Here is a 57671-nt window from a genome sequence, read left to right on the forward strand (position 1 = left end):
CCACGACAGTCTCGTCAGCCTCGCCTGCGCCATGATCTGCTGGCGCCGCTTGATCAAATGGACCACGTAGAGATCGCGTTAGGAGCTCTTAACGCGGTCAACGCGCAATTCAACGGAACGGCGTTTTGAGACCGGAGAGCGGGAACGGCTGTGCGAATACATCGAAGGCATGCTGGATGACGCCGGGATAGACCTGGACGCCTTCGCTGCACGCCATCGGATAACGCGCCATGAAATCACGGACGAGTGGCGGGACTGGTGACGCCCGGCTGAGTTTTGTTGGCTGCCGAACCGCCAGCTCGATTGCGAATAGCGTATCCATATGTGCCGCCTATCCGCTCCCTGGCCGCACACAAGGCATGCGCCGACGCACTCTCCTGCCGCTTTGGGTTGCTGTCTGGTGCTACGCCTTGGCTGCGGAACGCCACAGCGCACCGGCTCGGTGGCGAGTCGTCTGCGAGAAGTCGGGCGAGCTTTTCGCCGTGGCCAGGGCATCGCTCGTCCTGGTATCGAGCGGCCAACCGCTCGCGAAAGCGGGGGGAACTCAAGGCGACGTCGGTTCGCCTTGCGAGTCCGATGGGTGCAATGACATGCGGCCCGCACGAGGTCCCGGATGCCTAATCAAGGCGGAGGTGGAACGAACCTGAAGCGGTACAGCCCGGCTGCGCCGCCGGCGGTGATGTTGTGGTCGGCGGAGTCCCACGTGCAGCAATACATTGAACCCTCAGTGCGCATCAGGGCAAGGCAGGCGAAACTGGTTCGACACCAGATCCGTACTGTCCCGTCGACGCTGGTGGTGGCCAGCCAGGTGCCGTCCGCGGTGATCGCCACCGCCCTCACCGGGCCGGTGTGGCGCGCAGGATGTGCAGCTCCGCGCCGGAGCCCGCGTCCCAGATCCGCACCGTCGCATCGGAGCCGGCGCTGGCCAGCCAGGTGCCGTCCGCCGCGATCGCTACCGACCTCACCGGGCCGGTGTGGCCGCGCAGGATGTGCAGCTCCGCACCGGTGCTCGTGTCCCAGACCCGCACCGTCGCATCGACACCGGCGCTGGCCAGCCAGGTGCCATCGGCTGCGATCGCCACCGCGTTCACCGGGCCGGTGTGGCCGCGCCGGATGTGCAGCGGCGTCCAGGAGCCCGCATCTCACAGTCCCACTGATCCGTCGTCGCCGCCGGTGGCCAGCCAGGTGCCGTCCGCCGCGATCGCCACCGCCCTCACCGGACCGGTGTGGCCGCGCAGGACGTACGGATCCGCCCCGGTGCTCGCCTCCCACAATCGCACCGTTCCGTCGTCGCCACCGGTGGCCAGCCAGGTCCCGTCCGCCGCGATAGCCACAGCGTTCACCGGGCCGGTAAAGCCGCGCCGGGTGTGCAGCTCCCCTCCGGTGTCAACATCCCAGATCCACAGCGTCCCGTCGATGCCGGCGGTGGCCAATTGGGTCCCGTCCGCCGCAAATGCCATAGCGGTCACCGCGCCGTCGTGGCCGAGCATGATGTGCCGCCTCTTGCCGGTGCGCGCATCCCACAGGCGGATCGTCCCGCTGAAGCTAGCGGTGGCCAGCCAGGTGCCAGCTGCCGCGATCGGGCCGGTGTGACCGCGCAGGATATGCCGCTCTGTGCCGGTGCTCGTGTCCCAGATCCGCACCGTCGCGTCGGAGCTCGCGGTGGCTAGCCAGGTGCCGTCTGCCACGATCGCCACCGCCGTCACCGGGCGGGAGTTGCCGGGCAATATTCGTCGGATGGCAGGGTCGGGAAGATCCGGCAATACCCAGATGAGGCTCAGTCGGGGATGGGGGTTCTCGCTGACGAGGTGGCGGGCTTGTGGCCCCCACTCGGGGTCGTGATCAACGCGGCTGTACAACACGTCGGTGAGCGAGTGTGGCGGATCTGTCGGTGTCAGCAGGTGTGCATTCTGACCGAGCAACCGAGTAACCCGAGCCGAGCGTGGGGTGGTGATGTGCGTGAGGTCAGCGACCGGCGCGGCCGGCCCTACCTCGTACAGCCGTGACTGCACCCATCGCAGGTCCGTTGCAAGCGTCTCCGCGTCGGTGCTGCGGCCGGCGGCGAGCAGGTGCTCGATAAGGTGATCACGCAGATAGCGCTCCCTTTCCGGCAGCGTCCACCAAGCGGGCACCCAGTCACCGGCGCCCAGGGCCGCGGCCGCAGGGGCAAGGTCGGCGGCGACCGCGTCGAGCAGCGTCTGGTGTACTTCGCCAGCTCGGCCGGCGAGTTGCTGGTGCAGATAGTCGCGGACAACGTCGTGCAGGCTGATCGTGCCGCCGGTCCCGGTCGCTGTCATGGTCAGCAAGGCTAGGTCAGCCAGCCAGACACAGAGCATGCTCGTTTGGTCCTCGTCGAACCCGCCGGTGACCTGCCACAGCTTTGCCACCAAGGTGACCGGAACGGTCTCGTCCTCGACGAAGATTGCCAGTTCGGTCAGCCGGGCGCGTTCCTCAACGGTGAGCAGCCCGGCGCTGGCCTCGATCGTCGCCGCGACCGCTTTGCTGCGCTGGTCCGGGTCGTCGACGTCCAGCTGCTGCACGTCCACCCCGGGGAGATGCCCGGCCGCCCGCAGTGGCCCGTCACGTCGTAGCCGCTCCAACAGCCTCTGCGCTACTACGACCAGGTCGGTGTGCGACTGGGCCCGCTTGAACAGGTTGCGGTTAGTCAACCGTAACAGCAGCGGCCAGCGGCCGGTCTCCACCAGCAAGGCATCCACCACAGCTACCGGTAGTCCGGGCAGGTCAGCGGTCAGCACCCGCCGGGCCTGCTCCGGTGACATCTGATCAACCGGCACCGGGATGGCTTGGCCCCCCATCAGCGACGGGATCCGCGTTGTGACCAGCCGGGCACAGCGGCCCGCCACGGGAAACGCCGCGAGCTGGTCGTCGAACCACACATCGTCAAGCACGAGTAGCCGCCGCGGCCCGTCGGCGAACACCGCCGCAAGGTGCTCCGCCGCCTGCCGGACATCAGTAAACGACTGCGCCCGACCCGCGTCGATTCTCTTGATCAGGTCGTTGACCTTCTCCACCAGCGCGCCACGGCGGGCGTCGCGGCCCAACGTCACCCAGAACACCCGGCCGTCGAAGCGGCGCAGCACCCGCCGATCCGCGCGGACCAACCGTGCCACCGTGGTCTTCCCGAACCCGCCGGCACCGTGCACCGCGGTGGTGATCCCCACCGTGCCGGCCCCGCGACCGCGCACCACCGCACGAACGATCTGCCGTACCTCAGCAGGTCGGTCGACCATCCACGACTCCGGCCGCTGATCAGCCGGAACCAACTCGACCAGGCCCTGCTCGTAGCGCCGCGGGTCCTACGCGAGACCGGCCTGGTCGACGACGGACGAGCAGATCGTGCAGCTTGCCAAGCTCGTCGGCGCTGCGCAGGCAGCAGCATTCAAGCGCGGCCCCTGCACGGAGGGGCCGCGTTCGCGCTGAGAGACTCGCATCTGGAGCTGCCGGTTCAGGACTCGCCGGGGGAGCTATGCCACGTGTCGTCTACATGTACGTCGTGCCGTTGATGTAGCGGTAACCACTCCAGTACCAGTAGTAGCCGGCGCCGTACCAAGACGTCTGGCAGAAGTTGCTCCCTTGAACAAGACTGCGGTAGTTAGCCCAGGTCTTCAGGCCATATACCGTGTTTCCACTGTCCTTGATCTGCTGTCGCTGGTGGCCGAGAAGCGGCACCATGCGAGCGTTCACCCTTTTCCGGGATCAGCTCTTGGGAGACGGCATGGCGCAGATCGACACGGACATTCCGGATCGCGACTCTCGCACACTTGAGGTCGCCGCGGAGCCGGCCGAATCTGCGCCGACCGAATCCGCGCCGGCCGGGAACTACGCCGGTCACCGTGCCGACGCCACCGGCATCCATCTCGTCGGAGACGAGCGACAGCCGGTACCCTTCGCCGCCTCGGCGCCGCTCAACCTTGCCGGCCATGCCACGCTCGAAGTTCCGCTGCGCGACACGTTGCACGGGCCGGTGACGGTCCGCATCCTGGCGCCCGACGGCACTGTGCTCGCCACCCGATCCGAGGACGGCCCCAGGCTGCCGCGGCGCGTGACGCTCAAAGCCGACCCCCGGGCATATGGCACGCCACAGCCGAACGACGATCCGGCCGCATCGCGGCCGGCGCGGCTGCGCGGTCAGGTCATCGACGCTGCAGGCCGCCGCAGCGCCGCCGGCCTACAGGTGGTCGTTTGGGGAGCCACGGCCGCCCAGCCGGATACGAAGGACTTCCACGCGCTTCTGGTAGTGACGACCGACGGGCAGGGCCACTTCACCGGCCCCTACCCGGTGGGCGTCTTCACCGCCGCGCATGCCACCGTCGGGCTGTCCAGCGGGCCGGTTCCGGTTGACGTCCATCTCGCCGGCGGAACCTTTCCGGAAACCGTCATCCTCGTCGTCGACCTTCCCGAAGCCTCATCGGTGCCGGCGGACTGTGGTTGCCAGCGGGATGTTCAGGCGCCACGGGCTCCGGACGCCTTCGAGCTGGCCCGGGCAGACGGCACGTTCTCGATGGACGCCGGCGCCGGGCGATGTGTGGATTTCACCAAGCCGGATCGCACGCTCGAGGAGTTCTCGTTCAGCTACGTCGTCCGGACCACCGAGCCGGAGATTCGGGGCCTGGTCCTCGACGAGCCCCGCAAGGTGCCGGCCGCGGTCGTCGGCTCCTACCTCTCTGGGCTGGTCGAAGATCAGCGGGGTCTCGTGGCCTCGGGTGGGCCGCTCGGCGCCGAGGTCGAGTTCGACGCAGGAGTGCTCAAGTCGGCCCTGCGTGAGCCAGGCGCTGTCTCGATCAACACGGTAGTCAGCGCGGCCCGCCAGTCCCTGCACGGCGACCTGATCCGCTACCTCGGACGGTCGATCGCGCGCCAGCCAGGACGACGGCCGCTCAACGCCGGCCACCCGGTCGACTGGGACGACGACCCTACGATCTATCAGGCCACCACGATCGCCCACGGGCATCTGCTGCGCCTCAAGCAGGAATGGGTGGCCGACGGCTATTCGATGGGCAACCTGCTTTACAGCCTGCCGCTCGCGCCGGGGCAGAAGAAGCAGATGGCGGTCGTCGACTGGGAGCGTCGGGAAAGCGCCTCCCGCGACGAATTCCGCGAGTCTCGGGACAGCCTCGAGGCGGTCGTCGATCGCGACCGGGACATCAGCGAGATCGTCTCCGCCACTTTGAGCGAGTCGACGCGGGGCGGGTCGAGCGCCTCTACGAGCAGCGTCGCCGGTGGCATCGGGATCGGCGCGATCATCCCGCCGGTTGGTGGGCTCCTCGGCGTCGGCGGTGGCACGTCAAGTGCGGACAGCGCCGCCTGGCAGAACTCCTCGCGCCGGACCGCGGCAAACTCGCTGCAGCAACTGCGGGACCGGACGATCCAGGCGGCGTCGTCGGTGCGAACGCAACGCACATCGGTGGTGTCGACGGTCTCCCAAGGCGAACGAGTCACGGCCACAACGGAGTCCGTGGCCAACTACAACCACTGCCATGCCATCACCGTGCAGTACTTCGAGGTGCTGCGGCACCTGCTGGTCCGGCAGCGGCTCACCGACGTCCAGGAATGCCTGTTCGTTCCGATGCTGATGTCCTGGTTCACCCGGGACAAGGCGCTGCGCTGGCGCAATACCCTGGTTGACGCCGTGCCGCCGCGGCTGCGCGGCGGATTCGACGCGCTCGAACGTATCGACGCCGGCTACGCCGGCAGCGACCTGCCCACCGGCCGGTACGCGGACGAGAACCTCGAGAGTGTCGAAGGCGAGCTGACCATTCGCTTCCAGCTGACCCGGCCGGCGGATCAGGACGAGCGCTTCGACGCGTCGGCCTGGCTGCCGCTGACCAGGCTGTTCGGCTTCAACCCCGAAGACTTCTACGCCCAGTACCTCAGAGATAAGGCGTTCAAGGACCGCATCTTCCTTCAGCAGCTCGGCCCGAAGATTGCTTCCACCGTGGCGCAGGTTCTCCAGATTACGGCGTCCCGCACCGATGAGACGACGGTCGACCTGCGCCTCGACGCCACGCTGCTTTCGAGCTTCGTCAACGACCGGGCACTGTCGGTCACCCTACGCATGTCCGGGGCGCTGCCGCCGGTGATGCGGTCGGACATCAAGGCTCTCACCATCAGTTCTCGACTGAGGCTGCCCGGCTCTCCGTTCGTCATCGAAACCCTCCCGGTGGGCTCGCGGGTGATCGTCGAGAGCGGATCACTCCGCTACCGGACTGCCCATCTGTCCGAGGTCTTGTTCAGCCGGCAGCAGATCCGCAACGACCTCGCCGGGAGCGACGACGTGCGGGTCGAGACCCCGCTCAACCGCCAGGAGCTGCGGAACCCGCGCGAGGAAGACAAAGAGCTCGCCCGCAATCTGCTCGACCACCTCAACGAGAACATCGAGCCGTTCCACCACCGAATCTGGGCCCGGATGAGCGACGCCCGGCGTTACATGCTGCTCGACGGATTCGAGGCGCCGAACTCCGGCGGGCGGTCCGTGGCAAGCGTGGTCGAGAACCAACTCGTCGGCATCGTCGGCAACAGCCTCGTACTGCCGGTCGCCCGCGGCTTCCACCTGGACCCGACGTACCGACAGGACGCGGAGAACCCGATCGACCTGCTCGAGCACTACCAGCCGAACACCCCGATCGAGCCGTCGCGGATCGCCGTTCCTACTCGGGGCGTCTACGCCGAGGCCATCATGGGCTCCTGCAACTCCTGCGAGGTCATCGACGAGACACGGTTCTGGCGGTGGAACGACGAGCCCATCCCGGATTCGCCCACCCAGCTGCTACCGGTTTCGACCGACACCCGGCGTGCCGAACCGCTGCCCACCACGCCGACGGAGTTCCCGGCCCCGATCATCGCCATGCAGAATGCGCCCGCGGCACCGGATCCAACCGGCCTCGGAACAGCGCTCACCCTGCTGGGACAGTCCGGCGCCTTCCGCGATATCACCGGCCTGACCGGCACCCAGCAGAATGCCGCCGCGGCGCTGCAGCAGGCGTTCCAGACGGCGACGACGTTCGGCACCAAGGCCGCCGACCTGGCGCTGCAGGCAAAGATGGCGAAGGACATCGACAAGGCCATGAAGGCGATCCAATCCGCGAAGCAGCAGGGACTCATCACCGACGAACAGGCGGCCGGACTCACCGAGACCGCGATCCGCGGCATGATCGGCGCTGGCACCACGAATCCGAAGAGCGCCGGCACCACCGAGGACGTCGAGAAGATCACAAAGACCGCCGGCGATGAGAAGGCCTCGGTGTCGGTGACCCGGCCGACCGGAGAGAAGATCGAAGTTGATGCCCGGCCCACCACCGCCGAGGACGCTACAAAGCCGGCCGTCACCCTCACCGCAGGCACCGAGGACCCGCAGACCCGCGCCTTCCACCCGGCCACGAACGACAAGACGCTGGTCATCCAGGTGGAGGCCGGCACCCGGAACGCCCCGGCGGGATCCCGGCTGAGGTGGTCCAGCCCCGACGCAGGCGCCGTGACGATCGACAGCCCGAACGCCGCACGGACCCGGGTCCGCGGCATCATCCCCGGTATCCACAACCTCGACGTCGAGCTGCTCGACAGCGGCGGCACACGGATCGCCAGCACGAAACTGAAACTGTCGGTGCCGCAGTGCGTGCGGCTCGTCGAGAGCCCCGCCGACTTCGACCAGGCGCTGTCCGATGCGCAGCTCACCGGCACCAAGGCCGACGTGGTACGGCACATGCGGCTGACGGTCGAGTCCCTGCTGGCCGGGGCCAACGTGCGGGTCTTCTGGCAGGTCGTGGGTAACAACGAGGCCTTGCCCGCGCACGTGCCGACGACCAATGTCGTCGTCGCGACCCTGCGGAACAAGGATCCCAACGGCAACCTCGGGGTCACGAACGGCCCGAGCACCGGGGACGCGTTCGATGAGTCCATCGATCTCTTCCCCGGGATGTACGCCGAACCGAACGCGATCGACGTCGACACCGAAACCCAGGCCCTCATCGTGCAGTTGCAGAGCAGCCTCAGCAGCGACGCGGCGCTCATCCCGGTCGCGACGAAGGTCTTCGGTCGGCTCATCGGCGAGACCACGGCTCACGAGATCGGGCACGCGCTGCTCTGGGACGACCTCCCCGGCAGCGGCCACAACACGCCGTCGATCCCGAATGATCTGATGAATCGGGGCGTGGACCGGTTGTTCCGCCAGCGCACCGGGATGGGGAACACCGTGCAGGTCAGTCCGGTGCGGCCGGAGCACTACGTGGACCATGGGCTGGGCGCGATCGGTGGTTTTCAATTGGCCAACCAGGCTCGCATCGACTCCCAGTGGCCGGTGCCGCCGGCGTTCCTCTGACGGCAAGCACTTCAAGCCGCCGCTACTACCGGCGCAAACTCGCCGAGGGCAAGACCACTATGGAAGCCATGCGGGCCTTGAACGGCGACTGTCCGACGTCGTCCACCGGCAGATGGCCACTGACGCCCAGCGGCTCAGGACGGGTCCGGGAGGACACGTGGGGGCGACCCTGCGATCCAGCGCGGCCGACCCGAACCCCAAGGCCGGCACTTCGGAAAGTCACGTCCCGGACCCGCCGAAGACCACCTTGGAGCACGGCTTCTCACCGCCCCTTGACAGCGCGGTGATGGTCCGCGATGACGTCGAGCGCCTCCGGCGTCTCTGGTGCCACTCCGGAGCGCAGGAGCTGAAGGACCCGTGCGTCCAGGCGGGTTCTCCGACTCCCTGCGCGACCTGAAGTGGATCTCGGTAGACGGGTATCTGATCCTGGTCGAGAACGCGCCACAACTGCTGTCGAGCAACCTCGGGGATCGGCGTACGCATCTCGTCGTTGCTGTAGCTGTCTTGGCCGGCTTCGTCGGCTCGGTGCGCCCCGGCTGCGGGTGGTCCTGGCCAGTGCGAGCGTCAGGAGACGAGGTCGGCGAGTTCGCGGTCGATCGTCTCATCGAACGAGCCGGCCGCCACGACCGACACATTGGGCGCCTCGGCCCCGCTGTCGATGGCCAAAAAGCGTACGGCGGGAAAACTCTTGGCGGTTGCCGCCACCGCATCGGTCTGCGTCTTGCCCACCGCGACCACGATCCCGCATCGGCTCTCGGCCAGCGAGGTGAGATGGGCCTGCGCGTTCGCCGGCGTCTGCGGCCCGGCGACCGCGAGGTACTGCACCCGCGCATGGCTCGACAGCGACGCCTCCTGCATGGCCGTCCACAGCGGCTTTGCCGCCGCGCCGGTCACCCCGGCAGAGTCGGTGAGCAGGCAGGCAGTGGCATCGACGTAATCCCGCTGGCGCGGCGCTTCCGGCCACAGTAGCCAGGTGCCGAGGCCGGCGACGGTCACCAGTGCGGCGGCCCCCGCCGCCCACCACATCACACGTTGACGCACCGGCGGAGGGTACATGCCGATGATCATCAAAACAACGGCTTGTCTAGCCGCATCGGTTCATCGATGATTTCTGCGCTGTGCGTGATCGCCGCTCATCGGTCACGGTGATTACGGGGGAGCATCATGCGCCGCTGGCTCGGTGTCGTTACTGCTATGGCTTTGGCCCTGACCGTCGGACTGCCGCCAGGGGCGCTTCCGGCCGAGGGTGGATTCCCGCTGCGTGGCCTGTTCTCATGGCTCGAGCAGCCGGGCGCCCTGGCCGACGTGCTGGGCCTGCCGGTGCAGGAGAAGCCGTCCGGCGAGGGCCGGGGTCACTATGTCTCGGCCGACGAGACCCGCTCCGACGGCGGCGCCGGCCAGAAGGCCGGCCGCGGCATCGGCGCCGTTCCCGCCGAGCTTCCCGAGCCGCCTCCGCGGAAGAAGTACACCGCGCCGGTCACGGCCGGCGCCGACAGCTTCGACGAGAAGACCAGCGTGCGCGTGCCGGAGCGGTCCGGTGAGCGGTTCACCGAATACCGCAACGCCGACGGATCGGTGACCCGCCGGCTCTACGGCAGCCGGGTCAACTTCCGCGACGCGGACGGCCGCTGGCAGCCGATCGACACCGAGCTGACCGGCCGCCAGGGCAGGCTCGAGACGAAGGCGAACTCGGTCGACGTCAGCCTGGCCCCGGCCGGCGCCGACGACGAACTGGCCACGGTGACGACCGTCGCCGGGGACAGCGTCGCGCTGGGTGTGGACGGGGCGGCCGGCGCGCCCGCCGCGGCCGACGGCTCCGTGGCGACGTACGGGGAGATCCTGCCCTCGACGGACCTCGAGGTCGAGGCGCTCGCGGACGGGCTGCGCAGCACGATCGTGCTGAAGGAGCGGCCGGCGGGCAACGAATGGGTGCTGCCGCTCGCCCTCGACGGGCTGACCGTGCGCACCTCGACCGACGGCTCGGTCGCCCTGGCTGACGAGGCGGGCCAGGTCGCGCTGCGGATGACGCCCGGCAGCATGGAGGACTCCAACGTCGACCCGAAGTCCGGAAGCGCGGCCCAGGCGCCGGTGACCCTCGCGGCGGCTACCGGGTCGGTGACCGTGTCCGCCGATCCCGCCTGGCTGGCCGACCCGGCCCGGCAATATCCGGTGCGGATCAGCGCGACGATCCTGACCGGGGACGCGCGGACGGAAACGTTCGCCGACGCCGACCCCGCCACGACCAACCGGGACACCGATGACCTGCCGGTGGGCACCTGGAAGGACGGGTCCGCGGTCGCCCGGTCATACATCGGGTTCGACGCCCGCGCGGCCGACGGCTTCGGCGACAAGGTGGTCAGGTCGGCCACGCTCAACCTGTTCCACTCGTGGTCCGCCGACTGCGACAACCAACAGCCGATTTCCGTACGGCGGGTGACCGAGCCGTTCGACGGCACCCCGCCCGACGACGAGGGCGGCCTGCCCGCCGCCCCCGCGTACTCCAACCCCATCGGGACCTTGGGAGTCTCGGACAACTACCCGGCGTGCACCAACGACGCCGGCGATCCTGCTGTCGGCAAATGGTGGAGCGTGCCCCTGGCGAAGGGCGCCGTGACCGACTGGACGGCTGGAGAGCCGACGGACACCGCGCTCGCGCTGACCACCACGGAGACCGACCCCGACGCGTTCAAGCGGTTCACGTCGGGCAACGTCGCGGGCGGCGAGTTCCAGCCGTTCGTCGAGGTGACCGCGGCCGAGAACACCCCGCCGCAGGTCAACGAGCAGTACCCGAGCTACGGCCGGGCCGTGTCGACACTCACGCCCGAGCTGATCGCCGACGCCTCCGACCCGGACGACGGACCGGGCTCGCTGCGCTACACGTTCATCCTGTACGACAACGACGGCAAGACCGAGATCGGCCGGTCGCCGCTGGTGTGGCGCAAGTCGTGGGTCGTGCCGGCCGGCATGTTCAAGTGGGCCGAGTCCTACTACTGGAGTGTGCTGGTCAGCGACGGCGAGGGCTCCAACGCCGAATACCTCTACAAGAACCTGATCACCACGCCCGTACCGCAACCCGCCGTCACCTCGGGGCTGTCGCAGAACTCGGGCCGCTCGTTCGACCCCGCCGTGGGCAACTACACCACCACGGCACGCGACGCGATCGTCACCACGGTCGGCCCGGCGCTCGAGATCGTCCGCCACTACAACAGCAACGACCCGCGTACCACCCAGGCACTCGGCGCCGGCTGGTCGAGCATCCTCGACTCCAAGGTCACCAACCGCGGAAACACGGTCGTGCTGACCTACCCGAACGGCCGCGAGATGGCGTTCGGCCGCAACGCCGACGGCACGTTCACCTCGCCGGCCGGGCGCAGCGCGATCCTGAACAGCATCACCGGCGGATACCGGCTGTGGGAGAAGGACGGCAACCGCTACGAGTTCCTGCAGGCCAAGACAGGCGGGGTCTGGGGGCTCAGCACCTTCAAGGACGTCCACAACCGCACGCTGAAGCTCAACTGGGTCAGCGGCCGGATCGACAACCTCGAGGCGGCGTCGGGCCGCAAGCTGTATCTCACCTGGGACAGCACCACCGCCCCGAAGCACGTGACGCAGGTCAGCACCGACGCGGTGAACGGCGCCGCGAACCGGTGGACCTACACCTATACGGGCACCGCGCTGACCACCGTCTGCCCGCCGACCTCCAGCACCAAGTGCCACTCCTACCAGTACGACGACGGCTCGCTCTACCAGACCGTGGTGGCCAACAACCAGCCGCTCTCGTACTACCGGCTGACCGAGACCAGCGGCACGTCGGCCCGCAGTTCCGTGCTCGAGAACGCCGGCACGGACAACGGCACCTACCACGACGTCACGTTCAACGTCGCCGGGCCGCTCGCCGGCTCGGCGGCCAAGGCGGTCGGCTTCAACGGCTCGGCGCGGGTCGCCCTGCCCGCGTCCAAGCTGGCCGGTGACGCCTCGAACCAGGCCGTCAGCATGTGGTTCAAGGCGTCCGCGAGCACCACGTCCCGGGTGCTGTACGGCCAGTCCTGGCAGAACAGCGACAACGCCATCACCAAGGCCGCGTACAACCCGACGCTCTACCTCGGCACGGAAGGCCACCTCATCGGCGGTTTCCCGGTCGGGCCGCAACCGGGCACCGCCATGGGCAGCCTGGTCACCCCGTCGACCAACGAGTGCATCGGCGTCGCCGGCAACACCGCCACCCTGGGCGCCAGGCTGGGGCTGTTCGGCTGCACCGGCACCGTCAGCCAGCAGTTCAGTTGGACGACGACGCGTGAGTTGCGAGTCACCAGCGGCGGCGAGATCCGCTGTATCGCCCCGGAGAACGGCGACTACGGCAAGGTCTTCGTCGTCACGGCCACCTGTGACGGCAGCGCGAAGCTGAAGTGGGACGTGCGGGCCAACGGCGAGATCGTCAGCGACTACTCGTACATGTGCTTCAGCCGGATCGAGGTCACCGGCCAGACGTACACCGGCGCGATCGGGCAGCGGCCCTGTGACACCAGGCCGCGCGCGATCTGGCAGCGGTACTTCCCCCGGCTGCACACCGCGATGAAGTCCACGGCGGTCGTCGCCGACAACCAGTGGCACCACGTGGTGCTCACCGCCTCGGGCAACTCGCAGACGATGTACATCGACGGCGAGGTGGCGGCCACCCAGACCGGGCTGCCGGTGCAGGACATCACACCGGTCTACAACTACCTGGGTGCCGGCTGGCTCGGTGGCGGCTGGCGGGACAGCGGCGTCGCCGATACCACCAGCAACGCGGGCTACCGGCGCAACTTCAACGGCGCGCTCGCCGAGGTGGCGCTGTTCGACACCCCGCTCAGCGCGGCGACCGCCAAGGACCTGTACGAGGCGAACACCCCGGTCCACCAGCTGACCAAGGTGCTGCGGCCGTCCGGCAACCCGGCCGCGCAGGTCACGTACGACGCGGTCAGCGGGCGGGTCAGCCAGGTGACCGACAGCAACGGCGCGTCCTGGAGCCCGCAGGCCCCGTCGGTCGGCGGCACCACCAAGGTGTACGAGAGCTCCGTGCTCGCCGGTGTGCCCAACAACTACTGGCGATTCAACGATGTGGCCTCGACTCAGGCCAAGAACCAGGTCAACGGCGACGCCGCGACGTACAACGCCGTCGATCTGGGCTACAACGGGCCGTTCTGGCCGCTGACCACGGCGGCCAACTTCAACGGTTACCCGTCCCGCGTCACCGTCCGTGATGCCGCGACGTGCGGCGCCGACTGCGCGACCGACATGAACCTGTACGCGGTCTCGATGTGGTTCAAGACGTCGGTCAACGGCTATCCGCTGTTCAGCTACGGCAACGCGGCGATTCAGAGCGGCACGACGACGAAGACGTACACGGCCCTGTACGTCGACTCCGAGGGCAAACTGCGGGGCCAGTTCGGCACCGGCACGATCAACCCGATCCGCAGTGCGGCCAAGGTCAACGACAGCAAGTGGCACCACGTCGCCCTCGTCACCTGGGACAACAACCAGAGCCTCTATCTGGACGGCAAGATCCAGGGCAGCCTGGCCGGCGCGCCGGTGCGCGACAACGTCGCGAAGTACATGTACGTCGGCGCCGGCTATCTCGGCGGCGGGTTCACGCCCGGCACGCACGAGACCGTCCCGCCGACCTCGCGGGGCTGGATGGGCCAGATCGCCGAGGCGGCCACCTACAGCAAGCCGCTCGACGGCAAGATGGTCGAGGCGCAGTTCAAGGCGCGCAACGCGACGACCGCCACGGCCGTGCCGTCGGTGACCTACAGCGTGCAGCATCCCGACCACACCGCCACCGCGCCCGTGGTGAGCCGCGACGTCCACGACCTGCAGGGCGGTCGCAAGCTCGCCGAGATCGACCCGATGGGCAACGAGACGCGCTACGGCTACAACACCAAGGGCTACCTGCGGACGGTCACCGACCCCAACGGCAACATGACGATCAACGAGCACGACGTACGGGGGAACGTCGTCTCGACGGCGACGTGTCAGGACCGCTCGTCGAACCGGTGCACGACGACCTACTACACGTACTTCCCCGACGCGACCACCGAGCAGCCCAGCGCCAGCGTGATGAACGACCGCCTGCTCACCAAACGGGGGCCCGGGTCGGCCAACTCGTCGGACGACAGATACCTGACGACGTACACCTACAACCCGGACAACGCGGTCCGCATCTCGGAGACCGACGCGCTGGGCCGCAAGACGACTGTCGAATACACCAACGGCTCCACCGCTCCCTCCGGCCTGCCGACGAGGATCCTCAAACCGGGCGGCAGCGTCGTCACCATCAGCTACAACGCCGCCGGTGACCTGCTCAGCACCACCGACCCGGCCGGCAAGCGGACCGAGTACGAATACGACACACTCGGCCGCACCACGAAGGAGACCGAGGTCGTCGGTGGTACGTCGCGGGTGATCGCGCAGTACGAGTACGACAAGCAGGACCGGGTGGTCAAGGAGACCGGCGCCGCGGTGACCAACCACGTGACCGGGGCGGTGCACACGCCGGTCACCACGACGGTCTACAACGACGACGGCCTCCCGGCGTCCGAGACCGTAGCCGACGCGACCGGCGGTGACGCGTCCCGCACGGTGTCGTTCGGCTACGACACGTTCGGGCGCCGCACGACCGAGACCGACGCGCTCGGCAAGACGGTGACGCTCGGCTACGACGCGTACGGGCGGGTCGCCTCGCAGACGCACGCCGACAACAGCGTCGTCCGCACCAAGTACGACCCGCTCGGCAACGAGCTCGAGGTCACCGTCGACGGCGAGACGGGGCCGGTCAAGAAGATGGCCTACGACCCCGCGGGCCGCCTGGCGTCGGTCACCGACGCGATGAACTTCCTGACCAAGTACGAGTACACCGACAACAACCTGCTCACCAAGGTCACCCGGTACAACAGCGCGAACGGCACCGGAACGGCCTACGTCGAGGAGCAGAACGCGTACGATTCCGCCGGCAACCTGACCTCCCAGATCACCAACAACGGCCTGACCAAGACCACCCGCACGTACGACGCGGCCGGTCGCGGGCTCACCGCGACGCTCGACCCGGACGGCCTGAACCGCACCACCACCCACACGTACTCGGTCAACGACGACGTGCTGACCACCACGCTCACCACCGGAAGCACGGTCGTGAGCCGGTCGGAGTCGATGTTCGACAAGCTCGGCCGGGCCCTGGCCGAGACGACGTACACCTCAGCCGGGCTGACCCCGACCTTCCGGTGGATGTTCGGCGAGATCGCCGCGGGCGGCACGGCCGACGCGGCGGGCAACACCCGCGGTGTGGCCGGCGTCGGGGCGACCTGGTCGACCGAGCGCGGCGGCTCCGTGTCGCTGACCGGAACCACGGCGGCGGTCACGGCGAACCAGCCGGTCGTCGACACCAGCCGCAGCTACACGGCCGGCATCCGGGTCAACATCGGCGACCGGACCGCTGACCGCACCCTGCTGTCGATGCCGGCCGCCGCCGGGCGCCCGGCCATGGAGCTGAAGTACGTCACGGGTAACGCGTTCCAGCTCACGGTCAACGGGACCACCGCCGCGGGCGCGGAGACCGCCCTCACGCTGAGGTCGGCCAGCGGGACCGTCCCCGCCGCCGGCACGTGGACGCACCTGGCGGCCTCGTACGACGCGACCAGCCGCACGGCCAGGCTGTACGTCAACGGCGTCGCGCTCGCGCCCGTCACCGCCACCGACTTCGTGCCCGTGACCGCGGCCAAGGTCCAGGTCGGGCACCTGGGCAGCGCGGCCGCGCAGGGCCTGTTCGACGAGGCGATCGCGTTCCAGTCGGCGCTCACCGCCACCGAGGCGCAGAACCTGAGCTCGGGCGCGGTGCCGGCGGCTGACGCCAAGGTGGTGCGCACCAGCCAGAACCTCGACGCGGACGGCTCGCCGGCCTCGGCCACCGACGCCCGCGGCTACATCACGTACGTCACCAACGACGAGGCCGGCCGGGCCGCCGTGCTCACGGCGCCGCAGGCCGCCAGTGTGACGGGGGAGGGGACACCGGTCGTCTCGGTGTCGACGACCCGGGTCGGCTACAACACGTTCGGCGAGCTAACCGAGCAGCAGGACCCACTCGGCCGGGTGTCGACCACCCGGTACGACGCGGTCGGCCGGCCGCTCGAGACCCAGCTGCCCGACTACGTCGCGCCGGGCTCGTCCACGCCGATCACCGCGAAGACCACCAACGCCTACAACGCGGTCGGCCAGGTCGCGTCGACGACCGACCCGCTCGGCAACACCACGAGCTTCGAGTACGACCGGTTCGGCCGTACGACCAAGGTCACCGCACCCGACGAGGGCGTCAGCTCGTTCGTCTATTCCAGGAACGGTGACCTGCTCGAGCAGACCGACCCGACCGGGGCCAAGGCGACCGCCACCTATGACTTCATGGGCCGCACGCTGACCAGCACGCACGCGGTGCGCCAGACCGGGCAGGCGAGCACGACGACGCTCCAGTACCTCACCGGGCCGTGGCCGGCCACGGTGACGTCGCCGGCCGGGGTGGTCACCGCCATGGAGTACAACGCCGCCGGCGAGCAGAAGTCGGTCAAGGACGGCGCCAACAACACCACGCTGACCACCTATGACGGCGCGGGACGGCCGGTGCGGGTCACAGCGCCCGACAACACCTATGAGACGGCGACCTATGACCTGGCCGGCCGCATGGTCGAGGCCAAGTCGTGGTCGGCGGCCGACGCGGCGCTGCGGACGGTCTCCAGCGAGTACGACGCGGCCGGCAACCTGGTCGCGGCCACCGACGCCCGCGGCACGACACGGACGTTCACGTACGACGCCCGCGGGCAGCTGGTGACACAGACCGAGCCCATCAGCGGCTCCGACACGATCGTGTCGGCGTTCGGCTACGACCTGGCCGGGCAGCGCACCCGGTTCACCGACGGGCGCGGCAACACCTTCTTCACCACGTACAACGTCTGGGGCCTGCCCGAGTCGCAGATCGAGCCGGCCACGGCGGCCCACCCGAACCTGGCCGACCGCACGTTCACGACCTCGTACGATGCCGCCGGCCGGGCCGTGCAGACCACGTCGCCCGGTGGTGTGCAGGTCACGTCCGAGTACAACAACATGGGCCGCCTGACCCGCAACACCGGCACCGGCGCCCAGGTCGCGACCGTCGACAAGACGTTCGAGTACGACGCCGCAGGCCGGGTCACGTCGCTGACCGGCTCGGCCGGGGCAACCACGATCGCGTACGACGACCGGGGTCTGCCGACGACGATCGGCGGGGTGTCGGGCGCGTCGTCCTACACGTACAACCTCGACGGCGCGCTGGCCTCCCGCACCGACGCGGCCGGGACGACCTCGTACACCTACGACACCGCCGGACGGCAGAAGACGGTCGTCAACAGCGGTGCCGGCGTCGACATGACGTATGCGTACAACAACATGTCGCTGATCAAATCGATCACCCACGGCACCGGCGGCAACGTCCGGTCGTTCGGCTACGACGACCTGCACCGGGTCACGTCGGACGAGCTCAAGACGGCCGGTGGCGCCGCGGTCGCGAAGATCGCCTATGGGTGGGACCGCAACGACAACCTCACCTCCAAGACGACGACCGGGTTCACCAACGCGGCCGCCAACACCTACACGTACGACCTGGCCAACCGCCTGATCGGCTGGAACAACGGCACGACACCGACGGTCTACGCCTATGACAAGTCGGGCAACCGGACCCAGGCCGACGGCAAGACGTTCGCCTACGACCAGCGCAACCAGCTGCTGTCGTCGTCGGACGGCACGCAATACCAGTACTCCGCCCGGGGCACCCTGACCAGAACGGTCGAGGGCGGCCTGGAGCAGGTGACCGTCACCGACGCGTTCAACCAGGTGACCTCGCAGACCACGGCCGGCGGCGACACGCGCACCTACACGTACGACGGTCTCGGCCGCATGATCAAGCCGAACCTTACGTATACCGGCCTCGCGAACACGGTCGCCCAGGACAGCACCACGACGTACGTGCGCGACGCGGCCGACGGTCTGGTCGGCGTCTCGTCGGGTGGCACGAAGCGGTACGCGTGGACCGACCTGCACACCGACGTGGTGGGCGAGTTCGCGGGCTCCGGCACCGCCCTGGCCGCGTCGGTGGCGTACGACCCGTGGGGCAAGGTTCTCGGCTCCGGCGGCATGATCGGGAAGCTCGGCTACCAGTCGCAGTGGACCGACGAGGGCACCGGCAAGGTCAACATGTGGGCCCGCTGGTACGACCCCGACACCGGCGCCTTCGACACGCGGGACGCCGCCTCCAACAACCCGACGCCTTCCTCGGGCGCGGCCAACCGGTTCGCGTACGCCGAGGGCAGCCCGCTCGGCAACACCGACACCACGGGTTACGGCGTCGACGGCAAATGCGGGACGTACGACTACGAGTGCGAGCTGAAGAAGTATCAGGGTCAGCTCGCCCAGTACAACCGCGACATGGACCAGCATCAGCGTGATGTGAAGTTCACCGGCGAGGACATCGCCCGGCACGAAGCCGACTACCAGCGGGCCGAGCGCGAGTCGCAGACGTCGCTGCTCGACATCCTGCTGCAGGTCGGTGTCGGCATGTTGCTCGACATGATCGGTTACAACTCGCTGGTGGGCTGCCTGGAGGGCAGCGCCTGGGACTGTGTCGACCTGGCGTCGAACTTCCTGGGGCCGATCAAGGCCTTGAAGATGGCCAAGTCGTTGTATCGGGCCGTGGACCGAGCCCTGAGCGGCTATCGGATGTGGCGGCGCATCGTCGACGGTGCACGCACGATGATGAGTCGCGCGGCCATGCTGATGAACCAGGCGCGTAAGCATCTTTCGGATCTGATGCAGAAGGTGCCGAAGAAGCCGAAACCGCCGAAGAAGAAGATCAAGCCGCCGGCGAAGAAAAAGCCGAAGCCCAAGGCGAAGCCCCGCCCGAAGCCGAAGCCGGCCCAGCCCGCGAAGCCTCCGAAGCCCAAGACCAAGCCGAAGAAGGTCGACAGGCCGGACCAGCGGTCGGCAAAGCCGGATCGTCCGGAGCGGGATCAGCCTGAGGCAGAGAAGCAGGAGGCTCCGCAGCGGCAGAACGTCGTGCAGCTCGACGACAAGAGCCCGGTGGCTGCGGCCTGCGCGACGCACAGCTTCGCCCCGGACACACGGGTGTTGATGGCGGACGGCACGACCAGGCCGATCGACGAGGTCAACCTCGGTGACGAGGTTGCCACCACCGACCCGAAGACCGGCGAGCACAGCGATCAGCAGGTGACGTTGCTGCACGCCAACCTTGACACCGAACTCACGGATGTCACGGTGTCGACCGCGCCCGCGGCGGCCGACCGAGCGACCCGGACGGAGGGCGAGGGCAAGGGCGGCCGTAGTACCCGCGGCCCGACTGAGTCGACGCTGGAGACCACTGCTCACCACCCGTTCTGGGACGCCACCACCGGTGAATGGGTCGATGCCGCGGAGTTGACACCCGGCACGTCCACGGTTGTAGGCCCCGACGGTCAACTCCAGTACGTCACCGCAGTACGCAACTTCACCGGCACCAGGGTGATGCGCGACCTCACCGTCGACACCACCCACACGTACTATGTGATCGCCGGCAGCTCCGCAGTGCTTGTGCACAACTGCGGGGAAGATTTCAACCCGACGATGAACGACGGGCCGATCGGCCCGATGCAGCTCAGTTCGCGGGGGAAACTTGTCCCGCCCGGCGTTTCGCGACTGCCGAGCGGTAGGTTACCGGCGAACTTTGAGTACGCCGGAAGAGAGTATGACGGCGACGGTTGGACTGATGCGATGAAGCAGAAATATTCGGCAGGCGTCCGATTCTCGCATGAAGGATTCCCAGATTTTAGTGCACACGCATCTCATACCGTTACTTTCGCGGGTGAATACGCTGGCAATACGACAACTGACTTCACGAATGCTGACAGAATGGCGGGCATGACCGGGAATCGTCCGCGTGGCTGGACCTGGCATCACCACGAGGACAAGAGGACGATGCAACTGATCCCTACAGATTTGCATGACGCTGTCCGGCATGCAGGGGGCCGAGCTCTTCTAAGGCGGTAGAGGTAGTGGTTGATTACAAGGAAGCAGGTCCGGCTGCGAAGCGCAGTGACATCGAGCGGCTCGAAGCGCGGATAGGAGCCTCGCTGCCTGAGGAGTACCGGTCGTATCTCCTCGAGCGGGATGGGGGCTGGGTTAAGGACAACACCTTGGCCGTGGACGAAATTTTCGGCACCCGTGAGGACGCGCCGTACTCAGGGAATATCTGGAGGAAACTCGAGGTATTCGGCACACGAGTTCCGGAATGGCTTCTTCCGGTGGCTCAAGATGTCTACGGGAACCTATTTGCGATCTCGTTGCGAAGCGCTGATGTGGGTACCATTTGGTTTTGGAATCACGAGGAAGAGGCAGATGAGGGTGAGCCGGCCAGCGAAGAAAATATCAATCAGGTTGCTCTGAGCTGGTCGATATTTCTTAGAGATGCGAGGCCAGTACCGGAGAGGGAATGATAATCTCGCCCGGCCCTTTCGCTTCGGTCTGTGACTACTTCCGTGTCTGACGGTGCTGGGTGCCTGCCGCGGTCCGGCCATGTTGCCGTCACGGTTGCCGTCATGACCGCAGGGCGATCGGCCATCGTGGATTAGCTCCGGGCGGGGGTGATCGGTGTCATCGGTCTATGGCCAACCCTGGCTTTGTTGGTTCGGTGCGGACGGCGTGCGCGCGGGGCCGTAGGTCTGTAGCGCGTGCGCGCGGCCCGGCCTTGTGCCGGGCCGTTTCCTTGATTACGTGAAGCAGTTTTGGACCAGCGCCGCCCGTGGTCAGGTTGTCGGCTTGCGGGGGCGGAGGGTCTTCTTGTCCGTCTGGGGCGGTTCGGCGGTCGTCTCGTCTGCTGTGCCGCTCGGGGCATCGTGGCGAATCAGGTGCGCGGGCTGCTTGGCGAAGTTGCCGTGGCCGGTGTGGTATCCGGCGACCCGGCCACGCAGTTCCGGGTCGGCGATCGGTTCTTGCAGTACCGCGCCGCGGAGAAGGTCGAAGGCGTCGGGGTGCACGAAGGTGCCTTTGCCGGCGACGCTGTAGGTGATGCGCCGGTTCTGCAGTTCCCGCAGTGCGCGCTGGGCGGTCATGGAGGCAACGCCGTAGAGGTCGGCCATCCTGCGGGCCGAGGGAAGCGGGTCATTGGGGTTGAGGCGTCCATCGCTGATCTGGTCGAGGACGTCGTCGACGACCCGCTGGAACAAGGCGCGCTTGTCGTCGGGTGAAGTCCCAGGCGTCGCCCTCGGCCAGGGTTTTGCTTTTGGCGGACGCGTCGACGCCCGGGCCGTCCAGCACGGACCAGTCCTCCTCGGTGAACGGGCGGTCGCGGTGCCGGTGCCCCCAGCTGATCGCGTGGAACGCCGAGGTCAGCACGACTCGTTTCACGCCCCGCGTCACGGGCCGCGCGCAGTACTCGCAGAGTGCCTTTGCGGGCCGGGGTGATCACGTCGTTCTCGTCGCCGCTGTTGTCGGTGTGCACCGGCGAGGCCACGTGGATCACGTAGTCGCCAGCCGGCCACCGCCGCCTGCCAACCCTTGTCGTCCATGAGATCCGCCGCCGTGAAGCTCAAATGCTGGTCGTTCGTCATTCCCGCATCGCGCAGAATCGCTCGTACGCTGTCCTCACGCTTCAGTGACCGGACGGTGGCCCGGACCTGGTACCCCTGTTCGAGCAGCTGCAGAATGATGTGACCAGCGATGAAGCCGGAGCCGCCGGTGACAAGAAGCGCTGCTGAATCATTGTTCGCTCCGCATTTATCGGTGGAATCGTGTCTGCCTCAACGATGCGGTCGGCGTCCTGCGCCTCCTACTTGTTGAATCTTGCTGCCAACAAGCCCCGCAGCTGGCAGCGCCCGCGCAAGGAAACCGTGCCACCGACTACGGCCCGCTTGGTCGCGACGCTTCCACTGCCGGCCTTCATCGAAGGCCGAAATCTCGACGTCCTGGCCGCCAACCCCTTGGCCACCGCGCTGTCACCGCGCCTGAGCGCCGGCGCCGAGCCCCGCGCTGCCCGCGCACGACGGCCGGTCCCGGTGGGCCGGTCTGACACACAGCGCCCGGCTGTTTCTGGCTCCCGCAGGATCGCCGGCGAATTGCTCCTGCTCGCCGGGTCAGCGGGTCAGGCGGGCGCCGACCAGTTGCTCGGAGACCTCGAGGACCCGGCGGGCGTCCTCCATGCTGCGCAGCGGGCCCCACAGCTCCTGCCGCGCGGGCGCACCGCCGACGTTGCCCAGACCGTTCGGCCCGTAGAACTGCCCGCCCGCCGAGTCGGGCCCGGTTGCGGCCATCAGCGCCGGCAGCGCGGCGGTGGCCACGGTGCCGGTGATGCCGATGCGGGACATCACCCGGATCATGCGGACGCCGGCGGTGTCCTTCGGCCGTCCCAGCCCCGGCTGCGCGGCGAGCAGGTTGGTCGGCGAGACCCCGGGGTGGCTCAGGTTGCTGGTGATGCCCCAGCGGCCCGCCTCGCTGCGGGCCTGCAGCTCCCGGGCGTACAGGCCGACGGCGATCTTGGACTGGCGGTACGCCTTCATGGCGTCGTAGTTATGCTCCCCGTTCAGATCGTCCCAGTCGATCGTTCCGCTGCGCGCCGCGATGCTCGTCTGGTGGGTGACCCGCGCCTCACCCTGCCGCAGCAGCGGCAGCAGCCCCTGGGTTAGCGCGAAGTGGCCCAGATGGTTGGTGCCGAACTGCAGCTCGAAACCGTCCTTGGTGACCTGGTGGGTCGGTGGATGCATGACCCCGGCGTTGTTGATCAAAAGGTTGATCGGCCGGCCCTCGTCGGCCAGCCGGTCGGTGAGGGCCCGCACGGACGCGAGGGAGGACAGGTCCAGCGTGCGGATGGAGATCTTCGCGTTGCGCACCTGACCGCGGATGCGGTCGACGGCCGCCTGGCCCTTGGCCGGGTTGCGGACCGGCATGATGACCTCCGCTCCCGCCGCGGCGAGGCGGGTCGCGATGACGAACCCGATCCCGTCGCTGGCGCCGGTGACCAGGGCCAGCTTTCCGGACAGGTCGGGAACGGTGATGTCGATCGTGCGAGGCATCGTGGGCTTCCTTCGTCGTGCGCTGTCGGCGCGGATCGGCGTGTGAACACATCGTGGGACCGCGGCGCCGCGACATTCAGGGCCCACTCAGCCATGGATCGCCGATCCCCCTCTCCGGCCGCCGGAGAGTGGGACAGACAGACCGTGGCTGCGGCGGATATCGGCCGAACACAATGGCCATCGCGCCGAGAGAAGGAGATACGCGATGGTGGAACCGCTCGTCGACCGCTTCGGGCGGGTGGCAACCGATCTGCGGGTCTCGTTGACCGACCTGTGCAACCTGCGCTGCACCTACTGCATGCCGGAGGAGGGCCTGGCCTGGCTGCCGCGCGAGCAGCAGCTGACCGACGACGAGGTGAACCGTTTGCTGCGCGTCGCGGTCGAACGGCTCGGCATCCGGGAGATCCGGTTCACCGGCGGTGAACCGCTGCTCCGGCGCGGGCTGACCGGAATCGTGCAGGCGGCGGCCGGGCTCCGGCCGCGCCCCACACTGGGGCTGACCACCAACGGCATCGGGCTCGACCGGCTCGCCGGCCCGCTGCGCGACGCCGGGCTGGACCGGGTCAACGTATCGCTGGACGCCCTCGACGAGGCCCGGTTCCGCACGCTGACCCGGCGCGACCGGCTCGGCGACGTGCTCGCCGGCCTGGCCGCAGCCGCGGCGGCCGGCCTGACCCCCGTGAAGATCAACGCGGTGCTGATGCGCGGCGTCAACGACGACGAGGCGCCGGCACTGCTGCGCTTCGCGCTGGACAACGGCTATCAGCTGCGATTCATCGAGCAGATGCCGCTCGACGCCCAGCACCGCTGGGACCGGCACACGATGGTCACCGCCGACGAGATCCTGGCCTCGCTGCACTCCTTCGGGCTGGCGCCCGACCCGGTCGCGCGCGGCGCCGCACCGGCCGAGACCTGGCTCGTGCCCGGGCACGCCGACGCCGCCGGGCAACCCGCCCGGGTCGGCGTGATCGCGAGCGTGACCAGGCCGTTCTGCGGCGACTGCGACCGCACCCGGCTCACCGCCGACGGGCAGGTGCGCGACTGCCTGTTCGCCACCCGGGAGAGCGACCTGCGGACGCTGCTGCGCGACGGCGCCGGCGACGACCGCCTCGCCGAGGCCTGGCGGTCCGCGATGAGCCGCAAACGCGCCGGCCACGGCATCGACGATCCCACATTCCTGCAGCCCGCCCGGCCCATGTCCGCGATCGGCGGCTGACCCGGCCCAGAAGGGAACCCCTTGTGCGACGCTTACCGGCCGCCGCCGCGGCAGCACTCCTGACGATCTCCACAGTCACGGCCTGCACAGACCCTGGCGCCGGTGAACCACCGGCGCGCCCGGACCACGTCCACCCCACGGTGGACGCCTCGACGGCACCGCTGCGCGCCGGGGAGCGGTTCGTGCAGCTGCGCATGCCCGGTACGTACTCGCCCGCCCCGCCCAACGGCGGTGACGACGACTACCGCTGCCTGATCGTCGACCCGGGCGTGACCGAGCGCGTCTTCCTGACCGGGGTGCAGTTCCAGCCGCAGGACGCGTCGATCGCCCACCACGCGATCACGTTCGCGGTCCCGCCGCAGGACGCGCCCACGGTCCGCGAGCAGGACGCGCGGGCGCCGGGGGAGGGGTGGACCTGCTTCGGCATGGACGGCGCAGTGAGCACCGCGACGTGGGTGGACACCTGGACGCCCGGCGGCACCGAGACGCTGCTCGACGGCGACATGGGCTATCCCCTCGAGCCCGGCAGCCTGCTCGTTTTGCAGATCCACTACAACCTGCACGGCGCCGGCGGCCGAAGCGCGGTGACCGACCGGTCGAGCGTCCGGCTCCGGCAGACCGACGGTACGGCGCAGACCGTACCGTTGGACACCGTGCCGCTGTCGGCGCCCGTCGAGCTGCCGTGCGTGGCCGGCGAGTCCGGGCCCCTGTGCGACCGGGCCGCCGCGATGGCCGACGTGACCGAGCGCTTCGGCACCGGGACCGGCGCCATCTCCGACTGGCTGGTGCGCCGGTGCGGCTACGCCGCGCCGCGCCCCGGCAACCGGCAGACCTGCGACTCCCCGGCGCCCGCCGGGATGACCGTGCACGCCGCCCGCGGGCACATGCATCTGCTGGGCCGCTCCATCTCGGTGGAGCTCAACCCGGGTACGCCGCACGCCCGGATGCTGCTTGACGTCCCTGCCTTCGACTTCGACGACCAGGCGCTGCACATCCTCCCGGAACCGGTGACGCTGCAGCCCGGCGACACGTTGCGCACCACCTGCGTCTTCGACGCCCGCCTGCGGCAGCAGCTGCCCCAGCTGCGCGACCTCCCGCCACGCTACGTCGTCTGGGGCGAGGGCACCGCCGACGAGATGTGCGCGCCGCTGCTGACCGTCTCCCCGGCGGCCTGACCCATGCGCGCCCGGGAGCCCGACCGTCGCCTGTTCGGCCGCGCCGCCGCCGTACAGCTGGGGATGGCCGGTCTGCTGGTGGCCGCCGGTCTCGGCCTGACCGTCACCGCCGACCACGCCGTCCGTGCCCCCGCGACCGGGCCTGCCGCACCGATGCGCTGGACTTCCGCCACGGTGCGACGTGCCGGCGCCCGGCGGCGACGGCGGGCTGGTGGTCGGTATCCACCGGGTACGCCCGTCGGCGTACCGCAGCGCCTGAGCGCCACGACCCGTGGCTGATCCACGGACTGATGAACCCTGGTAACCCGTCGATGCCGACAGCGAGAGTGGACGGGCGCCTGGACGTTCGACCGCCAGCGGCGCGGTTCGAAGCAACTGTCAACAGTCAGGAGTCATGCATGCCTGTCTCACCCCTCGGCCGTGAGATCGACCGCGTCGACGGCCGGTCGAAGGTGACCGGTGCGGCGCAGTACGCGGCGGACTATCCGATCACCGATATCAGGTACGCGTACGCGTACGTCGTCACCAGCACGATCGCGAAGGGCCGGATCCTGCAGATGGACACCGCGGCGGCGGCGGCCGCACCCGGGGTCCTCGCCGTGTTCAACCCGGACCGAAACCTCGGCTTCAAGCCACCGCGGCCCGGTTCCCAGGCGCTGGTGGTGGAGAACTACCTGCCCCTGCAGGACCGTGAGATCCGGTATCGCGGGCAGGCCATCGCCATGGTCGTCGCCGAGACCTTCGAGCAGGCGCGTGATGCCGCGGCGCTGATCACCACAACCTACGAGTCCGCGACCCCGAGGATCTCGGTGGAGGCGCACAGCCCCGGCGTGCAGCCGCCCCTGCCGCCGAACGTGGGACCGGCCAACGTCACTGTGCTCGCGCCGGGCGTCGACTCGATCGACACGGCCCTGGCCGCCAGCGACGTGATCGTGGAGGGCACCTTCCACCAGCCCGTCCAGCACCATGTCGCGATGGAGCCGCACGCCTCCATCGCCCAATGGAACGATGAGAAGACCGAGGTGACCGTCTGGACCGGCTCCCAGTCCCCGATGATGGCCGCACTACTGCTCTCGGATCGGCTGGGCCTGCCGCTGCAGGCGGTGCATGTGATCTGTACCTACACCGGCGGTGGCTTCGGCAGCCGGGTGCGCTCGTGGAACGACTCGATCCTCGCCGTCGGCGCCGCCTACCAGCTGGGCCGTCCGGTGAAGCTGGTGATGACCCGCGAGCAGGTGTTCACCATGGTCGGGCACCGCGGTCAGATCGACCACACGGTCCGCCTGGGAGCCTCCCGCACCGGCGTTCTCCAGGCGGTGAGCCACGAGAGCGACGCCGAGCTGCCGGCCGTCGGCGGATGGCCGATGCTGCCCGCGACCGATACCACCGACTCGCTCTACAAGACCCCCAACCTGCACATCCGTCAGCGGTTCGTCCCGCTGGACATGCCGCCGACGTGGGCGATGCGGGGTCCCAACGAGGCGCCCGGCGCGTTCGCGCTGGAGACCCTGATGGATGAGATCGCCGTCAAGACCGGAGTCGACCCGGTCGAGGTGCGGCTGCGCAACTACGCCGCCGCGAGTCCCGGTACGGGCAAGGCGTTCTCGAGCAAACACCTCGACGAGTGTTACCGCATCGGCGCGCGGCGTTTCGGCTGGTCGGCTCGCCGGGCCGAACCCGGCAGCCGGGTCGACGGCGACTGGCTGATCGGCATGGGGATGGCCACCGCCATCTACCCCGGTAACCGCATGGCGGTCAACGCCAGTGTGGACCTGCGCGACGACGACACCGCGGTGGTGTCCACCGCGACCAGCGACATGGGTACCGGTGCGCTCACCATGCTGGCCATCGTCGGGGCCGACCAGCTCGGCATTCCGATGGCGAAGGTGACTCCGCGCCTCGGTGACTCCTGGCTGCCGCCGGGCGCGGTCGCCGCCGGTTCCATGGCGACCTCCAGCACTGTGCCGTCGGTCGTGGCCGCCGCCGAGGGGGCGATCGCCGAGCTCCGGCGGCTTGCGGTGTCCGAGCAGGCCTCACCGTGGTACGGCGCCGACGTCGCCGACGTCACCTACGTCGACGGGAGGCTGCGCGGGGCGGGCCGTTCGATGACCTTCGGGCGTTTTCTGGCCGCTCTCGGCCGTAAGAGCCTGGTCGTGGACCGGCAGACGGCGCTTGCTCCTGAGGTGACCGCCCGGTACGAGTTCCACAGCTTCGGCGCCCACTTCTGCGAGGTCCGCGTCAACCGCTTCACCAGGGAGCCGCGTGTCACGCGCTTCACCACGGTGGTCGACGCCGGGCGGGTCGTCAACGCCCAGGCCGCCCGCAGCCAGATCATCGGCGGCGTCATCTTCGGCATCGGCCAGGCCCTGCTGGAGGAGAACCCTCTGGAGATCGAGACCGGCCGTCTGGCCGCGTCGAACATGGCGGACTACATGGTGCCCGTGAACGCCGACATCCCGGACATCGACGTGCACCTGCTCAGCCGTCCGGACCCCAACGTCGGCGCCCTCGGCACCCGCGGGCTGGGAGAGCTGGGCACGGTCGGCTCGGCCGCCGCGATCGGCAACGCCATCCACAACGCCACCGGCATCCGCCGCCACGACCTCCCCATCACCCTGGACAAGCTGCTGCCGTGAACGCCGCGCAACGGTGCCGGGACAGGGTTTCGGCACCGTTGCGCGGCCGCTGATCACTCCCGGCGGTTTCCGTTCGCCGAGGGCAGATTACCCGACCCGTCTCGCAGCATCGCATTCCTATTGACCGCTGTCTGCTATCCGCTGCCGCGCAGATGCAATAGGGGAACGCCGTAGGTGGCCTTCATGGTCCTACCTTTTCTCCCCTTTATTTGGCTACAGTTCGAGCGCTACCGAGATCAATTGCTACTTTGCGAGGTAATGGTGTCTACGACGCTGGATGATGGGCAATTTGAACCGCGCGAGAACAAGGGCGTCAACGAGAACGCTGAACCGCGTACGACTATGGGCCGGAAGTTCTCCCGGCGTTCGATTTTGCGGCTGTCCGTGCTCGGCGTCTCGGCCGGTGCGGTCGGTGCGGCCGGCTTCGGTGTGGGCAGGCTGACCTCACCCGGAGCGGAGATCCCGGATTGGACCACCGCGGACATCCCGCCGCAGAACGGCCGGCGAGTGGTCGTGACCGGAGCGAACGGCTATCCGCAGGACGGCCGGAGTGGGCTGGGTTATCACCAAGCGCTTGCGCTGGCCGTCGCGGGCGCGGACGTGACGATCGCTTCACGCAATGCTGCGCGCGGCGCGGAAGCAGTTCGGCGCATTCAGGCGGCGGCACCCGCGGCACGTGTGCGATTCGAGACGCTGGATCTGGCGAATCTGGCGTCGATCAGTGCGTTCGCCGCGCGCATGCGCGATTCAGGGGATCGTCTGGACCTATTGATCAACAGTGCCGGTGTCATGGGGCGCGCCAATCGTGAAGTGAGTGCCGACGGCTTCGAGCGGGTCTTCGCCACCAACGCGCTCGGCCCGTTCGCGTTGACTGCGCGACTACTACCGCTTCTGCAGAAGGGCAGCGAACCCCGAATCGTCTGGATGTCCAGCTCGCGTGGTCACAGTGGTGCGATCAACTTCGACGACCTTCAGAAGGAGCGAGGGTACGACTACGTGCGCGCATACGACGACAGCAAGCTCGGCGACCTCCTGCTCGCCCTCGAGTTCGAACGCCGCAGCAAAGCAGCCGGCTGGCGGATCACCAGCATCGCAGCACACCCCGGTGTCGCTCGCACCAGCATCGTTGTGGATGGGCCCGGGCTGGACAGCTCTGAGGGCTTCCGGTGGCGATACATCCCGATGATGTGGCAGGACCCGGCCCAGGGCGCCCTCCCGCTCCTGTATGCCGCGACGTCGCCGCAGGCCACCGGCGGGGGCTACTACGGCCCGAAGGAACTCCAAGGGCTCAGGGGTCTCCCGGGAGTGACGATCGTCCCGGAGAACGCCCGGGACCCTCGACTGGGAGCGGAGTACTGGAGCACCCTGGAACGTCTCGCGAGCGTCTCTTTCCGCTGACCGACCCGGCCGAGGAAACCTGTAGGCAGCCTCAGCCGCGCCCACGCCGAGGCTAGTCCGTCACCCGAGCCGGGGCCGACTGCCCTGGTATGCGGCAAACACGGCCGCGACGACTTCTGCCGTCCCGCGGGAACCACCTGTCGGCCCGGTTCCTGGTGGCCCCACGAGAAGGCTGTGGCAGACGCGGGGGCCGGCGCTGTCGTCTCGTTTCAGGGAGTGGTGCGTGACCACGATCAAGAACGTGGCGTGACCCTCCTCGAGTACGAGAACCACCCGACGGCCGCCCGGGTGCTGCGCGAGGTCGCTGCGGAGATTGTGGCGGATCCTGATGTCCACGCCGTCGCTGTTTCGCACCGCGTGGGCACGCTGACGATCGGCGATGCGGCGCTGGTTGCCGCGGTGAGTACGGCGCACCGGGCGGCTGCGTTCGCGGCCTGCGCACGGTTGGTCGACGAGATCAAGGCGCGGCTGCCGATCTGGAAGCGGCAGGTGTTCGTCGATGGCAGCGATGAGTGGGTCAACTGTCCCTGACGGGGCCCACCGACGCGGAACACCCTGGGGAACCATCTCCGCGGTCAGGAACGAGCGGAATTGGGCACCCGATCGTCGGGCGCCTCCGCCGGCCCTCACTCGCCTGCCGGCGTGAACGCGGAACTCAGCCGCCGGCGAAAGGCGGAAGGACATCGATCGTGGCTTCGGCGGGAAGGAGCGCCGCATGGTCGTGGCAGATCAGACCGTCGACCAGGAAGCTGGCCGCCTCCAGTACCACGCTCAGTTGCTCGCCGTGGCGGTCTGCCAGCAGCTGCTTCAGTTCCTTCAGAGTCTCAGCCGCGACGGGCTCGCTCCGGACTCCGCCCGCGGCCGCCCGTGCCCCGGCGAAGTAACGAATGGTTAGCGTCACAGGAATCTCCGCCCGCGGCCGCCACATGCTTCAGCAAGCAGTGGCGGACCTTCTTTGTGCTGGTCGCAAAACATGCGGGAGCCGCGGTCCGGCGTTTTCCTCGGAGGAGAGGACCCGCTGGAAGTGGTTGCCGGCGGCATGGTTTCGGCTGCATGAGACGAGAACTTCACGCCGACCGGTTGCTGGAAGACTGCTTCTTCACACCACGCGCCGGCATGCTCCGCGTTCGGGAACGCGGAGCATGCCGGGACTGATGTGGTCGCTGACGCCGTCTCGCGGGGCCGGTCGGTGCCCCGCGAGGAGCAACAGATGATCGCGTTCGTCGAGCGTGAGGTCGGAAGTGACCGGCGCCCTTTCTCCGGAATCAGGCCGGGTATCGCACGCCGATCAGCCGTTCCGACATTTCCCAGAGCATGCGGGCGTCGTCCATGTCGCGCAGCGGAGGCCAGAGTTCCTGCTGCCCGGGCGCGCCGCTGATGTTGCCGAGGCCGGTGGGGCCGTAGAACTGGTCGCCCTTGGCGGTGGGGCCGGTCGCGGCCAGCAGCGCCGGCAGCGCCGCCGAGTCCGGTGTCCCCGCCAGGCCGATACGGGACAGGAACCGGATCGCACGGATGTTGCCGGTGTCCTTCGGGCGGCCCAGTCCGGGTTGGGCGGCGAGCAGGTTGGTCGGGGAGATACCGGGGTGCGAGAGGTTGCTGGTGATGTCCCACCCGCCCGCCCGGCTGCGGGCGTCGAGTTCGCGTGCGAACAAGCCGACGGCGATCTTGGACTGGCTGTACGCCTTCATGACGTCGTAACTCTTCTCCCAGTTGGGGTCCTCCCAGTGGATCCCTCCGCTGCGGGCGGCGACGCTCGACTGGTGCGTGACCCTGGCCCTGCCCTGCTTGAGCAGGGGCATGAGTCCCTGGGTGAGCGCGAAGTGACCGAGATGGTTCGTACCCAGCTGCAGCTCGAAGCCGTCCTTGGTGACCAGGCGGCTGGTCGGCCGCATCACCCCGGCATTGTTGATCATGATGTTGATCGGCCGGCCCTCGCTGACGAGCTCGTTCACGAGCTTGCCCACCGAGTCGAGGGACGACAGGTCCAGGGCGCGAGTGACGATCTTCGCGTTGCGTACGAGCCCGCGGATCCGGTCGGCGGCCGTGGCGCCCTTCGCCGGATTGCGGACCGGCATGACCACTTCGGCGCCCGCCCCGGCGAGGCGGGTGGCGATGACGAACCCGATCCCGTCGCTGGCGCCGGTAACGAGGGCGCGCTTGCCGGAAAGCTCGGGGATGGTGAGGTTGTGGGTGCGTGCCATGGTGGCCTCCTCGGGAGTGCGGCTTATGTGTGCGGGTCGGCGTGCAAGCCAATACTGGAAGGCTCCGGCAGGCGGATTCAGGGCCTTGTCAGCCTCGGATCGCCGATCCCCCACTGAGGGACCCACCGGTCCTGCCTGGTCCGTCGTGGGCTCAGCGATGTGGTTGACCGCGGAGTGCCGATCGGCCCGAGAATGGACGGGTCACATGCCGACCGAGGCGAGCCGCGGAATGACTCGCTCGCCCAGCTGTGCCGCGAAGCCGGCCGGGTCGGACGTGGAGGGCGCAAGCTGTACGTGGCTGACGCCGATCGCGGCGTAGCGTTCCATCTCGGTCAGGAAGGCGTCGGTGTCGGCCAGCGGATCGGGACCGCCGAAGTCGTCTTCTGAATCGTCGAGTAGTCACGGCCAGCGTCCTCGCAATGCCGGGCGAGCACGTCCAGCTTGTGCTTCACGACGTCGTGGCCCAACGCGAAGATGTTGCAGGCGTCGGCGTACCGCGCAACCAATCGCAGCGTCTTCTGTTCACCGCCGCCGCCGATGAGGATCGGGGGCCGTGGCCTCTGCAGCGGCTGGGGCACGTTGATGGTTTCGGCGAGCTGATAGTGGGTGCCGGTGGGACCGTCGTCCTCGCCCCACATCTGTTGCACGATCCGCAGCGTCTCCTCGAGCCGTTCGAACCGTTCGGCCGTCACCGGATAGGGCACCCCGAGGCCCCGGTGTTCCCGGTCGTACCAGGCGGCGCCGAGCCCTAGCATCGCCCGGCCGCCGGAGAGGACGTCAATGGTGGTGACTGCCGGATGCGCGGCCGGGCTACCACTGTGGGGTGGGCTGTCAGTTGGAGTTGGAGAGCAGTTGGTGGGCGGCGCGCCGGATGCTCTGGTTGAAGTAGGCGACGTCGGTGTAGGTGGGAGTCGGCTCCTCGCCGGCGTCCCAGTCGCAGTCGGAGCCCGAGCTCACGATGCCGACCTGCTCCCAGACGCCGCTGGGAAGCCGGTGCAGGGCCGGCCCACCGGAGTCGCCGCCGCAGTGACTCTTCTGGTCCACCGACTTCGCGCAGATCATCGACCTGGGGTACTCGGGGTGCTCGTCCCACCAGGGGTCGTCGAAACACCCCTCGTCCGGCAGAACCGGCAGCTTCACCTTGCGCAGCAGAGTTTCCTGGGGGCCCTCCCAGCTCTGCCTGCCCCAGCCGACCACGGTCAGTGTCCGTAGCGGCCCGGGCTTGGTGGCGAGCCGCAGAGTGGGCACGTCGAGCGGCTGCTCCAGCTTGATCACCGCCCAGTCCGGTCCGTCCCACCACTCGGTGCCACCGATGATGGCGGTGGACCTGGTGATCGTCCGCCGCGGATCCTCGAGGTCGACGACGCCGGAGACGATGGTGAAGCTGTCGCCTGGCTGCTCATCGACGCAATGCTGGGCGGTCAGCACCAGTTGCGGGTGGATGAGGGTCCCGCCGCAACCCACCGGCAGGAGCCGGACCATCCACGGGAACTCACCGGGCGCGGCCTGCTCACCGCCGCTGATAGCGGCGGCCGGAGAGGCCGTGGCCAGCGCGGCGGCCAGCGCCGCCCCAGCGATCAGAAGTCGTTTGAAGCGCATCGGGCATCCTTAGAGAGGGTTGCGGGTACGGAAGTAAGACGGTGCCGGTGGGTGTTTTGTGGCACGCCGGCCGATGTCACCGGCCGGGATCCGGGTAGAGGTGGTCGCTTGACCGCCCTCTGCGGCGAGCGTCTTCGGACGCTGGGATGGAGCGAGATCGCCGTGGCCGGAAGGTCGTCGTCCGGCTCGGGACTGGCGACCGTCGCTCGTCGGGCCGCCAGTGTCGCCCACTCGGCTCAGAAGGCGACCAGCAGGTGTTACGTGCACGCTGCGGGATCAATTCCCGGGGCGTACGGAAGTCCGCGCGGTCGCCGCCGCAGCCACCAGGAGAGCGAAGGCGATCCCGAGGTTGATCCTCGGCGGTAGGTACTCGACGAACAGGACGCAGATGGCGAACCAGCCGGCGACGGCCAGGAAGCCGAGTGCCTGACCGGGTACCCTGCTCATCAGATCCCATCCGCTGCGGATCACCATGAGGGCAACGAGCGCGAAGATGACTTGTCCCAAGGAATAGGCCGAATGCAGGCCGTAGTAATAGGTCGTTGCGGGGCCCGGGGCGCGGTGGCCACCGAGATACTGATGGACGACGTCGATGAAAAAGTGCAGAACGCCGGTGAGAAGCAGGAACCCGTACGCCGCGTAGAGGAACCTTCGGTGAGTCGTAGTCATGTGCCGTCCCTAAATGATCCCGGCTCCGGTTGATGGCGTCTGCAAGCACTCGAGTGCTGAGGATGCGGTGATTGCGGGTCGACGCTTCAGGACCGGTTCCTCCCGAATGCGGTCGTGAACCGTTCTACCGATGCCGGCCGAGGTTATCCACGGATTGTCGATCCACCTCAAGGGCCGGGCGGCGTCCGGGGCCCTTCGAGCGTCGGAACGGTTCGTGCCCCGCTGGACGGAGCTCGTCGTGGTGAACGATCCGGATCCGGCTCATGCGAGCGGCCGTCCACCCTCAACCTCGGATCGGTAGGTCCTGGCTGGCGTCGGCCTGCTGGTCCAGGGTTGGTCGGAGTTTGATCCGCCGACCGCCAGACCCGGGGAGAGTCGATGAGTCACAGCGATGATGCGGAGCGCAGCAGCTCCGGGGTGTCCCGCCGAACCGTTCTGGGCAGCGGTGCCGCCGTCGCGGTAGCGGCGCCCTTGCTGGCCAGAGCCGCAGACGCGGGGTCGATCCCCGCCGAAGAGTCGGTGAGCGTTCCTGACGTGACAGTGCGCGTCAAAATCAACGGAGAGATGAAGACGGTACAGGTCGACCCGCGTGTCACCCTGCTCGATACGCTGCGCGAACGACTGGAGCTCACCGGTACGAAAAAAGGTTGCGATCGCGGACAGTGCGGCGCCTGCACCGTCCATGTTGACGGACGACGCGTGCTGTCCTGCCTGACATTGATGGCCTCGACCGACAAATGCGAGGTCACCACCATCGAGGGGCTGTCCAGCGGTGACCGGCTGCACCCGATGCAGCAGGCATTCGTCGAACGTGACGGCCTGCAGTGCGGCTTCTGCACACCCGGACAGATCATGTCGGCTGTCGGGATGGTCCACGAGAGTGGCGCGGGCTCCGACGACGAGATCCGCGAACGCATGTCCGGCAACATCTGCCGGTGCAGTTGCTATCCGGCCATCGTCCGGGCGATCAAGGACGCACAGAAGGTGATGCGCTGATGCGGGCATACGTCTACAACAAGCCGGTTTCCGTTCGCGACGCGCTCGCCGGTGCCGGCGAGGATGCGGCGTTCCTTGCCGGGGGCACCACCCTTGTCGACCTGATGAAGCTTGATGTCATGCGTCCGGGGCGAGTGCTGGACATCAATCAGCTGCCGCTGCGTGGTATCACGCTGAATCGGGAGGGCCTGCACATCGGTGCGCTCGAGCGCATGAGCGACGTCGCGGCGCATCGTTCGGTGCGTGAGGCGTACCCGGTGGTTGCCGAGGCGTTGGAGCTGAGCGCGTCGGGCCAGCTGCGCAACATGGCGAGCATCGGCGGCAATCTGTTGCAGCGGACCCGGTGCGGGTACTTCCGTGACGTCACGACGGCGTGCAACAAGCGACAGCCGGGCAGCGGCTGTTCGGCTCTGACCGGGTTCAACCGCGGCCATGCGATTCTCGGTACGAGCGATGCCTGTATTGCGACGAACCCGAGCGACCTCGCGGTCGCGCTGGTGGCCCTCGGCACTGAGGTGCACCTGACCTCTGCTCAGGGTGCCCGCACGGTCGCACTCGACGAGTTCTACACCCTTCCCGGCAGCACGCCGCATATCGAGACGGTTCTTCAGCCGGGCGAACTGATAACCGGGATCACGGTTCCGCGTTCTGAGTGGGCGGCGCGTTCCCTCTACGTGAAGATCCGGGACCGGCAGTCGTACGAGTTCGCCCTTGCCTCGGCAGCGGTGGCGCTCGACCTGCGCCGAGGCGTCATCAGGCAGGCCAGGATCGCCGTCGGTGGGATGGCGACCAAGCCGTGGCGGCTGACGGGCGTCGAGCGGGCGTTGGCCGGCCGGCCGGCCGACGCGGCCACGTTCGAGTCGGCGGTTGAGAACGCTGCGGACGGCGCTCGGCCGCAGACACACAACAAATTCAAATCTGCACTGCTGCGCCGTACGCTGATCCGTGCACTCACCACCCTGACGGAGCGCCGTCATGCTTGAGTTCCCGGACAAGCTCCTCGACCGGTTCCATGGCCTGGCGCCCACAGGGCCGGAACGCGAACCGTCAGTCGCGGGGCAGACTGTGGCCGATCTCCTCCGCGCCCCGTTACGGGAGGGACCGGTGAGCCACCACAGCGACCCCGCAGCCGCCTGGTTCGGCTTGCACCTCGGCCACCATGTCGGCATCCGGAACGCCATCGTCGACAGCCGGGACTTGGATGGTCGCCTGCACGTCCGAGCCGACGATCGGTGAAGCTTCGCCGGCGTCGGCCCCCGCCAGGGCCAGCCTGGCGGCGATGGCCGAGCCCGGCCCGCCTTCGTCGGCGGGCCGGGCTCGGTAGTGTGGCGGTCAGTGAACCTTCGCTTGGTCGCGACGAAGGCGGCGAGCCGGTCGAGCCACCTCGCCAGCGTCACCACCACGCTGCTTGGCGCGCGCACCGTCGAACAGCTCGACGACTTGCTCAAAGGCGTCACCGTCGAACTCGGCGACGACATTCTCTCCAGGATCGACGAAATCGTCCCGCCCGGCACCGACGTCACCCGCCTCGACCAGGCCTACGTGCCTGTGGCCCTGCTGGACCCGACCCTGCGCCGCAGGCCGGTCAGTGAGCGCAGTGCCGCCTGACCCGGACACCATCACAACGAACCTGGGCGAACCGATTCCCCGGCGGGGCCGTCAGCGAAACGACTGGGCACCGATAACAGCTAGTAACTGAAGCTTGTCGTAGCTTTCGGTACCCGGGTCGGCGGTGTAGACGTGCAGAACATGAGACTGTTCAGGATCGATCAGAGTCTGGCAGTTCACGTTGATCATGCCGAGTTCGGGATGATTGAAACGTCTGACTCCATGCGGGCGTATGCCGGCCTCGTGCTCCTCCCACAGCATGGTGAACTCGAGGCTGCGGGAACACAGCAGTTCAGCGATGTCGGCCGCGCGCGATCCGGGGCCACGCCTGGTGGCGGCTTCACGTACTGCGGAGGTGAACAACCGTGACATCGAGGGATGATCGCCGGGTGCGTACAGTTGTCGGGTGGCGGGATCGGTGAACCACCTGTACGCGATGCTGCGGGACGGTCCGTTGTAGCTGGTCAGATTTCCGGTGAGCGCGACGCTCAGATCGTTCTGCCGCAGCGTCTCGCCCAGTTCGGTGACGACCTCCGCGGGCGTGTCACCAAGGCGATCGACCACGCGGAGCAAGCCGGGACTGATGTGCTCGCTGACCCCGTCCTGCGCGGGCGGCCAGTGCCCGGCGAGCCGGAACAAATGATCCCGCTCGTCGAGCGTCAGATGGAGCCCTTGCGCGATGGAAGCGATCAACCGGGCGGAGGGCCGAGACCCGCGTTCCCGCTCCAGCCGGGAGTAATAGTCGGTCGACATGTGGCAGAGGAAGGCCACCTCCTCGCGGCGCAGCCCTCCGGTTCTGCGGCGTTCACCTCGGGGGAGGCCGACGTCTTCCGGTTGCAGGGATTCCCGGCGGAGTCGGAGGAAACGAGCCAAACCGAACCGGTCAATTGTCATTCTTTTCCCTGCAACGGTATCCGCGGGATTGTTCGCGTGCCGGTGGCGAACCATCAACGGCGAGCATCGAGCTGATGCTCGTCACGAGCTTCGGCGGTCACCGTAACGGGACGCCGGCAGACATAGACCAAAGCGGGCGGTAAATTGTTCCAGACGGTCTGGCTGACGACAACCTCCTCGAAACGCGACCGGAGAGAGCGCAACAGCCGCTGGGCCGGTGGAGCCCACCGGGCATGAATGTAGGCGAATGTGGTGAAGACGCCGGCCGGGTGCATGACTTCGACTACCTCCGACAGGACGTCGCGTTGCAATCCCTCGTCGAAAGCCGCCCAGGGGAGGCCGCTGACCACCACGTCGACGTGGTCGATGCCCCGCTCGACGAGCACCTTCCGGAGGGCTGCGGCGTCGGCGACCGCGACGTCGACGGAGGGATGGAGCGCCGCCAGCCGCGCGGCGAGCCGGGGGTTGAGCTCAATCGCGATGTGTCGGCCGGCTCCTGCCAGGCGCTGCTGGATCGGCACGGTGAAGGCACCGGTTCCAGGGCCGAGCTCGAGAACGACCGGAGAGCCCGTCGCTGGAACCACTGCCGTGGCCAGCTGCGCCAATGCCGGACCGCTCGGCCGGACGGCGCCCACGGTCATCGGGGCTCGTAGGAATTCGAGGAGGAACGACATGGTCGAGAGTCCCGGACCGGTCGTGCGGAGCTTCATGTCGGATGCCCATTCGCTTTCGTCACGGTTGACGTCGGTTGCCCAGCGCCCGCGACTTCTTTGAACGTTTGCGCTACATCCACCTACTGCCGCCAAATCCGGTTACCGCGCCTCTCGTGAGGCGCACGCTAATGGCTTCACAATCGGCAGCGAAAGGACGGCCGACTCGATTTTCGAACTGGCCGGCTACTGCCCGCAGGCGGTGGATGCTTCCGATGCTGGGACATCGCTGATGTCATAACAACGGCCTCTCGATCCCAGGATCAGGGGCCCTTGAAAGGGTGACGAGAAAGGGGGGATCGCCAATCCGTGGCTACCGTGTGCGCAATGAGCGAGAATGGCCGCAGCGTCGCGGGGGTGAAAGAAACGGTCGTGGACCGCACCTGGCTCGGCCGCCGGTGTCGACGTCGGATCGCGGCACCCTCATCGCAGGTGCGGGCCGCTCTTTCGAAACGCTGCGGCTCGATAATATGGTGCGATGAGTGACAGCGTGTCCGCGGAGCGCCGTGGCCGGGGGCGAACGCGCGATGCCGCGGCCACCGCTTCGATCCTGCAGGCGGCGATGAGCCTTCTCGTGGAGAAGGGGCTGGCCGGGTTCACCATGGAAGGCATCGCCACCCGGGCGGGGGTCAGCAAGGCGACGATCTACCGGTGGTGGCCGTCGCGGGGGGCGGTGGCGCTGGACGCCTTCCTGGCTGCGGTGGAGCCCCTGGTGCCGTACCCGGAGGAAGAGAATTTCGCCACGCAGCTGCGCGTGCAGGTGACCGCACTCGTGCGGGTCTTCCGGGACCACGAGGTGGGCGGGGTCGTGCGCGCGCTGATGGGCGAGGCGCAGACGGATCCGGACCTGGCAGTGGCGTTTCGTGACCGGTGGCTGGAGGCGCGCCGGACGGTGGGACGGGCGGTGTTCCGGGAGGCTCAGCGCACCGGGCAGATCCGCGACGATCTGAACATCGAGACGGCCATCGACCTGGTGTACGGCGCGGTCTATTTCCGCCTGATGGCGGGCCATCAGCCGCTGAGCGACGAATTCGTCGCGGATCTGGTCGACTACGCGGTCAGAGGCCTGGCGCCGGCGGCGAAGTAGAGGCCCTGGACTGACGAGCCGAGTTCGGCGTGTTGGGTGAGGTGGGCGGCGACCTTGCCATGGATTTCCAGCCGTACCGCTTGCGCCGCGGTGGGGGTGGGTGCGGGCCGAGCCGGCGCGCTGTCAGCTGGCCCTGGTGACGATGGCGCGCATCTCGGCCATCGCCTCGCGCTGCAGGCGCACGAGGTCGCGGTCCTCGCCGTCGGCGATCCAGAGGCCGAAGGCCGTGACGAACACGGAGACCGCCAGCTCGGCAGCGAGGCGCGCGCGCAGCGCGGGGATGCCGCGGGTGACGAGGGCTTCGGCCCACGCGTTCATGAGTCTGGTGAGCTTGAGCAGCTCACGCTCCTGCAGTCCTGGGTGGGCATCGATGATCTGCTGTCGTGCGCGGGCGTGGTGACGGGTGCGGGCCGCCTCGAGAGCTGTACCGGATGCATCAAGCCCAGCGCTGATCAAGTCAAGCGTCGGTGCCCCGGCCGGTCCAGCCGCGATGGCGCGCACGGACGCCTCACGCAACTCGTCCTCGCCGACGAAGAGCACCTCACGCTTGTCGACGTAGTGCCGGAAGAAGGTGCGCTCGGTGACGCCGGCCCGCTCGGCGATCCCCGCGACGCTCGTGGCGTCGAAGCCCTGCTCGCTGAACAACTCCAGCGCCGCCTGCTGCAGGCGTTCCTGCGCACCCGGCTGCCAGCGTCCCATGCGGCCAAGACTAGCCGATGACAGCGACCGACATGACTGCTGCGGTCGTGATGACAGTCTCTGACATGACTGCTATGGTCGCGATGACAGTCACTGACATCCAAGGGAGTGCCACCATGCGCGTCTTCGTCACCGGGGCATCAGGATTCATCGGGTCCGCCGTCGTCCCGGAGTTGCTCTCCGCGGGCCACGAGGTCCTCGCCCTGGCTCGCTCGAACGCTTCCGCTGCCGCCGTCGATGCCCAGGGAGCTGCAGTGCTGCGCGGCGACCTCGACGACCTCGACACCCTGCGGCGAGGCGCTGATTCCGCGGAAGGCGTCATCCACCTGGCCAACAAGCACGACTGGGCGAACCCGAGCGAATCCAACCGGGCCGAGCGCGCCGCCGTCGAGACCCTCGCGGAGGCGCTCACGAGTTCCGATCGCCCCTTCGTGCTCGCCGCGGGCCTCGCCCTGCCCGGCCTCGGGCGACTCGCGAGCGAACAGGACCGCACCGACGCCCACGGGATCGACTCCCCCCGCGGTGGCGCTGAGAACCTGGCCTTGAGCTACGCCGACAAGGGCGTGCGCGTCATCAGCGCCCGGTTCGCACCGACCGTGCACGGCGAAGGCGACCACGGCTTCATCGCCATCATCGCCGAGCACGCCCGCCGCACGGGCCGTGTGCCCTATCCCGCGAGCGGTACCAACCGCTGGCCGGCAGTGCACCGCCTGGATGCCGCCGTGCTGGTACGCCTGGCCCTGGAGAAGGCCCCCGCCGGCTCGGTCGTCCACGCCGCTGCCGAGCAGGGCGTCCCGGTGCGCGACATCATGACTGCGCTCGGGCACCGCCTGGAACTGCCTACCGAGTCCGTGCCGCCGGAGCGCCTCGCGCAGGAATTGCCCTTCGTCGGTGCGTTCCTCGCCGCCGACATCCCGGCCTCCAGCGCACTCACGTGCGAGCTCCTCGGCTGGAAACCGAACGGTCCCACGCTGCTGGAGGACATCGAGGCCGGGCATTACGACCGCTGACCCCGCCGGCTCGTCGACGGCACAGCCATGACGGCCCTTATGCCCTCCGGCCAGCGGTACCGCTGATTTTCACAAGATCACCAGCCAGGGGCCGTAGCGCGGCCGGGTGACCGCTTCGGTGGTCACCCGGCCGGAGCTGGGGCGATCGGGGTCAGCGCCGGGCAGGGCGGTAGGCGTCGTTGACGGCGACCGGGGAGCCGCCGCCGAGATTGCCGCCACCGGGGATGTAGATGGTGCCGCCGACGGCGACCGCTGCGGTGCCGTGGCGGGGGACAGGCATCGCGGCGAGACGCTGCCAGCGGTCGGTACGGGTGTCATACGCCTCGGTCTGACCGAAGACGGTGTTGGTGCCACCGACGACGTTGCCTTCGCCGCCGAAGGTGTAGATGCGGTCGCCTACCGCGGCGAAGGCGATGCCGCCGCGGGCGGTCGGCATCGGCGCCCGTTCGGTCCATGCCCGGGTGCGGGGGCTGGTGCGCAGGTCCATGGCGTAAACGGTGTCGCGGACGTTGACCTGGCCGCGGTCGCGGCCGCCGAGCACGTAAAAGGTGCCGTTCACGATGGCGCCGGCGACGTGGTCACGAGCTTGGGGAAGGCTGGGAAGGCCGATCCAACGGCCGGTGGGGACGTGGTACGCCGACACGGTGGCGACGGTGTCCTGCAGCCCGCCGTGGCCTGGGGTAAGGGTGCGCATGCCGCCCGCGAGGTAGATGGTGCCGCGGTGCACGCCCAAGGCGGCACTGCCGCGCTCGAGGCCGGCCGGAACCGGCGGCAGCGCCCGCCACCGGTCGGTGCGGGGGTCATAGACGAAGCTGTCGCGCAGTGCCTGCCAGGAGGCGCCTCCGGAGAGCCCGCCGAGCACGTAGATGCGGCCCCCGACGACCGCGACGTTGGGGTGGTTCATGGCCACTGGCAGCGGTGCGGCGGTGCGCCAGACCTCGCGACGGGTGTCGTAGACCTCGACGCGGTCGGTGGTGACCACGCCGCCGGTGGCGGCAGGGACGATGCCGCCGATGACGTACACGTCGGTGCCGACGGCGGCCACGCTGTGTTCCTGACGGGGCCCGCCGGCGATGCTGCGCAGCGCCTTCCAGCCCTGGCCGTAGACGGGGTGCACGGTGGGCGCAGGGGTGACGGCGGGGTGGTCATGGCCGGGATGGGCGTGCGCGGGCATCGCCGGCGAGAGGATGAGCGAACCGGCGAGCAGCAGAGCGGTGACAGCCTTCAGCGTGGTGGGGTTCGGCTTGTCCATGGGGGTCCTTTCGGGTCGGTGACTTCGCGGATCAGGCGCCGGCAGAGTCGGGCCGCTCGTCGCGCGGTACGGAGTGGTGGTGCACGGTGTCACCGTGATCCGTACGGGGCTGGTCGGAGAACTCGATCCACCGACGGGGTCGGTCGAAGCGCGAGCAAACGCCTGGCTTGTCGGCTCCGGTGAAGCGGTCCCTGCGATGCGGGTACGGCGGAAGTCAGCTTCGTGACTGCGGCGCAGCAGAGTGCTGAACCGCTTCCATTTGTAATACGATACGTTTCGTTTTGCAAGGCGTAGGTTCAGGCGAGCGGTACGTCGGCTCCGGTATCAGGGGATCGGGCAGTCCTGAATAACGGCGGCCGTTTCCGCGATCGTGGAGGCGACAACGAGACTGCCTGGCCGGCCACGGCACAGGCACTCGACGATCTTCCCCGGAGGCCGGCCTCGTGACTGCCCTGACCGCCATCACTGTCGGGCCGCATGACAGATTCGCCGCCGTGGCGGCCCGCCGGCGCGCCGGTGACACGGACCTGGCCTCGGTGCCCCTGCACAAGGCGTCGACGTTCGCGTCCTGGGCGCGCACCGGCACCCTTCCCGCGCAGCTCACCAGATTCGCCGCCACCGGTGTCATCACGTCGCTCGTTCAGTTCGGCATCTTCTTCCTCCTGTACAACCTGGGCGATCAGGTGGCCAATCTGGTGGGCGCGACCGTCTCTTCGGTTCTGGCCAACGAGATGCATCGCCGGCTGACGTTCCGTGCCGGTGGCCGAGTCACGTGGCTGGCTGCGCAGTGGGAAGGCGGCGCCCTGTCCGCTGTTGCGCTGGTCACGACAGCCTGGCCCTGGCGTTTCTGGACGAGGTTGTCAGCGGCGGCTGGTGGGCAGGAGCGCTCTTGGTCCTGGCCGTCAACGCGGTGGTCGGCCTGACCCGATTCGTGCTTCTGCGGCTGTGGGTGTTCTCGGCCCCTGCCGAGCGCGCCCCCTCGGCTCCGGCGACCGCAGCTCCTAGCGGCTACTGAGCTGCCGGTGATGACGGTCGTCTGCTGCACGGAGTCGCATTGCGGCCCGCATGGCCCGTCGAGCTCGCCGCGGGCTCATCCTCGGATCGACGAGTCCTGGCACTCATCAGGACGGCCAACCAGAGTGAATCAGCGTTGACCGTTGGACCGGAATCCCGGAGAGAAGCGATGACCTCACATGACGCGGGCCACCACAGACCGGCGGTGTCCCGGTGGACTGTTGCGGACACCAACGCTGTTGGCGCCCTGACGGCCGCTCGTGGAGGCGGCGGTCATGCTTGAGCTTTCGGCGGAGCTGCTCGAACGCTTCCGCACCGGGACCCCGTTCGTGGCCGCCACCGTGATCCGCGTGGACGGCAGCGCACCACGGCAGCCGGGCGCCTCCTTGGTGGTCGACGCCGGCGGTGCTGTCCTGGGCAACGTTTCCGGTGGCTGCGTCGACGCTGCCGTGTTCCAGGCCTGTCAGGAGATGCTGGCCGGCGACAGCCGGCCGCGGGTGGTCCAGTACGGCTACTCCGACGGTGACGGTCTCGCCGTCGGGCTGACCTGCGGCGGCACCATCGAACTCGTCCTGCGCCACTACGATCCCCGCCTCGAGCCGGAACTCCGTCCCGCCTTCACCGAGGCTGCCCAGGACCATCCGGTGGCCGTGGCCACGGTCGTACGCGGCTCGGACGGCCTCCTCGGCCGGACGATGGTGGTGCGACCGGGCCGGCCCCCCGCAGGCACGTTCGGCGAGGACGGCCTCGATCGGGCAGCAGTGGTTCACGCGACGGCCCTGCTGCATGCCGGGCAGACCGGCACCGTGGACGTCGGTACGGCCGACGGCTACTGCCGGGAGCCGGTGACCCTGCTGGTGGAGAGCAACACCCCGGCGCCGCGAATGCTGGTGTTCGGCGCCATCGACCATGCCGCCGCTCTGGCCCGCGTCGGCGGCTTCCTCGGCTACCGGGTGACCGTCTGCGACGCGCGGGCCACGTTCGCCACGCCTGAGCGGTTTCCGTACGCCGACGAGGTGGTTGTCGAGTGGCCGCACCGCTACCTGCAAGCCCAGCGCCTGGCCGGCAGCGCCGTCATCTGCGTGCTGACCCACGACCCCAAGTTCGACGTGCCGCTGCTCACCACCGCGCTGCGGCTGCCTGTGGCGTACGTCGGGGCCATGGGGTCGCGCCGCACCCACGAGGAGCGTCTGGTGCGGCTGCGCGCCGCCGGCCTCACCGACGGCGAGTTGAGCCGCCTGCACTCTCCGATCGGGCTTGATCTCGGCGCCCGGACACCGCAGGAGACCGCCTTGTCGATCGCCGCCGAGATCGTCGCGGACCGTCTCGGCGGCGCCGGGGTCCCGCTGCGCACCGGAGTACCCATCCACCGGCCGGACCCGGGGATGCTGTCAAGCAGTCAGCAGCCACGCTGACCGTCGCACTTTTCATCGACATCGGCCAGCGGCGAGCGCTGGAGACCCGCCCAGACCAGGGCGTATGACTACGCGTCCTGGTCTGGGCGGACGAGCGACTGAAGATTGATCACCGATGGATCGGGGCGCGTGGCCGGTGTGCGGGACCGTGCGCGTCGTTGCCCTCGGCGATGTCGCTCAGTACCTCCGAGGCAGCAAGTTCGTCGCGTGCGGCAAGTTGGTCGAATCCGCTGACGGCGGGGTAGGTGTAAGGACCCAGGGTTGCGATGAGGATCGCGCCGACGACGAGGATGCCCATCAACACCGGCATGACCGGGTCGTAGGAGCCGAACTGGTCGTAGCCCAGCCCGAGCAGCAGCGGACCGACCGCGGAACCGAGGACGAAGAAGGCCTGGACCGGGCCGATGATCCGGCCGAAGTTGCGGGTACCCAGGTACCGGGTGATGAGCAGCGCGAGCAGGTCGCCCTCGATGCCGAACGCGACACCGATGAAGGCGACCGCGGTGGCGGCGGTACTGAACGGCGGTTCCAGGAAGAACAGGCCTGCGATGGGTGCGAGCATCACGATGGGCCCGACGATGGAACCGTGTACCCGGTCGATGATGAAGCCACCGACGACCCGGCCTACCAGTGAGGAAAGACCGAAGATGATGAGAAGCGATGCTGCCTGGTTCTCGCTCAGTCCGCGGTCGGTCATCATCGGCACGAGGTGCACCTGCAGGCCGATGATCACGAGTGCGACCATGCCGAGCCCCAGGGCGATGCCCCAGAACTGCCGGGTGCGGACCGCCTCACCGAATGTCAGTCCCGGAAGTTCGAGGCTGATGTCACGGCCCCCGACCTGCGTCTCCTTGACGAGTCGTCCGCGGACGTGCCGTTCGGCGCGGGCGCGCACGAACAGGCTGACCATGGTCACCGACACCAGGATGGCGATCACCGCCATGACGACGTAGGCCAGCCGCCATCCGACGCTGTCGATGAGAGAGCCGGCCAGCGCCGGGCCCAGGGCCGCGCCCAGACCGAGGATGCCGGTCACTACTCCCACGGCGAGGGCACGGTTGTTGTCGAACCAGCTCACAACCGCGCGAGCCGCGGGTATCGCGGTTCCCGCCCCGAAGAACCCTACGAAGAAGCAGGGGATGAGGTACACCGGTGCGATTGCCGGTGCCGCCCCGACCAGGGCCATCGAGAGCGCGAACAGCACGTATCCCGGTATGAGAATGTATCGCGCGGCGAAGCGGTCCACGAGTTGCGACACGATGATCAGGCCGATCACCATCCCGATCGCGGCTACCGAGTAGGCGCCGGTGACGGTCGTACGGCTGAATCCGGTCTCCTCGGTGATCGGCAGCACGAACAGGCCGATGGTGGCCAGAAACATCTGTGGGCCGACAGCCTGGGCGGTGCCGGCACCGACGACCACCCACCAGGGGCTCCTGGGTTTCGACGGGCGATGGGCGACGGTACTCATGGTGCTCCTCGTGTGATGATCGGACGGCCGTTGGTCAGGCGGCGACGGACGGGGTCCTGGTGAGGCATCGAGTCTCTCTCCGGTTGTGTCTGTGGCGGAGCAAGATCGATTACGGCCTCTCGCGCTGACTCGTGTCTTTGATCGAGATTCGTGCACGGGGCGGAAGACAGCCAGGGCCTACCAATCCGTGCTTCACAGGTTCCGCCGCGCGGAAATCGTGACGAGATTCGTGCGACATGCTCTACGGCGGCGATGGCACCGTGATGAAGGCGAGGTGCTACGGCACGGTCACCGCAGGCCATGAAGGGTGGATCGACGATCCGTGGTTACCGTCCGGCATCCGCGGTAGAACGGATCGCATCGCAATGCTGGAGGAAGCAAACATGATCGATCGGGCCGGACTTGCCGAGTTTCTGCGTCGCCGTCGAGAGCTGCTGCAGCCCGAGGACGTTGGCCTCCCTCGCGGGCAGCGACGCAGGACGGTGGGGCTGCGCCGCGAAGAGGTCGCCATGCTTTGTCACATCTCCGCTGATTACTACAGTCGGCTCGAGCAGGAACGTGGCCCGTTTCCCTCCGACCGTCTGATCGCAGCGATCGCTCAGGGTTTGCACCTGTCCCTGGATGAACGCGACCACCTGTTCCGCCTCGCGGGGCACCACCCGCCGCCGCGAGGCACGACCAGCGAGCACATCAGTCCCGGGCTGCTTCGCATCTTCGACCGACTTGTCGACAGCCCCGCCGAGATCGTCACCGAGCTCGGCGAGACGTTGCGGCAGACCCCGTTGGGTGTCGCGCTCACCGGGGACACGACCCGGTACTCCGGTCCTGCTCGCAGCCTGCCCTACCGGTGGTTCACCGACCCGGCCACCCGGGCCAAGTACCACCCCGATGACCACGCACACATGTCGCGGGTGTTCGTCTCCGGAGGCCGCAAGCTGGCCACCGTACGCGGACCTGGATCAAAGGCTGCCCGCCTCGCAGAGCTGTTGCTCGCGGAAAGTCGCGAGTTCGCCGACCTGTGGAACGAACATGAGGTCGGAGCGGGCTTCGACGCCGGCAAGCGCTTCGTCCATCAGGATCTCGGTGTCGTGGCACTCGACTGTCAGACACTTCTCGACCCCGAACAGTCCCACCGGCTTCTCGTCTACACCGCCGTTCCCGGAAGTGAAAGCTACGACAAACTCAAACTGCTCTCCATAATCGGCGAGCAGTCCGTTAGCCGCACCATCCCGGCAGATGACGAGCTCACCGGACCGGATGTGTTCTGAAACCTCGGCGCACAGCCCGACGGTTACCCGCGAAGACGATGCCGCCGCTCGGCGTGCCGCGATGGTGGTTTCTCTGCGGAGTCAGGATCTGCTGCATGACGAGAGCGTGGCGCGGGCACTGTCGGTCGTGCCACGTCATCTCTTCGCTCCCGGCGAAACCGACCTCAAGCGGGTGTACGACACACACACCACCCTGCAACCGGTGCACTTCCCCGACGGCAGGGAGTCGAGCGTCGTCTCCGCCACCCACATCCAGGTGATCCAACTCGAGCAGGCCGGGATCGAGCCGAGCATGAGCGTCCTGGAGGTCGGCTCAGGCGGTTACAACGCAGCGCTGATCGCGGAGATCGTCGGCTCGACCGTCTCGGTGACCACCGTCGACATCGACGCCGGCGTGGTGGACAGGGCTCGGGCCTGCCTCGCCGAGGCCGGCTACGAGCGGGTCAACGTCGTCCTCGCCGACGCCGAATACGGCGTGCCCGAACTTCCGGCGCGGCGACGCCGGCATCGTGTACTACCCGGCCGGCGCCGATGCCACCGGCATCACCGCATGGCAAACCCCGAAACGCCACGGGATCCTCGCGATCGGCTGGCCATGACAAAGGCCTCCGGCCACAGCTGCCGGGAATTCACGATCCCCCAACCGAGGAGGCCCCTGTGACCGCACCGACGCTCGACCGCGCCGCCATTTTTCCGGCCCGAGTCGAGGACCCGCAGACCGAGGCGGAGCCCGCTGTCGCGGGGTTGCGGGAGTTCATGGCCCGGGCGCGGCATCCGGACGGTGAATGTTCAACAACATGCCCCGCGCCGTGAGTCGTGCAGCCGGACGGACCCAGCCGGACGGCCATGGCCGGCAGCGGACGCAGCGCCTAGCGGACCCGACCGGTCGGAACCACGGGACCGTGGGACGCAATCCACAGCGGGACCGGCACCCTTCATGATGACGGGTGTAACGTCCGAATGAGTCGCTCCCCCCATCCTCCGGAGTCCCGGATGTCCGCGAGCCTGCTGACCACCATGGCCGACCGCCTTGACGCCGCTCCCGGGGCGCACCTTTACACGTTTCTCGATCGCCACGGGAAGGAGATCGACGCGGCCGACCGCCAGGAGATCGTGCGGCGGGCGGCCGGCACCGCCGACTTCCTGCAGGCGGCCGGCGTCGCGCCCGGCGACCGCGTGCTGCTCATCTTCCCGCCCGATGGTCTGGAGTTCGTCGCGAGCTTCTTCGGGTGCATGCTCCTCGGCGCGATCGCGGTCCCGGTGGCCGGCCCCGACCCGCGGCATCTCGATCGGGAGCTGCCCAAGCTGCGGCACATCGCCGAGGACAGCGGCGCACGCGTCGCACTCACCCACGGGAAGTACCGCGCGCTCACCACGCTGGCGTCGGTACGCGACGGCGTGGCGGGCCGCTGGCGCGGCCGCGAGACGTCGAGCTGGCCCAAACTCACCTGGCTGCTGTCCAATCGCATCAAGCGCGCCGATCCGGAGGCGGCCGCGGCTCGGCTGGCGCGCGCGGCCGCTCGGTTCGGCCCGGACGATGTCGTGTACCTGCAGTACACCTCCGGCTCGACGTCGTCGCCCAGAGGCGTCGTCGTGCGGCACCGGAATCTGACGCACAATCTCGAGCTGATCGCGCGCAACACCCGGGTCGACAGCGAGTCGGTGCTCGTCGGCTGGGTGCCGTTGTTCCACGACATGGGGCTGGCCGGTGGGGTCCTCAACGCGATGTACACCGGGGCGCGCTGCATCGTCTTCTCCTCGATGACCTTCCTGGCCACCCCGCGTCTCTGGCTCGAGGCGATCGATCGCTATCGCGGCACGCACATCGCCGGGCCGAACTCCGGCTACGACTACGTGTTGCGCGGTCTGCGCGACGGCGACTCGTTCGACCTCTCGTCGCTCCGCGCCACCCTGCAGGGCGGTGAGCCGATGCTGGCCGCCACGATGCACCGCTTCGAAGCCGCGCTCAGCCGGATGGACTTCGATCCGGCGTCCTTCGGCAACATCTACGGCATGGCCGAGGCCGTACTGTTCGTCTGCGGCGGGGTGGGCCGGAAGCCGACGCTGCTCCACGGGGATCGGGCCCTGCTGGATCGCGACGGCGTGATCGTCGCGCCGGCCCCGGGCGCACCCGCGGTGACGCTCGTGGGCAGCGGCGTCCCCGACGCGGAGTGGGGTGTGTCGGTGATCGCCGTCGACCCCGTGACCCGGCGGCCGCGGCCACCCTACGCCGTCGGCGAGCTGTGGATCTCCAGTCCCAGCGTGTCGAGCGGTTACTGGGGACGGACCGAGGAGGAGAACGCGGCCGTCTTCGCCGCGCGCCCGGCGACCGGGAACGGCCCGGACGACGGGCGACGTTTCCTGCGTACCGGTGATCTCGGGGTGATCGGTGACGACGGTGAGGTGTTCCTCTGCGGCCGCCTCAAGGACCTCATCATCGTCGGGGGCCGCAACATTCATCCGCAGGATCTGGAAGCGGCGGTGGTGGCGGCCGATCCGATTCTGCGGCCGGGCAACGCGGTCGCCTTCGGGGTGCGGGTCGACGGCGTCGAGCGGGTCGTGGTGGCGGCCGAGCTGCGCAAGAAGGTCCTGCGGAACGGGGAGCCGATCCCGCTGGACCGCGCGGTCTCGGCGATCCGGGCCGCGGTGGCCTCGCACTGCGGGGTGCAGTGTCATGAGGTGCTACTGATGAGGCCGGACAGCATTCCGAAGACGACCAGCGGAAAGCTGCGGCGCACACAGTGCAAGCGCCAGTGGACGGCCGGCTCGCTGCGTTCGTCGGCGATCTCGGGACAACGTAGGCCGACGTGGAGGACGTTGCCCCGGGCGGGGCCGGGCGGCGAGCCGGAGTACGTGCTCCGGCTGCTGCAGACCGAGGTCGCGGAGGTGCTGCAACTGACCGACCCGAACGACGTGTCGGTGGATCGGCCGCTCCTCGGCGTGGGCCTCGACTCGCTCGGGTTACTCGATCTGGCCCGGCGCGTCGAGGATCGGACCGGAGCGCGCATCCCGCCGGCGAGCTTCGGCAACGACTCGACCCTGCGGGCTATGGCGATCTCGCTGGTACGGCAATTCGAGCCGGCGCCCCCCGAGCCGGGCGAGGCTCCGGACACCGGTGACGTCTCGTTCAGCGCCGCGCAGCAGCACGCCGTCGAGCTGGGGCAATGGGACGGATGCACCCGTACGGTCATGCTCAACGTCCATCGGCGGCTCACCCCGGACCGCCTCCGTCGAGCCGCGTCCGCTCTGGTCACCCGGCACGAGGCGCTGCGCCTGCGGTTCCGCCGGGACGACGGCCGATTCGCGCAGCGTTACGGCGACATCGAAGGCAGTTTCGCCGTCGAGTCGGTCACCATGGACCGGCCCGACGCGCTCCTGCCGCTCCTCAGCGAGCAGCATCGCCGCGTCAGCGTCGAGCACGGCCCGCTGATGCGTCTCCTCCTGATCGAGACCGGTTCCAGGCAACGACTGTTCATCGCGGTCAACCACCTCGTCATGGACAGCGTCACGCTGCGCATCCTGCTGGATGACCTGGACCAGCTCTGCCGGTTGGACGAACAGGGCGAGCCCCTGCGGCTGGCCCCGACATCGGCGCGCTTCGAGGAGTTCTCCGGCTGGATGAACGACTTCGCCCACCGGGGCGCGAAAGCGGATCTGGCGTTCTGGCGCACTCAGCTCGCAGTGCCACCACCGGCCACCTACGACCCGCTCGCGCATCCCGCCGTGCAGACGGAGGACCTGGCCACCGCCCGCCACAGCCTGCCGCCCGACGAGACGCGCGCGCTGCGCAACGTTCGGATGACCGGGCCGGAGGCAGGCCGCGCACCGCTCGCCACCACCCTGCTCACGGCGCTGGTGCGGACCGCTCAACGCCAGTGGAGCTGCGGGCGTCTCGTGGTGGAGCTCTCCGGCTCGGGGAGACAGACAGCGGTGCACGGCCTCGATCTCTCGCGGACGGTCGGCGATCTGCACTGCACCTTCCCGCTCGCCTTCGAAGACAGCCGGTCCCAGGCCCCGGCCGAGACGCTGACCGCGGTGGGCGAACGGCTTGCCGGTGTCCCGTCCGCGGGTCTGTCGTTCGACGGCCTCAAATATCTGAACGACGATCCGGACGTGCGACGAAGCATCCGCCAGGCCCCGGCTCCGACGCTCTGGTTCAACTTCCAGGGCGAAATGCCGACGCGGAGCCGCAGCGGCCTCTTCTCTCTGAGTGCGGCCGCCATCAGTGACGTGTGGGATTCCGGGGCCGGCATGCGGCAACCGCCGCTCTACGTCGAATGCGCGGTCGTCGGCGGCACGACCCGCATCGTCTGGGAATACTCGCCCCGGCAGCTGTGGTGGACCGGAGCCGAGATCGATCAGTGGATGACCCGGTTCCGAAACGAGCTACACCACCTGGTCCAATCCGGACCGGGCTTCCCGGTCCGTCAGACGTCGCGGTAGGCGCCGAACTCGTCGAGCTGGCTCTGCTGACGCCTGGTCGACCGCTGAGCCAGGAATATGACGAGACGCCGGTGATGCATCAAGGTTTGCGGGCGACGGCGCCATACACGGACACGTCCTGTGGTGCTGGCTGCTGTGAGTCCGGTTCGGAACGCCATTGGCTGACGATCTGCAGCCCCGGCTCGACGAACTCGAGTCCGTCGAAGAGCCGCTCGACCTGCGCACGGCTGCGGCCGACGAAGTCGGTCTTCAAGCCGGAAAGCTTCGCCCGGGTCCCGTCGTCCATGAGATCGTCGGTGGCGTGGGTGACCACCAGGAAGCTGCCGGCGGGCAAGGCGTCGGTCAGTGTCTTCACATTGGCATACGCATCGTCGTCGTCGCGGACGAAGTGCAGAACAGCGACGATCATCAACGCTACCGGCTGCGTGAAGTCTAGGGTCTCGCGAACTTCGCGATGGTTGACGATCGTCGCGGCGTCGCGCAGGTCCGCCTGCACATAAGAGGTGCGGCCCTCAGGAGTGCTGGTCAGCAGCGCCCGTGCGTGGACCATGACCAACGGATCGTTATCGACGTAGACAATCCGCGCGGCCGGGTCGATACCTTGGGCCACCTCGTGGGTGTTGTCGGCGGTAGGCAGGCCCGTTCCGATGTCGAGGAACTGCCGGACACCATGCTCTTCGACCAGATAGCGCACCGCACGTTGCAGGAAACGACGATTCGCTTTCGCGGCGGTCCGGATGTGGGGGAAGACCGCCTCGATCGCGTCAGCCGATGCCCTGTCGGCGGCGTAGTTGTCCTTGCCGCCGAGCCAGTAGTTGTACCGGCGCGCAGGATGCGGCACCGTCCAGTCGATCCCTGCAGGTGCGACTTCTTGGTCGGACACGCGTGGCCCTTCTGGTGAGGTTGGCATGTGGACAGACGCACTGTAGCGGGCTAGATCATGATCGTTCGAGCGCAGCGAAGTATCGATCTCGAACACAGATCGGCCGCAGCTCCGTGTCGCCTCCGGCATCGTACGAGCTGTCCGAGTTCATCGGTGCTGTAGAGCCCGATGACCTCGGTTATCGCTCTGCCGTAGGACGTCCGCGCCTGTCTCAGCCGTATCGCTCGACGAGCGTGTTGCCGATCGTGGCCAGGCGGTTTCGCACACACGGAGGACCGGTCACCTCGATCCACTCGGCCAGCCCGGCAAGCTCGCCGGCGAGTATGTATTCGTCGTTGCCGCGGATCACGACCTCGATGCGGCCGTCGGTCCTGGAACCTCCCACCTCGAGCCGGCCGCCGAACCCCATCCGGAGCACTGCTATCCCGTGGGGCGCGCACACCGCCCGGGCCTCGAGGGGTGTTCGCTTGCGGTCGACCTCGTCCGCGATCGCGCGCCAGCTCCCGGCAAGGTCGAAGTCATCGGGCCGGTGCACGGGATCGCCGGTCGGGTCGACGGACGATACGCGGTCGATTCGAAAGGTCCGCCGACCGGCCTCGGTGGTGGCGACGAGGTACCACGACGGGCCTTTGGCGACGATGCCCAGCGGGTGGACGGTGCGTTCGGTTTCGGTGCCGTCGCGGTCGACGTAGCCGAGCCGAACCTGGACGCCGCGGATCACCGCGTCCTGGAGCTCGTCGAGGAAGCGAGGCGGCCGGGGCTCGACCCGGCTCGATCCCCATGGTTGCGGGTCCATGACCAGCGACGACGCCGCGACCTCGGCCTGCGCCCGGAACGGCTCGGGCAGGGCGTGGACGAGCTTGCGCAGCGCCGCTTTCACGGCCGGCGTCACAGACGAGGCAGGGCCGGCGACAAGGAACAGGGCGCGGGCCTCGCCCGCGGTCAACCCGGACAGGTCGGTGCGGGCGCCGCCCACGAGGCGCCAGCCGCCGCCCCGGCCCTGCACGGAGTACACCGGCACGCCGGCCATGCCCAAGGCCTCGAGGTCGCGGCGGGCGGTGCGCTCGGAGACCTCCAACTCCCGGGCGACCTCCGCTGCTGTCACCTGCTCGCGATGTTGCAACAGAAGGAGAATGGCCATCAACCGGTCGGCTCGCACTCCGGCAACACTTCCACCAAAACCGGTCAGGAGATGACCGGTATCGGTCGGCAAGATGCCGGCATGACAATCGATTTTCCCGAGCCCACCCGCATTTCGGTCAACGGTGTGGAACTCGAAGTCTTCGAAGCCGGCCGGCAGAACGCGCGGAACCCCATCGTGCTCTGTCACGGCTGGCCGGAGCACGCCTTCTCCTGGCGCCATCAGATGCCGGCCCTCGCGGCAGCGGGCTACCACGTCATCGTCCCGAACCAGCGGGGTTACGGCACCTCGTCCCGCCCGGCCGAGGTCACCGACTACGACATCGCACACCTGTCGGGTGACCTCGTCGCACTGCTCGATCACTACGGATACGACGATGCCACCTTCGTCGGTCATGACTGGGGCGCAGCCGTCGTCTGGGGTCTGACCCTGCTGCACCCGAACCGGGTCAACAAGGTGATCAACCTGAGCCTGCCGTACCTCGAGCGTGGAGAAATGCCCTGGATCGAGGTCATGCAAGCCGTGCTCGGCAGCGACTTCTATTTCGTCCACTTCAACCGGCAGCCGGGCGTCGCGGACGCCGTGTTCGAGGACAACACGTTCCAATTCCTTCGGAACCTGTACCGGAAGAACGTGCCCCTCGTGGAGCCTCAGCCGGGCAATGCGTTGATCAACCTCGCCAGAGCGGACACTGCGCTCGGTGAGCCCGTCATGAGTGACAGCGAACTGGCCGTCTTCGTCTCCGCCTTCGAGTCAACAGGGTTCACGGGCGGAATCAACTGGTACCGAAACCTGGACCGCAACTGGCGCCTGCTGGCGGACGTGGACCCGATCATCCGACAGCCCACCCTCATGATCTACGGCGACCGCGACACGGTCGCGAAGTCCGAAAAACTGACGGAATTCGTGCCGAATGTGGAAGTGGTCAGTCTGGACTGCGGTCATTGGATCCAACAGGAGAAACCGGAGGAAACGACCGAGGCGATTCTGAAGTGGCTGAACCAGCGGGATGCCGCCTAACATCCTGCAGGAAATTCGCTTCACGGTCTGCTGAGGGCTCGCGGGTTGTAGTCACTGGTCATGCCCCCTTCGCTGCGGATTGGTGGCAGGAGCTCCTCACACCGATAGCTCATCCTTGATCGAACAGGTCGAACGCTGGTTCGGCCACCTCATCGAACAGTTGGCCCGTCGCGGTGCCCACAAGTCAGTGCAAGCCCGGGCAGCCGACATCCGGGCGTGGATCGCCGACTGGAACAGCAACCCACGCCCGTTCATCTGGACCAAGACCGCCGAGGCGATGCTCGATCACTCGCCCGATCTTGTAGCCGATTTCCTGGCGTAGGACGCCAGCGGAACGTCGCGCTTGTCGCCGTTTCAGCGGCGACTGGGGCGGCTTGCCAGCACGATGACGCGCAGGCGCTGCAGCTGCGGCATCAGGCCGTAGATGACGATCGGCACCGCGACCGTGGCCAGCACGAAGGTGCGTAGCACGGAGGGCGCGTCGCGCAGCAGGCCGCCCAGCATCAGGTTCAGCACGGTCAGGGTGGGGAAGACGGCCAGCCAGATCATCACGGCCATCTGGTGGCGGGACGGTGGTCCGAGCCGCTTCGGCTCTGCGGAGACGGCGTGCGGGGTAGAGGATTGTTCGGACATCATGTGACGCTCCTGAAGGTATTGGCGAGGATTTACTTAGATGCCGTGGCGGCGGTCGCCGAGGATCGCGTCGGTGACCTGTCGTTCCATGGCGGCGGAGTAGGGGCGGGCGTCCTCGACGGCACGCTGGGTGTCCTCCTCGACCAGGTCGGCGTTCAGCGCGATGGCGGCGGCGGATCCGGCGCCGGCCGCGGTGATGACCTGAGCTCGTGGATCGACCACGTTGCCGGCGGCGTAGACACCTGGCACCGATGTACGGCCGGCGGAGTCGGCCACCACCCAGCCGTCGTTGTTCGTGCGGCACCCGAGGTCGTGGAGCAGGGTGGTGGCCGGCACGAGCCGCGGCCGCACGAACAGGGCAGTGGGAGCGACGATGCTGCCACGGTCGGTTTCGATGCCGGCGAAGCGGTCGCCGTTGATCACGAGCCGGGTCACGACGCCCTCGACGATCCGGATGCCGCGGGCGAGGAGTCGTTCTCGCTCTTCGACGGTGAGCTGGTGGGTGTGCGTGAAGAAGGCGAGGTCGGTCGTCCACTGCCGGATGAGTAGTGCGTGCTCGACCGCGCCCGGGGTGCCGCCCAGCACGCCGAGTGGCCGGTCGCGAACTTCGTAGCCATGGCAGTAGGGGCAGTGCAGCACGTCACGGGCCCAGCGCTGCGCGAGGCCGGGGATCGCCGGGATCTCGTCGCGCAGGCCGGTCGCGACCAGGACACGCCGAGTATCGAGCGGCACCCCGCCGGTGGACAGGTGGACCCGAAACCCCGGTTCGATCCGGGCCACGGTGGCGTCGATCAGGCGTACACCATAGGCGGTCACCTCACGACGGCCGGCGTCGAGCAGATCGGCCGGCGCGAAGCCGTCGCGAGAGAGGAAACCGTGCATGTGCGCGGCGGGAGCGTTGCGAGGTTGATGGGCATCCACGACTGCGACGCGGCGCCGGGCCCGGCCCAGCACCAGCGCGGCGCTCAAGCCGGCGGCTCCGCCGCCCACCACCACGATGTCGAACTCGTTCATGCGGATCAGGCTGCGCCCGCCGACCATGAAGCGGCAAAGTTTGTTGCTGTTTCCGGGAAAGGCGAGGTGGGATGGTGGTGTGGAACATTCTCCCGCCATCAACGACGCGCTGGCCGAGGTCGGCCACCGCCTCAAGCGGCTGCGCACCCGCCGTGGCGTGACCCTGACCCGACTCGCCGAGCTGACCGGTATCTCGAAAAGCACCCTGTCCCGCCTCGAGAGCGGCCAGCGCCGGCCCAGCCTGGAACTGCTACTGCCGATCGCGCAAGCACACCAGGTGCCACTGGACGAACTCGTCGGCGCGCCCCCGGTCGGCGATCCCCGCGTGCGGATGGTTCCGCGCCAGGCCGGCGGCCGCACGGTGCTCCCGCTGACTCCTCACGCCGGCTCACTGCAGGCCTGGAAGGTAATCATCCCGGCGGACCAGACCGATCCGGAGTTGCGGGTCCACGAGGGATACGAGTGGCTGTATGTGCTCTCCGGGCAGCTACGGCTCGTGCTCGGCGGCCACGACATTGTGCTGCGTTCCGGGGAGGCGGCCGAGTTCGACACCCGGGTGCCGCACTGGTTCGGCAGCACCGGTGAGGGTCCCGTCGAGATCCTCAGCATCCTCGGCCGCCAGGGCGAGCGGATGCACGTCCGCGCCAAGCCCCGCTCTTAGCGGCCCGGGTTGCTCGCCCGGTCGGCCAGCAACGGCTCCGACGGTGTCCACGGGTGGCCAGCCACCCGTGGAACACACCGGACGCCGCCGGGGATCATGCGGAACTCCAGGCG

General features: G+C 68.4%; 43 protein-coding genes and 3 pseudogenes. 23 read left to right on the plus strand and 23 right to left on the minus strand.

From position 1 onward, the window contains the following. Window positions 1-621: 621 nt before the first annotated feature. From AC0NH5_RS10435 to AC0NH5_RS10450, 4 genes are all read right to left on the minus strand, one after another. A complete protein-coding gene (locus AC0NH5_RS10435; RefSeq protein ID WP_474402394.1) occupies window positions 622-840 on the minus strand; it encodes a hypothetical protein in 219 nt (72 codons plus the stop codon). Next, a complete protein-coding gene (locus tag AC0NH5_RS10440) occupies window positions 837-1121 on the minus strand; it encodes a WD40 repeat domain-containing protein (protein ID WP_474402931.1) in 285 nt (94 codons plus the stop codon). Before AC0NH5_RS10440 ends, AC0NH5_RS10435 begins: the two co-directional genes overlap by 4 nt. Window positions 1122-1142: 21 nt before the next feature. Then, the gene (locus AC0NH5_RS10445; RefSeq protein ID WP_474402395.1) at window positions 1143-3182 is read right to left on the minus strand and encodes an NB-ARC domain-containing protein; all 2040 of its coding nucleotides are present in this window, start codon (window positions 3180-3182) and stop codon (window positions 1143-1145) included. 319 nt (window positions 3183-3501) lie between these two features. Further along, entirely contained in the window at window positions 3502-3693 is a 192-nt protein-coding gene (locus AC0NH5_RS10450; RefSeq protein WP_474402396.1) for a hypothetical protein, read from the minus strand. A 43-nt stretch (window positions 3694-3736) separates the two neighbouring features. On the opposite strand from AC0NH5_RS10450, the gene AC0NH5_RS10455 reads away from it, so the two are divergent. Further along, complete coding sequence (locus AC0NH5_RS10455; protein WP_474402397.1) at window positions 3737-8335, plus strand: hypothetical protein; 4599 nt, start codon at window positions 3737-3739, stop codon at window positions 8333-8335. A 564-nt stretch (window positions 8336-8899) separates the two neighbouring features. Here AC0NH5_RS10455 and AC0NH5_RS10460 read toward each other — a convergent pair. Further along, the gene (locus AC0NH5_RS10460) at window positions 8900-9376 is read right to left on the minus strand and encodes a BMP family ABC transporter substrate-binding protein (protein WP_474402399.1); all 477 of its coding nucleotides are present in this window, start codon (window positions 9374-9376) and stop codon (window positions 8900-8902) included. A 153-nt stretch (window positions 9377-9529) separates the two neighbouring features. On the opposite strand from AC0NH5_RS10460, the gene AC0NH5_RS10465 reads away from it, so the two are divergent. Further along, complete coding sequence (locus AC0NH5_RS10465; RefSeq protein ID WP_474402400.1) at window positions 9530-20428, plus strand: LamG-like jellyroll fold domain-containing protein; 10899 nt, start codon at window positions 9530-9532, stop codon at window positions 20426-20428. Window positions 20429-20433: 5 nt separating this feature from the next. After that, entirely contained in the window at window positions 20434-20874 is a 441-nt protein-coding gene (locus tag AC0NH5_RS10470; protein WP_474402401.1) for an SMI1/KNR4 family protein, read from the plus strand. Window positions 20875-21237: 363 nt separating this feature from the next. On the opposite strand, the pseudogene AC0NH5_RS10475 reads toward AC0NH5_RS10470, so the two are convergent. Then, window positions 21238-21603: pseudogene (locus AC0NH5_RS10475) on the minus strand (GntR family transcriptional regulator); the annotation flags it as partial. Window positions 21604-21792: 189 nt separating this feature from the next. Continuing rightward, a pseudogene (locus AC0NH5_RS10480) lies at window positions 21793-22110 on the minus strand (hypothetical protein); the annotation flags it as partial. A 72-nt stretch (window positions 22111-22182) separates the two neighbouring features. Here AC0NH5_RS10480 and AC0NH5_RS10485 point away from each other — a divergent pair. Further along, a pseudogene (locus AC0NH5_RS10485) lies at window positions 22183-22395 on the plus strand (MmyB family transcriptional regulator); the annotation flags it as partial. 114 nt (window positions 22396-22509) lie between these two features. Here the strand turns inward: AC0NH5_RS10485 and AC0NH5_RS10490 are convergent. Then, a complete protein-coding gene (locus AC0NH5_RS10490) occupies window positions 22510-23445 on the minus strand; it encodes an SDR family oxidoreductase (RefSeq protein WP_474402403.1) in 936 nt (311 codons plus the stop codon). 205 nt (window positions 23446-23650) lie between these two features. Here AC0NH5_RS10490 and moaA point away from each other — a divergent pair, with 205 nt between their 5' ends. The 6 genes from moaA (at window position 23651) to AC0NH5_RS10520 (ending at window position 30401) form a co-directional block, all read left to right on the plus strand. Next, complete coding sequence (gene moaA, locus AC0NH5_RS10495) at window positions 23651-24661, plus strand: GTP 3',8-cyclase MoaA (protein WP_474402404.1); 1011 nt, start codon at window positions 23651-23653, stop codon at window positions 24659-24661. A 23-nt stretch (window positions 24662-24684) separates the two neighbouring features. Further along, window positions 24685-25836 carry a monooxygenase gene (locus AC0NH5_RS10500; RefSeq protein ID WP_474402405.1) on the plus strand — a complete coding sequence of 384 codons (1152 nt, stop codon included), beginning with the start codon at window positions 24685-24687 and terminating at the stop codon, window positions 25834-25836. 3 nt (window positions 25837-25839) lie between these two features. Then, entirely contained in the window at window positions 25840-26115 is a 276-nt protein-coding gene (locus tag AC0NH5_RS10505) for a hypothetical protein (RefSeq protein WP_474402406.1), read from the plus strand. A gap of 119 nt (window positions 26116-26234) precedes the next feature. Continuing rightward, complete coding sequence (locus AC0NH5_RS10510) at window positions 26235-28472, plus strand: xanthine dehydrogenase family protein molybdopterin-binding subunit (protein ID WP_474402407.1); 2238 nt, start codon at window positions 26235-26237, stop codon at window positions 28470-28472. A gap of 183 nt (window positions 28473-28655) precedes the next feature. After that, a complete protein-coding gene (locus tag AC0NH5_RS10515; RefSeq protein ID WP_474402933.1) occupies window positions 28656-29870 on the plus strand; it encodes an oxidoreductase in 1215 nt (404 codons plus the stop codon). 174 nt (window positions 29871-30044) lie between these two features. Continuing rightward, on the plus strand, window positions 30045-30401 hold the full coding sequence (locus AC0NH5_RS10520; RefSeq protein WP_474402408.1) for a molybdenum cofactor biosynthesis protein MoaE: 357 nt from the start codon (window positions 30045-30047) through the stop codon (window positions 30399-30401). Between the two features lie 124 nt (window positions 30402-30525). On the opposite strand, the gene AC0NH5_RS10525 is transcribed toward AC0NH5_RS10520, so the two are convergent. The 6 genes from AC0NH5_RS10525 to AC0NH5_RS10550 form a co-directional block, all read right to left on the minus strand. Then, the gene (locus tag AC0NH5_RS10525) at window positions 30526-30798 is read right to left on the minus strand and encodes a MoaD/ThiS family protein (RefSeq protein ID WP_474402409.1); all 273 of its coding nucleotides are present in this window, start codon (window positions 30796-30798) and stop codon (window positions 30526-30528) included. A gap of 337 nt (window positions 30799-31135) precedes the next feature. Continuing rightward, window positions 31136-32071, minus strand: coding sequence for an SDR family oxidoreductase (locus tag AC0NH5_RS10530; RefSeq protein WP_474402410.1), 936 nt, complete (start codon window positions 32069-32071; stop codon window positions 31136-31138). A gap of 201 nt (window positions 32072-32272) precedes the next feature. Then, window positions 32273-32398 carry a hypothetical protein gene (locus AC0NH5_RS10535; RefSeq protein WP_474402411.1) on the minus strand — a complete coding sequence of 42 codons (126 nt, stop codon included), beginning with the start codon at window positions 32396-32398 and terminating at the stop codon, window positions 32273-32275. Window positions 32399-32403: 5 nt separating this feature from the next. Continuing rightward, window positions 32404-32826, minus strand: coding sequence for an LLM class flavin-dependent oxidoreductase (locus AC0NH5_RS10540; protein WP_474402412.1), 423 nt, complete (start codon window positions 32824-32826; stop codon window positions 32404-32406). A 76-nt stretch (window positions 32827-32902) separates the two neighbouring features. Continuing rightward, a complete protein-coding gene (locus AC0NH5_RS10545) occupies window positions 32903-33670 on the minus strand; it encodes a S1 family peptidase (protein WP_474402413.1) in 768 nt (255 codons plus the stop codon). Between the two features lie 276 nt (window positions 33671-33946). After that, window positions 33947-34339: a hypothetical protein gene (locus tag AC0NH5_RS10550; RefSeq protein ID WP_474402414.1), complete on the minus strand. Its 393-nt coding sequence runs from the start codon at window positions 34337-34339 to the stop codon at window positions 33947-33949. A gap of 519 nt (window positions 34340-34858) precedes the next feature. Here AC0NH5_RS10550 and AC0NH5_RS10555 point away from each other — a divergent pair. The 3 genes from AC0NH5_RS10555 to AC0NH5_RS10565 all read left to right on the plus strand — a co-directional run bounded on the left by AC0NH5_RS10555 (window position 34859) and on the right by AC0NH5_RS10565 (window position 36943). Continuing rightward, window positions 34859-35335 carry a (2Fe-2S)-binding protein gene (locus AC0NH5_RS10555; RefSeq protein WP_474402936.1) on the plus strand — a complete coding sequence of 159 codons (477 nt, stop codon included), beginning with the start codon at window positions 34859-34861 and terminating at the stop codon, window positions 35333-35335. After that, window positions 35335-36318: an FAD binding domain-containing protein gene (locus AC0NH5_RS10560; RefSeq protein WP_474402415.1), complete on the plus strand. Its 984-nt coding sequence runs from the start codon at window positions 35335-35337 to the stop codon at window positions 36316-36318. Before AC0NH5_RS10555 ends, AC0NH5_RS10560 begins: the two co-directional genes overlap by 1 nt. A 364-nt stretch (window positions 36319-36682) precedes the next feature. Beyond that, a complete protein-coding gene (locus tag AC0NH5_RS10565) occupies window positions 36683-36943 on the plus strand; it encodes a hypothetical protein (protein ID WP_474402416.1) in 261 nt (86 codons plus the stop codon). Window positions 36944-36994: 51 nt separating this feature from the next. Here AC0NH5_RS10565 and AC0NH5_RS10570 read toward each other — a convergent pair whose 3' ends face one another. Together AC0NH5_RS10570 and AC0NH5_RS10575 are read right to left on the minus strand one after the other, a co-directional pair. Continuing rightward, window positions 36995-37891, minus strand: coding sequence for a helix-turn-helix transcriptional regulator (locus AC0NH5_RS10570; RefSeq protein WP_474402417.1), 897 nt, complete (start codon window positions 37889-37891; stop codon window positions 36995-36997). Next, complete coding sequence (locus AC0NH5_RS10575; protein ID WP_474402418.1) at window positions 37891-38547, minus strand: class I SAM-dependent methyltransferase; 657 nt, start codon at window positions 38545-38547, stop codon at window positions 37891-37893. The genes AC0NH5_RS10570 and AC0NH5_RS10575 overlap by 1 nt, the downstream gene beginning before the upstream one ends. A 478-nt stretch (window positions 38548-39025) precedes the next feature. Here AC0NH5_RS10575 and AC0NH5_RS10580 point away from each other — a divergent pair, with 478 nt between their 5' ends. After that, complete coding sequence (locus tag AC0NH5_RS10580) at window positions 39026-39634, plus strand: TetR/AcrR family transcriptional regulator (RefSeq protein WP_474402419.1); 609 nt, start codon at window positions 39026-39028, stop codon at window positions 39632-39634. A 123-nt stretch (window positions 39635-39757) separates the two neighbouring features. Here AC0NH5_RS10580 and AC0NH5_RS10585 read toward each other — a convergent pair whose 3' ends face one another. Next, entirely contained in the window at window positions 39758-40333 is a 576-nt protein-coding gene (locus AC0NH5_RS10585) for a TetR family transcriptional regulator (RefSeq protein ID WP_474402420.1), read from the minus strand. Window positions 40334-40449: 116 nt separating this feature from the next. Here AC0NH5_RS10585 and AC0NH5_RS10590 point away from each other — a divergent pair, with 116 nt between their 5' ends. Continuing rightward, window positions 40450-41343 carry an SDR family oxidoreductase gene (locus AC0NH5_RS10590; protein ID WP_474402421.1) on the plus strand — a complete coding sequence of 298 codons (894 nt, stop codon included), beginning with the start codon at window positions 40450-40452 and terminating at the stop codon, window positions 41341-41343. Window positions 41344-41494: 151 nt separating this feature from the next. On the opposite strand, the gene AC0NH5_RS10595 is transcribed toward AC0NH5_RS10590, so the two are convergent. Continuing rightward, entirely contained in the window at window positions 41495-42595 is a 1101-nt protein-coding gene (locus tag AC0NH5_RS10595; RefSeq protein ID WP_474402422.1) for a Kelch repeat-containing protein, read from the minus strand. Window positions 42596-43038: 443 nt separating this feature from the next. Here AC0NH5_RS10595 and AC0NH5_RS10600 point away from each other — a divergent pair, with 443 nt between their 5' ends. Then, window positions 43039-43518, plus strand: a complete 480-nt coding sequence (locus tag AC0NH5_RS10600) for a GtrA family protein (RefSeq protein ID WP_474402423.1) — start codon at window positions 43039-43041, stop codon at window positions 43516-43518. 366 nt (window positions 43519-43884) lie between these two features. Further along, complete coding sequence (locus AC0NH5_RS10605) at window positions 43885-45024, plus strand: XdhC family protein (protein WP_474402424.1); 1140 nt, start codon at window positions 43885-43887, stop codon at window positions 45022-45024. Between the two features lie 109 nt (window positions 45025-45133). Here AC0NH5_RS10605 and AC0NH5_RS10610 read toward each other — a convergent pair whose 3' ends face one another. Then, window positions 45134-46495: an MFS transporter gene (locus AC0NH5_RS10610; RefSeq protein ID WP_474402425.1), complete on the minus strand. Its 1362-nt coding sequence runs from the start codon at window positions 46493-46495 to the stop codon at window positions 45134-45136. A 236-nt stretch (window positions 46496-46731) separates the two neighbouring features. Between AC0NH5_RS10610 and AC0NH5_RS10615 the strand changes: the two genes are divergently transcribed. The 3 genes from AC0NH5_RS10615 to AC0NH5_RS10625 all read left to right on the plus strand — a co-directional run bounded on the left by AC0NH5_RS10615 (window position 46732) and on the right by AC0NH5_RS10625 (window position 52206). Beyond that, the gene (locus AC0NH5_RS10615) at window positions 46732-47763 is read left to right on the plus strand and encodes a helix-turn-helix transcriptional regulator (RefSeq protein ID WP_474402426.1); all 1032 of its coding nucleotides are present in this window, start codon (window positions 46732-46734) and stop codon (window positions 47761-47763) included. Further along, entirely contained in the window at window positions 47732-48424 is a 693-nt protein-coding gene (locus tag AC0NH5_RS10620; RefSeq protein WP_474402428.1) for a class I SAM-dependent methyltransferase, read from the plus strand. Before AC0NH5_RS10615 ends, AC0NH5_RS10620 begins: the two co-directional genes overlap by 32 nt. A gap of 332 nt (window positions 48425-48756) precedes the next feature. Further along, on the plus strand, window positions 48757-52206 hold the full coding sequence (locus AC0NH5_RS10625) for an AMP-binding protein (RefSeq protein WP_474402429.1): 3450 nt from the start codon (window positions 48757-48759) through the stop codon (window positions 52204-52206). A 79-nt stretch (window positions 52207-52285) separates the two neighbouring features. Here AC0NH5_RS10625 and AC0NH5_RS10630 read toward each other — a convergent pair whose 3' ends face one another. Both AC0NH5_RS10630 and AC0NH5_RS10635 read right to left on the minus strand, forming a co-directional pair. Next, window positions 52286-53116, minus strand: coding sequence for an SAM-dependent methyltransferase (locus tag AC0NH5_RS10630; RefSeq protein WP_474402938.1), 831 nt, complete (start codon window positions 53114-53116; stop codon window positions 52286-52288). 184 nt (window positions 53117-53300) lie between these two features. Next, window positions 53301-54302, minus strand: coding sequence for a helix-turn-helix transcriptional regulator (locus AC0NH5_RS10635; protein ID WP_474402430.1), 1002 nt, complete (start codon window positions 54300-54302; stop codon window positions 53301-53303). A gap of 9 nt (window positions 54303-54311) precedes the next feature. Between AC0NH5_RS10635 and AC0NH5_RS10640 the strand changes: the two genes are divergently transcribed. Both AC0NH5_RS10640 and AC0NH5_RS10645 read left to right on the plus strand, forming a co-directional pair. After that, window positions 54312-55250, plus strand: a complete 939-nt coding sequence (locus AC0NH5_RS10640) for an alpha/beta fold hydrolase (RefSeq protein ID WP_474402431.1) — start codon at window positions 54312-54314, stop codon at window positions 55248-55250. A gap of 115 nt (window positions 55251-55365) precedes the next feature. After that, entirely contained in the window at window positions 55366-55572 is a 207-nt protein-coding gene (locus tag AC0NH5_RS10645; RefSeq protein WP_474402432.1) for a hypothetical protein, read from the plus strand. A 32-nt stretch (window positions 55573-55604) separates the two neighbouring features. Here the strand turns inward: AC0NH5_RS10645 and AC0NH5_RS10650 are convergent, their stop codons facing one another. Together AC0NH5_RS10650 and AC0NH5_RS10655 are read right to left on the minus strand one after the other, a co-directional pair. Continuing rightward, window positions 55605-55886 carry a hypothetical protein gene (locus tag AC0NH5_RS10650; RefSeq protein ID WP_474402433.1) on the minus strand — a complete coding sequence of 94 codons (282 nt, stop codon included), beginning with the start codon at window positions 55884-55886 and terminating at the stop codon, window positions 55605-55607. 33 nt (window positions 55887-55919) lie between these two features. Beyond that, window positions 55920-56897, minus strand: a complete 978-nt coding sequence (locus AC0NH5_RS10655; protein ID WP_474402435.1) for an NAD(P)/FAD-dependent oxidoreductase — start codon at window positions 56895-56897, stop codon at window positions 55920-55922. Between the two features lie 25 nt (window positions 56898-56922). Between AC0NH5_RS10655 and AC0NH5_RS10660 the strand changes: the two genes are divergently transcribed. Next, entirely contained in the window at window positions 56923-57558 is a 636-nt protein-coding gene (locus AC0NH5_RS10660) for a helix-turn-helix domain-containing protein (protein ID WP_474402436.1), read from the plus strand. The last annotated feature ends 113 nt before the right edge of the window (window positions 57559-57671 follow it).

This window comes from Actinoplanes sp. 13, from assembly GCF_056134165.1.

Bases quoted from the DNA above. Each gene is read 5' to 3' on its own strand.
- AC0NH5_RS10450 (WP_474402396.1), bottom strand. From the start codon at position 3,693: ATGGTGCCGCTTCTCGGCCACCAGCGACAGCAGATCAAGGACAGTGGA.
- AC0NH5_RS10455 (WP_474402397.1), top strand. From the start codon at position 3,737: ATGGCGCAGATCGACACGGACATTCCGGATCGCGACTCTCGCACACTT.
- AC0NH5_RS10465 (WP_474402400.1), top strand. From the start codon at position 9,530: ATGGCTTTGGCCCTGACCGTCGGACTGCCGCCAGGGGCGCTTCCGGCC.
- AC0NH5_RS10490 (WP_474402403.1), bottom strand. From the start codon at position 23,445: ATGCCTCGCACGATCGACATCACCGTTCCCGACCTGTCCGGAAAGCTG.
- moaA (WP_474402404.1), top strand. From the start codon at position 23,651: ATGGTGGAACCGCTCGTCGACCGCTTCGGGCGGGTGGCAACCGATCTG.
- AC0NH5_RS10505 (WP_474402406.1), top strand. From the start codon at position 25,840: ATGCGCGCCCGGGAGCCCGACCGTCGCCTGTTCGGCCGCGCCGCCGCC.
- AC0NH5_RS10510 (WP_474402407.1), top strand. From the start codon at position 26,235: ATGCCTGTCTCACCCCTCGGCCGTGAGATCGACCGCGTCGACGGCCGG.
- AC0NH5_RS10515 (WP_474402933.1), top strand. From the start codon at position 28,656: ATGGTCCTACCTTTTCTCCCCTTTATTTGGCTACAGTTCGAGCGCTAC.
- AC0NH5_RS10525 (WP_474402409.1), bottom strand. From the start codon at position 30,798: ATGTGGCGGCCGCGGGCGGAGATTCCTGTGACGCTAACCATTCGTTAC.
- AC0NH5_RS10530 (WP_474402410.1), bottom strand. From the start codon at position 32,071: ATGGCACGCACCCACAACCTCACCATCCCCGAGCTTTCCGGCAAGCGC.
- AC0NH5_RS10535 (WP_474402411.1), bottom strand. From the start codon at position 32,398: ATGGAACGCTACGCCGCGATCGGCGTCAGCCACGTACAGCTTGCGCCC.
- AC0NH5_RS10540 (WP_474402412.1), bottom strand. From the start codon at position 32,826: ATGCTAGGGCTCGGCGCCGCCTGGTACGACCGGGAACACCGGGGCCTC.
- AC0NH5_RS10545 (WP_474402413.1), bottom strand. From the start codon at position 33,670: ATGCGCTTCAAACGACTTCTGATCGCTGGGGCGGCGCTGGCCGCCGCG.
- AC0NH5_RS10550 (WP_474402414.1), bottom strand. From the start codon at position 34,339: ATGACTACGACTCACCGAAGGTTCCTCTACGCGGCGTACGGGTTCCTG.
- AC0NH5_RS10560 (WP_474402415.1), top strand. From the start codon at position 35,335: ATGCGGGCATACGTCTACAACAAGCCGGTTTCCGTTCGCGACGCGCTC.
- AC0NH5_RS10570 (WP_474402417.1), bottom strand. From the start codon at position 37,891: ATGGTTCGCCACCGGCACGCGAACAATCCCGCGGATACCGTTGCAGGG.
- AC0NH5_RS10575 (WP_474402418.1), bottom strand. From the start codon at position 38,547: ATGAAGCTCCGCACGACCGGTCCGGGACTCTCGACCATGTCGTTCCTC.
- AC0NH5_RS10580 (WP_474402419.1), top strand. From the start codon at position 39,026: ATGAGTGACAGCGTGTCCGCGGAGCGCCGTGGCCGGGGGCGAACGCGC.
- AC0NH5_RS10585 (WP_474402420.1), bottom strand. From the start codon at position 40,333: ATGGGACGCTGGCAGCCGGGTGCGCAGGAACGCCTGCAGCAGGCGGCG.
- AC0NH5_RS10590 (WP_474402421.1), top strand. From the start codon at position 40,450: ATGCGCGTCTTCGTCACCGGGGCATCAGGATTCATCGGGTCCGCCGTC.
- AC0NH5_RS10595 (WP_474402422.1), bottom strand. From the start codon at position 42,595: ATGGACAAGCCGAACCCCACCACGCTGAAGGCTGTCACCGCTCTGCTG.
- AC0NH5_RS10605 (WP_474402424.1), top strand. From the start codon at position 43,885: ATGCTTGAGCTTTCGGCGGAGCTGCTCGAACGCTTCCGCACCGGGACC.
- AC0NH5_RS10610 (WP_474402425.1), bottom strand. From the start codon at position 46,495: ATGAGTACCGTCGCCCATCGCCCGTCGAAACCCAGGAGCCCCTGGTGG.
- AC0NH5_RS10615 (WP_474402426.1), top strand. From the start codon at position 46,732: ATGCTCTACGGCGGCGATGGCACCGTGATGAAGGCGAGGTGCTACGGC.
- AC0NH5_RS10620 (WP_474402428.1), top strand. From the start codon at position 47,732: ATGACGAGCTCACCGGACCGGATGTGTTCTGAAACCTCGGCGCACAGC.
- AC0NH5_RS10625 (WP_474402429.1), top strand. From the start codon at position 48,757: ATGTCCGCGAGCCTGCTGACCACCATGGCCGACCGCCTTGACGCCGCT.
- AC0NH5_RS10630 (WP_474402938.1), bottom strand. From the start codon at position 53,116: ATGCCAACCTCACCAGAAGGGCCACGCGTGTCCGACCAAGAAGTCGCA.
- AC0NH5_RS10640 (WP_474402431.1), top strand. From the start codon at position 54,312: ATGACAATCGATTTTCCCGAGCCCACCCGCATTTCGGTCAACGGTGTG.
- AC0NH5_RS10650 (WP_474402433.1), bottom strand. From the start codon at position 55,886: ATGATGTCCGAACAATCCTCTACCCCGCACGCCGTCTCCGCAGAGCCG.
- AC0NH5_RS10655 (WP_474402435.1), bottom strand. From the start codon at position 56,897: ATGAACGAGTTCGACATCGTGGTGGTGGGCGGCGGAGCCGCCGGCTTG.
- AC0NH5_RS10660 (WP_474402436.1), top strand. From the start codon at position 56,923: ATGAAGCGGCAAAGTTTGTTGCTGTTTCCGGGAAAGGCGAGGTGGGAT.